Origin of the sequence: Longitalea luteola (genome assembly GCF_017356035.1) — a bacterium.
In the GTDB taxonomy this organism is placed as follows: Bacteria; Bacteroidota; Bacteroidia; order Chitinophagales; family Chitinophagaceae; genus Niastella; species Niastella luteola.
Genome location: NZ_JAFIQX010000001.1, coordinates 461,372 through 519,042, shown reverse-complemented (window position 1 = coordinate 519,042; position 57,671 = coordinate 461,372). Strand labels below are relative to the sequence as shown.

General features: G+C 47.3%; 31 protein-coding genes. 9 read left to right on the top strand and 22 right to left on the bottom strand.

The window, feature by feature from the left end; genetic code table 11:
• Window positions 1-47: 47 nt before the first annotated feature.
• Entirely contained in the window at window positions 48-1,175 is a 1,128-nt protein-coding gene (locus tag JUB15_RS01965; RefSeq protein ID WP_207510638.1) for a redoxin domain-containing protein, read from the top strand.
• A gap of 142 nt (window positions 1,176-1,317) precedes the next feature.
• Here the strand turns inward: JUB15_RS01965 and JUB15_RS01960 are convergent, their stop codons facing one another.
• From JUB15_RS01960 to JUB15_RS01930, 7 genes are all read right to left on the bottom strand, one after another.
• The gene (locus tag JUB15_RS01960) at window positions 1,318-4,152 is read right to left on the bottom strand and encodes a TonB-dependent receptor domain-containing protein (protein WP_207510637.1); all 2,835 of its coding nucleotides are present in this window, start codon (window positions 4,150-4,152) and stop codon (window positions 1,318-1,320) included.
• A gap of 209 nt (window positions 4,153-4,361) precedes the next feature.
• On the bottom strand, window positions 4,362-8,084 hold the full coding sequence (locus JUB15_RS01955) for a DUF4450 domain-containing protein (protein ID WP_207510636.1): 3,723 nt from the start codon (window positions 8,082-8,084) through the stop codon (window positions 4,362-4,364).
• Window positions 8,085-8,341: 257 nt separating this feature from the next.
• Window positions 8,342-10,474 carry a hypothetical protein gene (locus JUB15_RS01950; RefSeq protein ID WP_207510635.1) on the bottom strand — a complete coding sequence of 711 codons (2,133 nt, stop codon included), beginning with the start codon at window positions 10,472-10,474 and terminating at the stop codon, window positions 8,342-8,344.
• Window positions 10,475-10,667: 193 nt separating this feature from the next.
• Complete coding sequence (locus JUB15_RS01945) at window positions 10,668-11,099, bottom strand: nuclear transport factor 2 family protein (protein ID WP_207510634.1); 432 nt, start codon at window positions 11,097-11,099, stop codon at window positions 10,668-10,670.
• 133 nt (window positions 11,100-11,232) lie between these two features.
• Window positions 11,233-12,432 (bottom strand): oligogalacturonate lyase family protein, encoded by a 1,200-nt coding sequence (locus JUB15_RS01940; protein ID WP_207510633.1) that lies wholly within the window; start codon window positions 12,430-12,432, stop codon window positions 11,233-11,235.
• A 125-nt stretch (window positions 12,433-12,557) separates the two neighbouring features.
• The gene (locus JUB15_RS01935; RefSeq protein ID WP_207510632.1) at window positions 12,558-14,063 is read right to left on the bottom strand and encodes a RagB/SusD family nutrient uptake outer membrane protein; all 1,506 of its coding nucleotides are present in this window, start codon (window positions 14,061-14,063) and stop codon (window positions 12,558-12,560) included.
• Between the two features lie 38 nt (window positions 14,064-14,101).
• On the bottom strand, window positions 14,102-17,329 hold the full coding sequence (locus JUB15_RS01930) for a SusC/RagA family TonB-linked outer membrane protein (RefSeq protein ID WP_207510631.1): 3,228 nt from the start codon (window positions 17,327-17,329) through the stop codon (window positions 14,102-14,104).
• A gap of 646 nt (window positions 17,330-17,975) precedes the next feature.
• On the opposite strand from JUB15_RS01930, the gene JUB15_RS01925 reads away from it, so the two are divergent.
• The 8 genes from JUB15_RS01925 (at window position 17,976) to JUB15_RS01890 (ending at window position 35,099) form a co-directional block, all read left to right on the top strand.
• Window positions 17,976-20,213, top strand: a complete 2,238-nt coding sequence (locus JUB15_RS01925; protein WP_207510630.1) for a fasciclin domain-containing protein — start codon at window positions 17,976-17,978, stop codon at window positions 20,211-20,213.
• A 165-nt stretch (window positions 20,214-20,378) separates the two neighbouring features.
• A complete protein-coding gene (locus tag JUB15_RS01920) occupies window positions 20,379-23,666 on the top strand; it encodes a SusC/RagA family TonB-linked outer membrane protein (RefSeq protein WP_207510629.1) in 3,288 nt (1,095 codons plus the stop codon).
• Between the two features lie 21 nt (window positions 23,667-23,687).
• Entirely contained in the window at window positions 23,688-25,181 is a 1,494-nt protein-coding gene (locus JUB15_RS01915; RefSeq protein ID WP_207510628.1) for a RagB/SusD family nutrient uptake outer membrane protein, read from the top strand.
• Between the two features lie 8 nt (window positions 25,182-25,189).
• Entirely contained in the window at window positions 25,190-26,878 is a 1,689-nt protein-coding gene (locus JUB15_RS01910; protein ID WP_207510627.1) for a fasciclin domain-containing protein, read from the top strand.
• A gap of 48 nt (window positions 26,879-26,926) precedes the next feature.
• Window positions 26,927-28,372 (top strand): fasciclin domain-containing protein, encoded by a 1,446-nt coding sequence (locus JUB15_RS01905; RefSeq protein ID WP_207510626.1) that lies wholly within the window; start codon window positions 26,927-26,929, stop codon window positions 28,370-28,372.
• A 37-nt stretch (window positions 28,373-28,409) separates the two neighbouring features.
• Window positions 28,410-31,586: a SusC/RagA family TonB-linked outer membrane protein gene (locus JUB15_RS01900; protein ID WP_439650984.1), complete on the top strand. Its 3,177-nt coding sequence runs from the start codon at window positions 28,410-28,412 to the stop codon at window positions 31,584-31,586.
• Window positions 31,587-31,617: 31 nt separating this feature from the next.
• Window positions 31,618-33,450: a RagB/SusD family nutrient uptake outer membrane protein gene (locus JUB15_RS01895; protein WP_207510624.1), complete on the top strand. Its 1,833-nt coding sequence runs from the start codon at window positions 31,618-31,620 to the stop codon at window positions 33,448-33,450.
• 197 nt (window positions 33,451-33,647) lie between these two features.
• Window positions 33,648-35,099, top strand: coding sequence for a pectate lyase family protein (locus JUB15_RS01890; protein ID WP_207510623.1), 1,452 nt, complete (start codon window positions 33,648-33,650; stop codon window positions 35,097-35,099).
• Window positions 35,100-35,279: 180 nt separating this feature from the next.
• On the opposite strand, the gene JUB15_RS01885 is transcribed toward JUB15_RS01890, so the two are convergent.
• The 15 genes from JUB15_RS01885 to JUB15_RS01815 all read right to left on the bottom strand — a co-directional run bounded on the left by JUB15_RS01885 (window position 35,280) and on the right by JUB15_RS01815 (window position 57,547).
• Window positions 35,280-36,254 (bottom strand): arabinan endo-1,5-alpha-L-arabinosidase, encoded by a 975-nt coding sequence (locus JUB15_RS01885; RefSeq protein ID WP_242696160.1) that lies wholly within the window; start codon window positions 36,252-36,254, stop codon window positions 35,280-35,282.
• Window positions 36,255-36,303: 49 nt separating this feature from the next.
• Window positions 36,304-38,280, bottom strand: a complete 1,977-nt coding sequence (locus JUB15_RS01880) for an alpha-L-arabinofuranosidase family protein (protein WP_207510622.1) — start codon at window positions 38,278-38,280, stop codon at window positions 36,304-36,306.
• A gap of 23 nt (window positions 38,281-38,303) precedes the next feature.
• Window positions 38,304-39,782: an arabinan endo-1,5-alpha-L-arabinosidase gene (locus tag JUB15_RS01875; protein ID WP_207510621.1), complete on the bottom strand. Its 1,479-nt coding sequence runs from the start codon at window positions 39,780-39,782 to the stop codon at window positions 38,304-38,306.
• A 380-nt stretch (window positions 39,783-40,162) separates the two neighbouring features.
• Window positions 40,163-41,695: a RagB/SusD family nutrient uptake outer membrane protein gene (locus JUB15_RS01870; RefSeq protein WP_207510620.1), complete on the bottom strand. Its 1,533-nt coding sequence runs from the start codon at window positions 41,693-41,695 to the stop codon at window positions 40,163-40,165.
• Window positions 41,696-41,727: 32 nt separating this feature from the next.
• The gene (locus tag JUB15_RS01865) at window positions 41,728-45,165 is read right to left on the bottom strand and encodes a SusC/RagA family TonB-linked outer membrane protein (protein ID WP_207510619.1); all 3,438 of its coding nucleotides are present in this window, start codon (window positions 45,163-45,165) and stop codon (window positions 41,728-41,730) included.
• Between the two features lie 211 nt (window positions 45,166-45,376).
• A complete protein-coding gene (locus JUB15_RS01860; protein ID WP_207510618.1) occupies window positions 45,377-46,474 on the bottom strand; it encodes a FecR family protein in 1,098 nt (365 codons plus the stop codon).
• Window positions 46,475-46,539: 65 nt separating this feature from the next.
• The gene (locus tag JUB15_RS01855) at window positions 46,540-47,166 is read right to left on the bottom strand and encodes an RNA polymerase sigma factor (RefSeq protein ID WP_207510617.1); all 627 of its coding nucleotides are present in this window, start codon (window positions 47,164-47,166) and stop codon (window positions 46,540-46,542) included.
• 282 nt (window positions 47,167-47,448) lie between these two features.
• Window positions 47,449-48,279, bottom strand: a complete 831-nt coding sequence (gene kduI / locus JUB15_RS01850; protein ID WP_207510616.1) for a 5-dehydro-4-deoxy-D-glucuronate isomerase — start codon at window positions 48,277-48,279, stop codon at window positions 47,449-47,451.
• 92 nt (window positions 48,280-48,371) lie between these two features.
• A complete protein-coding gene (locus JUB15_RS01845) occupies window positions 48,372-49,136 on the bottom strand; it encodes an SDR family NAD(P)-dependent oxidoreductase (RefSeq protein WP_207511038.1) in 765 nt (254 codons plus the stop codon).
• 214 nt (window positions 49,137-49,350) lie between these two features.
• Window positions 49,351-51,606, bottom strand: coding sequence for a GH92 family glycosyl hydrolase (locus tag JUB15_RS01840; RefSeq protein ID WP_207510615.1), 2,256 nt, complete (start codon window positions 51,604-51,606; stop codon window positions 49,351-49,353).
• A gap of 240 nt (window positions 51,607-51,846) precedes the next feature.
• Window positions 51,847-52,755, bottom strand: coding sequence for a glycerophosphodiester phosphodiesterase family protein (locus JUB15_RS01835; protein WP_242696158.1), 909 nt, complete (start codon window positions 52,753-52,755; stop codon window positions 51,847-51,849).
• 8 nt (window positions 52,756-52,763) lie between these two features.
• A complete protein-coding gene (locus JUB15_RS01830) occupies window positions 52,764-53,501 on the bottom strand; it encodes an MIP/aquaporin family protein (protein WP_207510614.1) in 738 nt (245 codons plus the stop codon).
• 193 nt (window positions 53,502-53,694) lie between these two features.
• The gene (gene glpK / locus JUB15_RS01825) at window positions 53,695-55,179 is read right to left on the bottom strand and encodes a glycerol kinase GlpK (protein WP_207510613.1); all 1,485 of its coding nucleotides are present in this window, start codon (window positions 55,177-55,179) and stop codon (window positions 53,695-53,697) included.
• Window positions 55,180-55,342: 163 nt separating this feature from the next.
• Window positions 55,343-56,017: a GDSL-type esterase/lipase family protein gene (locus JUB15_RS01820; RefSeq protein WP_207510612.1), complete on the bottom strand. Its 675-nt coding sequence runs from the start codon at window positions 56,015-56,017 to the stop codon at window positions 55,343-55,345.
• A gap of 111 nt (window positions 56,018-56,128) precedes the next feature.
• Window positions 56,129-57,547: a calcineurin-like phosphoesterase C-terminal domain-containing protein gene (locus JUB15_RS01815; protein ID WP_207510611.1), complete on the bottom strand. Its 1,419-nt coding sequence runs from the start codon at window positions 57,545-57,547 to the stop codon at window positions 56,129-56,131.
• Between the last annotated feature and the right edge of the window lie 124 nt (window positions 57,548-57,671).

Genomic DNA, 57,671 nt, shown 5'->3' with positions numbered 1-57,671 from the left:
CTGTAGATCCTCGTTAAAAAATCGTATCTTTTAGCAAATAAGCGCTCATGAAAGCATTGTTTTACGGGCTGCTGTTGCTTGCCATACTACCGGTTGCCGCCTTATCCCAAAGCACAAACGAGGAACATAAAACACTTGCCATTGGCTCTGCTGCCCCGGATTTCAAATTACCAGGTACCGACGGCAAAACCTACACCCTCTCCTCTTTCAGGAACGCAGATCTTCTGGTGATCGTCTTTACCTGTAATCACTGTCCAACCGCCCAGGCTTATGAAGACCGGCTCATACAGTTAACGAAAGACTATAGCGCCAAAAACGTCGCCGTCGTGGCCATCAGCCCCAACGATCCACGATCTGTGCGTTTGGATGAGCTCGGCTATACCGATCTGAGCGATTCATTCGAAGAAATCAAGATCAGGGCGCAAAGAAAGAAATATAATTTTCCCTATTTGTACGATGGCGACGCGCAGACTACCGCCAAAGCCTATGGGCCGGTGGCTACTCCGCATGTCTTTATTTTTGACAAGGCCCGAAAATTGCGCTACCAGGGCCGGGTAGACAATGTAGAAAAACCCACAAAAACACCTACAGAATTAAATACGCGGGATGCCATCGAGGCCTTGCTGCAAAACAAACCGGTGGCCATACAAACCACGAAAGTATTCGGTTGTTCCGTTAAATGGGCCGATAAATCTTCGTCGGTTAAAAAAGGATTTGAAGAATGGGCCAAAGAACCGGTGACCGTAAATACGATAGATGAACCTGGATTAAAAGAATTGATAAAGAACCCTTCCGACAAATTACGTTTGATCAACATCTGGGCTACCTGGTGTGGTCCCTGTGTTACAGAATTCCCGGAATTCATTTCCATCAACCGGATGTACCGGCGGCGTGATTTTGAATTTATCAGTATCAGTGCTGATGGCCCGGACAAAAAGGACAAGGTGTTGAAATTCCTGCAGCAGCAACAGGCATCCAATACGAATTATCTCTTCTCTTCAGACGACAAATACAAACTAATTGAAGCTATCGATCCCAAATGGCAGGGCGCGCTTCCCTATACCATCCTGGTAGAACCAGGCGGCAAGATCATCTACGGCAAACAGGGACCGATAGATCCGGCAGTGATCAAGCAAATGATTGTAGACAATCGTCTTATTGGAAGATTCTATTAACTGAAATCGTCGGTCGTGCAACGGCAAACGTGACATGGAAGCCCCGTCAATCGTCAATTACCCACCCGTGCAGCTGCCCGGGGCCTGTAATTATAAGGCGCACCGGTTCAGCAACATGGTTGACATAAGGGCTGGCTAAAGACTAGTACTGTCTGCCAGTCCTTTGTCTGTTCTCCCTGCCAGGGAACATAGCTTTACCAAAACTTTTGAAATTATACATGAAACTAACGAGGAAGAAGCGTTGCAGCACGCGCGTGTAGGTATCTTCAATATGGTTGTCACCCACTGACCGGCTTATGCTTTTATTCTGGTTCAACAGGTCGATACCACTTACCCGCAGCTCGCCATTCTGTTTCCTGAACAGCAAACAGGAAACATACGCATTCCATAAAGGAATAGGCTGGTTGAATCCCTGTGCACGCCCCGTATTGATATAATAATCAAAATCGTTGTTGATCATTATCCGTTTGAAAATGGTATAGGTTACATCTAATGAATAGTGCTGATCAAAATATTTATAGTTCAAACTTTCCTGCACACTGTACCGCGCATCGTTGTAGTTAAAGCTGGCATTGGCCTGCAGATCGAGCTTATCCTGAATAAAATAATTGAAAGATATTCTTTCGCCCAGGCTACGGGTATAATTGTAATTCTTGGCTTTCTCCAGTTCACTTACATCGCGACCCTGCCGCAAGGTAGTAGTAAGGTTCAAATTCACCGGACTGCGCCTGCCGGTGGTTATTTTCTTCAACGGAATGCCAATGGTTCCCGAGACATTGAAACTCTGAGCGCCGTTCAGGTTCACCGGCCTGGTCAGCAGCACGCCGGTATCGAGTGTGCTGATGCCGTTCACGATCTTGTTGTTGATGATACTTCCACCGGCATTGATATTGACGTATAAAAAATTCGTAAGATTGAAGGTGCTGTAAGTGAGGTTGATGTTATGGGTGAACTCCTGTTTCAGATCCGGATTACCGGTACGAATATTCAATGGATTGCTGATATCCTGCACATCCTGCAGCTGGTTGATACCCGGGGCCCTGGTGCTGCCGCGATAATGTAAACGCAGGTTCTTCCGGGGTTTGGGGTTCCAGTTAAAAGAAGCGTTTGGAAAAAAGTTCGTATAGGTCTGGCGCATCGTGCTGTCCTTGCCGGTAGTGGCGCGGTTGCTCAGATTTTCCAGTGAAGCAAAATTCACAGCGCCACCGAACTGATAGTTAAACTTTTCCTTTTTTACCCTGAAATTGGTTCCCAGCCTGTTGGCCGTGAACAGGTTCTCAAAATAATTGGTCATGGGTTTATTGACACTGTCAAAGTCCATCGTCGTGGAATCGTAGTCATAGGTATCGCGGTCGCTGTTGCTGCGATTGATGGTATACGCATAATTCAGTTCCCATACCATACTTGAATCTATCATTTCAGTAACCGAAGTACTGATGGTATTATTAAAGGAACGCGTCAACTGATCGTTGCGCTGCTGGCGGTTCTGTACGCGGGTTTGCGTGCCATCGGCATTGAAGAAATAATAAGGCGACATATTCAACCCATGGCCATCACTGCCATTCAACGACGTATTCCAGCCCATAGTGAAAGTACGGCCCGGTTTATGGAACCGGTGACGGAACAGCAGGTCATTGGTGAAACTTTTTCCTTCCCGTTTATTGGAACGGTCACTTTGCCCTTCAATAGCCTTATACGCCAGTTTTGGATTCGATGCTTCTGTAATGATCGATTCATTGTTCGATGACCTGGCCTGCTGCCAGTTTAAGGTCGGGGTTATCAGCAATGAGTTCATGCTGTCGATCTCATATTCCAGCCGGAAACCAAACCGGTGATTCACATTGGTATTCGAAGTATTTGAAGTTGAGCTGGTGTTAGCTGCAGAGTCATTGGAGAAAAAATTTTGTCTGAAGCTTTCGCTAAAAGTGGTGGTCGTGTTTTGTGAAACAAAATAGCTGCCGGTAAATTCAACCTTTGAGCCCCATCTGTCACGGTAATTGATACCCGTACTCCATGACCTGGTGTTGCCGTTATTGGTAGTGGCGCCGCCGCCACCGCCACGGCCGCCACGGCCCCCACCTCCACGCCCACCGCCTACATTGCCCATTCCGCCCATAGCACTGGTAAGATCGTTGTTGGTAAAACCTACGCGGTTAATATTGTTAGCGCCACCTAGGATCGACACCTGCCGGTCATTATTAAACGTATTGAAGGAAGCGCTTCCTTCATACCGGTCACTGCTGCCTATAGATGCGCTGCTGCGGCCGAATACGCCTTTCTTGCGATCTTTTTTCAGTCTGATATTGATCGTGCGTTTACGGCTGCCGTCATCTATTTTGGTGAACTTGGCCTGATCACTCATATCATCGAATACCTGCACGGCTTCCACCATTTCAGACGACAAATTTTTTGTGGCCAGCTTGGGATCGTTCAGAAAAAATTCTTTACCGTCAACATAGATCTTCGTGATCTCTTCCCCCTGCGAAGTAATGTTTCCTTCCTTATCTACTTCAACGCCGGGCAGCTTCTTAAGCAGGTCTTCAACAGTGGCATTGGGTTTTGTTTTGAAAGAACTGGCCCTGAACTCGATCGTATCTTTCTTCACCGAGATAGGCGGCGCCTGCACGACCACACTGCCCAACATACTCAATGTATCGAGCGACATGAAAACAGTGTCCATGTCAATAGTAAATTGCGCTTGCGTAATTTCCAGTTTCTTTTTATAAGGAGCGTAACCGGTAAATGTAATACCCAACTCATAATTACCCTTTTTGAGGTTCCTGATCTCGAACAAACCTGTTTTATCAACTACGGCAAAACCCATGGCAGATGAATCAACCGGATCGATGATCGTAACGGTGGCATCGGGTAAAGGCAGCTTATTCATGGCATCAACTACTTTACCGCTTATTTTATTTTGAGCAGTAACAAACTGAGCTGTACATAGTAATAGAACAATAAGGGTAACAAACCGCATGCAATCTTATTTGGTTAACTCCAGGTATTTTGATTTCTGATTTTGAGATCTAGAGACCTGCCTGCCGGCAGGCAGGTTTGGAGATTTCTTTTTGCACAGCAGATTTATCAATCGCAAAATCCCGAAATCCAGAAATCAGAAATCCTAATGGCCATTAGACGGGGCATTTTTTGAAATAGTGGCACGAGATTAAAAAAATATTAGAAAGATCAGCGGACAAGGGTAACACTCATTAGTCCAATGACCACATCGTTGGCAATCGTATGAAGACTAATAGATTGGAGCTCTTTACCGGGATCGAGCGGCATATCGAGGATGGTAGCAGCGCCGCCATCGATGGCCATATTGGTGAAACCCTTTATAGTCGTATATTCCTGGGCTGTAGTATATACTTTCCCCGTTTTTAATTGCAGGCGGAGCGGACGCGGCGCATCTGTCGTAAAGCCAAGGCCGTCAATGAAATAGTCCTGCTCGATGGGCCACCAGTTTTGCGGGTTCACGAGCGGCAGCGTATCGGTTGTACCATCTTTATAATGCACCCGCAGCTCACCGTTTTGCAACCGGGTTTGCATGGTATTGGTGGAACCGGCCATTAAATAATACGCATGGCTGGCGCGACCAGATACAGGCACAACAGCAGAATCAGGATAATTATCCCATTTTGACGTGAACAGGATATTCCTGGCTAAAGTATCCGCCGGCGTTGCAAACGGGATATGTTGGGGCAACACAAATTCATTATTGACTGCCCCCTTACGCAAACCTGCATCATCGATAGCCGGTTGTACCAACGGATAACACCAGTTGCCTATACCCTGTACCGGTAACTGCAAGGTGGGTGACTGCGGCCGTGGCGACAAATACGTCTGCCTGAAAATATTAGTCACCTTATCATTGAACAGGTGCGAAAGGTTCAGTTTTTCAAAACGGCTGTTGGCCGTGGCAGATACCTGCCAGTTCAGGATCACCGTGTCTGTATAGCGCCCGTTGCCCCATTCAAAGCGAACATGGTTGCTGCCCGGCACAAGATGTGTAGCAGGTATATTAAAGAGATCGCTTGTTGCATTTGCTGTTAATTGTACTTCCTGCTGATGATCTGTGACACCAGGGTTTACCATGAGCTTACCCGTGATAGCCGCACCATTATTCTTTAGATGAAAACGGAGCTGTTGATCATTGGGATTGCCGGCTGCAATAATTTCAACGGGTTGTTTTACTTCAAAAGCCAGCGGACACCACCAAACCAGTTCGCCCTGCCTTACCTGGATAAAAGCTGTCTTATGGCCAGGGGCACCTTGTACAGTTGCCTGTACCTGGTTACTGGTCAACATGATATTTTGTAACACCTGTTGCGGATCGAAAATAGATTGAATAAAGCCGGCCGGAGAAGCAGCTGTTAATTGCGCGCCCTGTGCATATATGCTGTCATAGCGCATATGCTGAACCGGTGAACCGGCCCATTTAATAACGATCGTATACTGGCTGGCTTTACCGGTTGCCATTTCGATCACAGGTTCGCCTACCGCATCGGGCATGGTATGCCAGTTCACCGGTTGTCCGTTAACGGTTACCGATTCAATGGCATCTCGCCAGGCCCGTACCTGCAATCGCAGGTTCATGGCACGCGGAAAAGAAGGTTTCACGATATACTGATCGCCGGCAGCGGTCCTTTTGAAATCAAGTGTTATATCAGGTGTTTGCAGGGAAGTGTTGTTCCAGGCAACAGGCCAGCCTGGTTTTATCGTAAGTGTGTCCCGCAGTGCATCGGGTAAAATGCCAAACAGCCCTTCTATCAGCGAGCGGCCGGCCATGCCGATGGGATCTGCAAAATCGCGGTACAGTTCGCCGCGGATAGCATCATAATAGGAAAGCTGTTGAAATCCACCGGGGCTCGATGACAGGTACATACTTTCGACGATAGCGCTTTTCCATAACCGGTAGGCATCTGCAGACCGGTTCCCCTGCCAGTACGCCAAAGCAGTATGCAGGTTTTCAGCCAGCGCCACATTGTTCAGTGACCATGTATATGGCTGCCAGTTGGTAGTGGTCAACAGGTAGAGGCCTGAATCGCGCAACCCTTTTGCGAGCACCGGAATATGCGGGATCGATTTATCTACATAACGTAATGCCTGGTAGGCTTTAAATCCATCGGGCAGCCGGCCATCGATGGCATGATAGATGGTCCACAAACCGGGAGCAGGGTGTAATAATTTCTCCCCTAAGGCATCTTTAAATTCGGCATACCAGCCGAGTTCCGGCATCCAGAGCTGGTGATTCACAGCATCGAATATTTTGTTGGCTTCATGCTGATAAGGCGCCGGATCTTCGCCTACTATGGGCGCCAGTTGCGCCGCCACCATGTGGGCGCGGTAATTATAGGCTGAAGAATGCGTAACACCACCCCCACTGTACTGCAGGGCATCGCTGGCCCAGATACAACAATAAGCGTCGTACAGGCCGTCATTATCTGCATCAAAATTCCTTTTCTCCCAGGCCAGATGCCGTTTCAATAAAGGCCATTGTTCTTTTATATACGCTGAATCGCCGGTGTAATAAAAATGCGTTAACAGCTGATCGACAAACACCAGGTTCATATCATAGTGATGCGGCCGTAGATCGCCGTTGGGATTACGGCAGATGTAGCCACTACTGAACATGGAAGTGCCCATTTTTTCCTGCTGCCTTGCCAGGTGCAGGGCAGTATCAAATACAACCGGACCTGAAGCCGGTGTTGTTACCTGTGATAAAGCGTAACTGCTGAAATGCGTTCGGGCGCGGTCGTGCCAACCCAATGCATCGGCCACATAAGCGCCGCGCCAGGCCGGCAGGCGCATGCGCCAGGCAACAGCCCCATGTAAATAGGTAGGCGATTCCCAGATGCCGTCGGCCGCTATACTTAATGCGCCGCCCAATGTATTGATCCAGTGATCAGGCGTAACTATTTTGATCCGGCCTGCCAGTTTTTTACGGGCTGTTTCGGCTGTAGTGAAGATTTGTGCCAGATTGCTGTAGGTATTCCTGATGGTATCAACAGGCTGTATCAAAAAATAGTAGGCGCCATTAGCGACCGTCATTTTACCGGCAATGGCAGGCGTAGCTGATGCCGTGCTTTGATATAATGCAAGCGGATTGTCCTGTTGGGCAGCATCTGTTATACGGATATCAGAAGCGGGGGGTACAATGGCTGCAAGCCGCTTCAGATTTTTGATCTTTACACCGGGTGAATCGTTCTTTGGCTTATACTGTATTTCATACCGTTCTTCTTCCGTTAATACCCGCCCGGTTCCATATAATAGCTGAAAGCTGTTTCTTGTGATCGTATAAAGGTTGTCTTTACAATACTCCGGTTTCAGGTAAAACGACGATTCGGGATCAGCGCCAATGTCGCCATCACGCGAAAACTTTTTACCGGAAGCGCCACCGAATGCCCAGCACAAAGCGGCTTTGCTGCTAACGTTTACGAATTGTGTTTTAATGATCAAACCTTCTGCATCTGCCAGCGCCAGCACCGTGACCTGCATGGAGCCGTTGCCCAGGATCGGGTCTTTTACTTCATACAGCATGGAACCCGGACGATAAGTAGCTTTGATACTTCTCGCTTCCGTTAACCATATGCTTTTATTGCCTGCTATCAATCCAAATTTAAAATTACCGCCCATACCCGGCATGTATAAAGCAAATTCAGGCAGGTCGCCCGCCTCTACCCGGAAGCCGGTATTCGTGCCGTAAAGGGCACGGTTGAAACGCATCTTACCATTTATGGTGATAAAATCCGTTCCCTGTGGCGTATAATGAACAGCCCGTTGTTTTACCGTATGCGATGGCTCCTGTATAACCGGTGTTGACCGATTGGCAGTTACAGATTGGCCATCGACTTTGGCAGGATTGATGAGAGCAAGTAAGGCAATAAAGTATAGAGAATTACGGAACATTGTTGGTGATAGTGGGTCGGTACCTTTATTAGACAACCCGTTCGTTTTTATTGCTGCTTATTGGTAAAGAGTGAATGTTACAGGTTACAAGTTTCAGGTTACAGGGCGCCGGTTAGCAGTTCCCCGATCCCGGGAATTTGTGAACTTCGCTTGGCATTCAGCCATTGCCGCTAAAGCCCTGCAACTTGTAACGTGGAATCCTGGAACCGGTACCGGGTAACCGGTAACTGTATTTTTACTCACTGCTAATTTTCACATTAGAACATTGGCTTCAACCCTTCCCATTTCACCTTCCAGCTCCCGTCTTTCGGGAAACCGGGTGTGGCCGTTTTGTTCTGATCGTAACCGGCACACATCATGGCAACGGCACTTAGCAAACCACCATTGCCGGGCAGGTAAATCGTGAGCCGGTCATCCTGGTAATTATGTCCATTCACGAGGTAGGTGTTTGTTTGTACCGGCATGAACAGGGCATCGATGGCTTTATCAGGCATATTAAGCCGGGTCGCTGTCATCGCCATTAATGGAAAATCCCAGCCCCAGGTAGTTTCCCATTTCCAGACCTTTAAGATAAGGTTATAGGTATTCTTCATGACCGTTGTATCGAGGCGGTCACAGGCAGGCAGTGAGCTATACGCGCCCAGCACGGCCGGATGATCGGTGATGTACCGTTCGTTCGTATAACAATCCGGTGTACTCTCTGTGGCCAGGTATACGCCGTTGGCCTGCGGCCATGGAGACAGTTGTTTAACAATAGCATCCCATTTCTTTTCCCGTGGTAATCCCAACCGCTGGCGCCATTGCTGGGCTACAGTCAGTGCCCATTGCCAGTATGCCAGCTCATAGGTCGGATTAAAGGTCTTCACTGCATCGAAACATTCCTGCGCAGGAATTAATCCTTTGCCCAGGTTGTATCGTTTATTCACGGAATCCCAGGTAGGGAAGGAAGCCATAAAATCGGCTGTTCCAAAAACCAGGTCTTTGTATTTGTTCAAAACCTTTTTATCCTTTTTGGCGCGATACGCCAATTCCGCCATATAGATCAAATGCGGCTGTTGCCAGATGAGGAATGCGCCTACCGATGACGGTGCTTCTTCGCCGGCATGATCGGTCATTTTTTGCCAGCGCAGGCCATCGAAGCCCTGCCGTTTGGCCAACGCACGGGCGCCATCAGCTACGGTGAAATACCAGTTCAGGCTTCTCTCCATTAATTCGGGCCTGCCCCACAATGCATAATGCACTGCATGCCACCAATGCATTTCCAGGTGTGGTTTCCCAAACCAGCTGTTGTAGGTTAAACCGGTTTCCTGGGGCGGATAGGCCGATGCACATTGTACTTTCGTAAGGTATTGCGATAACACGATCCTTCTTTCCAGTTCTTTGGCCCGTTCATTGGTGCTGCCCGACAGATCTATAGCGCCACCGCTTTTCCAGAATTTATTCCATTGAGTGCTGCTGTTGATCTTTGTTTCACTATACGACGGAACCGTATTTTTTATACCTGGTGCAAAATAAAAGGAAGCCTGAAAATCTGTTGCCCCCACCGGTGGTTGAATGATACAATCATGCGCACGGCGCATGCTTACGGAAGCTGCCCGCGTAAAAGTATATTGTACAAAGTAAGTGGTGGTGTCAAGGGTTCTGCGAATAGCGCCGCCAAACGCAACCGGTTTGTACAGCTCGGAGCGGTGTTTGGAACTGTCGCCTTCGAAGGTGCCTACATCCTTGAATTCGCCATTAGGGTATGGGAAATGCAACCGGATCGCAAGGCGCTGTTCCGCCAGCAGCGGTGAGTTGATCTGTACGGATATACCATCCTGTTGCTGATGCGCATACGTTGTTACCACTACGGGAACATCTTCCACCGTGAATTTACTTTGCAATTCACCCGTCCACATATCCAGCTGCTGATCTATTTGCTGAATGTCTTCAATAGTAGCCAGCGCCCCATTCTTTTTTGTGATCTCGAAACCGATATTACCCAACTGCAACCGGTGCGGATTCACCCGGAAGTATTCAACAGCCTTTCGGCTGCGCTCGGGTTCTTTCACCTGCACACAATAAGTGATCTTCTTTCCATTCAGCTCATACTCTTTGAGCGTCTCTTCGCGGCGGTATTTTTCCGTATTGGGAAAGCTGTGCCAACCCCACTCCGACTGGGTACCTAAAGGAACACCTTTCTGGTAGTAAGCCGGAAAGCTTTGCAGTCCGGTTACATCGGCCGTAAATGCAAACTGACCGTTACCAACCGTCAATGAACCCAGCGGATCGGGTTTGTTAATACGGATCGTATTTCTGCGAACGACGGCCTCTCTATCGATAGCCCCCTGCTGCGCCATGCCATTACTTGCGGCAATACCAAATACTAAAATCGAGATCAATGTTTTCATAATCGTGAATCGTTAATCGGGAATCGTGAGACGGCAAACGTGAAACGGCAAACGCTTAACCTAAAGCACTATTAAACGCTTACGTCTATCTTCTTAGCTGTTACCCTCCTTCTCCGCACTTCCTTTTTTCGAACTTGTATACTTTTTAACTGAATGACTTACGAACTAAGAACTTTGAACTGTAAACTTTGAACTATGGAACTTTAACCGCCTGCCTCGCAAGTAACTTCCATTGTCCTTTTTGTTTTTGCCAAACCAGCAATATATTCAGTTTAACAGAGCCGGGATTACCGCTATCGTTGGTGGTGGCAGCTAATACATGGCGTACAATCGCCGCATCTCCCGACACTGAAACGGTCTGATTGGTGAGATCGATCGTCACAAAATCTGATTTCCCGGTAACAATATTCTCTACGAACGATGCTTTATCTTCAACCCGGCCGCTGCTGTGGCCATAACTCAACTGATCGGCAGTAAGATTCTGCAGACCCGCTTTATCGCCATCGATCATGGCCTTACGCAATTTCTCTACGGCTGCGCTTACAGCTGCTTCCTGTTTGCTTTGTGCCATTGCTGCATTCATAATTCCGGTCAATACAATGAGATAAAAGATTCGTTTGATCATATTGTTCATTTTAATGGTTTGATGAAAAGTTGTTTGGTTGAACTGAAGTTTCGAATTTACTTCATACCATCGAACCAGCCAACAATCAAACCATCCGTCTATTCATCTTTGTTAACATACTTTAATGACGCAATCAGATCTTCACAGCATACACCTGCGTAGTGCCTTCAAAGTTGGCTCTGAAAATGATCCACTTTCCATCGGGGGAAAAATGCACATTGGGCTCCAGTTTATAATTATGGTGCTGCATGTTCACCAGTTTCTCCGATTTAAAATGATCTCCCTCCGGTCTGAACAAATAGATCCATCGCCCGTCGGGTGCTTTTGCTACCTGGCCGGGATCACCGCCGTCACCGGCAAATAATTTCTGATCGCGTGATGTGGTGAAGTGAATGCTCCATTCGTTGCGATCCAGTTTATACTTTTTCTCTTCCAGCGATCTTACATCTACACCTGCTACGAAAAATGTGCTGCCACGAGGCTGTTGCAGGTCAAACCAAATGGTCTTACCATCGGGTGAAAACCACTCATGCCCGGCTATTTCCATATCCATGGTACGCTTGTGCATCAGCTTTGCTTTTTCCTTGCTGGCATTGCGAATATCAACTGTCCAGATACGATTGACCTTGTGCCAGGGCCCTTCGTGGCAGAACATTAATAAATTAGGGTCGGTTGAAGAAAATTGCACATGGTTTAACCAGGCGCTGTCAGTAAACAGTGGTTTCAGTTGTTTGCCATTGATGTCAATAACAAACAGGGTACGGGGCAAACGGGCCTCGTAAATCTTTTGAAAGTAGTCGTGTTTAGCGGGGTTCTTCCTGTAAATCTCTCTTTCAGCATCTGTGCTGCGGTAGCCGGCCAGCAGGGTTTCATCGGCATTTACGGTAGTGACGCTGGCTTTAAAATCGGCGGGAAATACAAATACCAGATCTGTCTTTTTTGTATCTATATTGGTCACGAACACACTGTCTTTGATCTGATAGTAAACGTTATGCCCTTTAGCACTAACTATTTCGCCATTCATCGGTGAGCCCTGGTTGGTAATTTGTTCAACCTTGCGTGTTTTCAGGTCAACCGTATACAATTGACGGCGGCCGGTGCTTTTGCTGCTGTCAGTGTTATAAAAAACCATCTTATCACCAACGAACGGATTGTTATGAAAATAAAAGCTGGAATTACTACCGGGCAGGTTGGTGAGGCGTACAATAGTATGTTTGGTAGAAGCATCGATCCATGTATCGGGCATTGGTCTTTGGGAACCGGTTTCCAATACAGGTTGTGCAGCAGCTGCGAATGATGTAAGGCTGATAAAGGCAAAGAATAGTTTTTTCATATAGAAGCTGTTTAAAAAAAGTCCGGAAGACAATTACAAAGGATGTAAACTGTTTCCGGACTTTCTATCTTATCTGATCGATGGGTGATCTGACTCTTCAATATCCTGCACTGCGTTCAATCAGCTTAGTAACCTTTGTTTTGTTCATACAAGCCCGGCTTTACATCCAGTTCCGATTGCGGTATTGGATATAAGATGTAATTTTTATCAAAAGGTTGCATTACCCGTTGTACATCTTCTGCAGCTATCCATGACGGCATAACGGTTTCCACCAGGCCACTGCGAACGAGATCGTGCCAGCGGCTTCCTTCTGCTGCAAATTCTTTCCTTCTTTCTTCCATCAGTTGAGGAAGGGTTACGTTTGCTATCGGATCTAAACCTGCGCGGTTCCGTACCTGGTTAACAATAGCATCTACATCGGCTTGTGAACCGGGAGCACCTTTCAAAATACATTCTGCTTTCAGCATTAAAATATCGGTAAAACGCAACGCGATAAAATTGATCGGCCAGTCGAGCCGGTTATTCCTCGGCACTTTTGTAAGATCGATGTACTTTTTAAAGAAGGAACGGCTTTCCGGAACCCCATTCGCCACATAACCCGATTGAATGGAGAATGCTTTCCGGCTATCAGCTGCCTCATAAGCGTTCAACAAGTTGGTTGATACCGGCCTGATGGTTAAACCACCCTGTGTTCCGAAGCCAAGTTCCTGGAACCAGTTATCGGGTGCAAGCAGCCAGGGAAAGGTACCACCTGTTATGGGGTTTGACCCATTGTTATATTGCACATCAAATACAACTTCGGCATTGTTCTCATTGGTGTAAGAAAAGATATCCGGATACTTCGCCAGGAAAGAATATTTTTTGCTGTCGATCACTTCATTCAGCAAGGTAAGCGCCTGGTTCCATTCATTTAACCCTAATCCCGGCCCTTCAATACCATAGGTGGGTCCTGAGCGGGTCATATGTACCAATGCCAGTATGCTTTTAGCTGCATATTTGGTGGCCCTTCCCTTATCGGCAGCATCTTTATAAACATCGGGCAAGTTGTCGGCAGCAAATTTCAGATCAGCCATGATGAAGTCATATACTTCAGGCACGGAGCTTCTGCCAATCTCCAATGCTTCATTAGCCAACACAGGTTTATCAATGATCGGCAGTTTCCCAAACCATCTTACCAGGTCGAAGTAAAAGAAGGCGCGCAGGAATCTTGCTTCTGCTTCCAGGCGGGTCCTTAATGTAGCATCGGCAATGATACTTTCACCTTTCAGGCTTAATTGTTCCAGCACCTGGTTGGCCCTGGAAATGGCACTGAAATTTCCTGTCCACGCTTCTGCCACGTATGCATTGCCGGCAATTGTTTTATGAAAACTGTTGATCCCCTCCCACTCCCGAACACCACCGTCTGATACTGCATATAAATTATCCGACCTGGTTTCCGATAAGTTCAACAGTCTGTCTGGATAGGTTCTTAATCCATTATATGCCGCGTTTACGCCTTGTACAAAATCTACAGTTTGTTTATAAAAAGTTTCGGTAGGCGCCTCTGAAATTGGCAACTGGTCCAGCTTCTTCTCACAGGCGCTCAGCAAACCCACGGCTGCCATCAATGAAATTCCAATTATTTTTTTCATCTGAATATTTATTGTGTTTTTGCAGATGGTTATCAGCATTAAAAAGAAAAGTTTACACCCAGGATCAATGATTTTGGCAAAGGCAGACCACCATAATCGCCTGGTTCCAGATAAAATTCGTTGCCGCTCAGATCGGTATTATTAGCCTCAGGGTTCAAACCGCCTTTGTATTTATCGTGGCCAAAGAAGTTCTCAGCAGTGATGAACACGCGGGCCCCCTGGATATTCTTCGATTTAATTAACCGGTTGAGGTCATAACCGAGGGTGATCATGCGAACCCTGATATAATCTGAAGAATATAACCAGTCGGTATTGGCGATCTGTCCAAACGTTGAAAAGGCTTTACCTACTTTACCTGCACCCGGGTCATCGGGCGAACGCCAGCGGTCGCGATAAAAGCCCAATGCATTATCAACGACGCCCTGTCCCGTTCTGCCGAGGGCGCGTCCCAATAAAGAATAAATGGATCCGCCTTTTTGTCCCTGCACCAGCACCGTTAGATCGAATCCATTCCAGCGTATATTATTGGTGATACCATACACATAATCAGGATTGGGATGTGCTACTATCTGGCGGTCATTCAGGTCAATGACGCCATCGGGGGTGAAATCTTCGTATTTGGGGTCACCCACTTTTTGCGGTCCGAACAGGGCCACTTTTTTATCGATGTCTTCCTGGGTGAGGATGCCGATTTGTTTTACCACATAGATACTGTACATGGGTTCACCCACCCGTAAAATAGAGTGTTGGGCACCGGCATAAGCAGAAGGGATAATGATCTGGTTTTGCCCGCCGCTTAATGAAACTATCTTATTCGTATTATGGCTCAGGTTAAGTGAAGTGGTCCACTGAACAGGTCCTTTTACAAGGTTCCGTGAAGTGAGTTCAATTTCCCAGCCTTTATTTCGTGATGAACCCGCATTCGTAAGCTGCGTACCAAAACCCGTTACCCAGGGAATGGGCACATTCAATAATAATCCGGTGTTCAGTTTGTTGTAGATATCGAAAGAAGCACTGAGGCGGTTATTCAAAACGCTCAGGTCAATACCCACATCGAAGGTTTCCGATTTTTCCCAGGTAAGATTGGGATTGGCGATCCTGCCCTGCGCCTGGCCCAGCGCAGCCCCTCCGTTCAGTGAATAGTTATAAGGCGACAGCACTGCAATGCTGCTGTAATTGCCGATGTTGTAGTTGCCGGCTTTACCCCAGCTGGCTCTCAATTTCAGATCATTGATAAAGGAAACTGTTTTCATAAAATTCTCGTCGGATATTCTCCAGCCGACAGAAGCACTGGGAAACCATCCCCAATGGGTATTGCTGCCGAAACGGCTCGATCCATCGCGGCGTAAGCTGGCTGAAAACAGGTATTTGCCATCAAAAGAATATTGCACCCGGCCAAAATAGGAAAGCAGCACATTCCTTTGTTCAAACGTTTCGCCGGTATATCCGTTCGCTGCATTCAGGGTAATGACGTTATCCCGGTTATAGCCACCGTTTGAGGCTAGCCGCTGGTTATCGTATTTTTCAGTATTATAAGAGTAGCCTGCCAAAGCCGAGATATCATGTACGCTGTTAATTGTTTTGTTGTACGAAAGCGTATTCTCATTTACAAACGTGAGCTTTTTATAACTGGTGAAGGAGCCGCTTGAACGTATGGTGAGGTCTTTCTGGCGGGTAGCCAGGGCATTGGTCACCTGGTATGGCGTAAAGCTCTTGGCGTCCTGGTCTGTATTATCCAGGTTAAGTGTTGTTTTGAAGCTTAAACCCGGTACGATCTGGTATTCACCAAAAACCGAAGTAATGGTACGAAAACGTTTTGTCTCCCCGATGATCTGTTGCAACTTTGCGATGGGACTATTCGTTGAAGTGCTCCAAGGGTACTGACCATTATCGCCTGCATTGGGATATAATCCCATGCTCTCTTCCTGTACAGGGGTCATGCTCAGGAGCTGGTGAAATATATTATCCTTGCCTTCAACACCCGGATCATTGATGATCGAATAGGTAGGCGCCAGGTTCAAACCGAGTTTCAATTTTTTGGTAGCATTTACTTCCACGTTGGCGCGGGCCGAATAACTGGTATAATCGGTGTTGATCACCATGCCCTCCTGTTTGGTCATGTTGCCAGACACATAATACCGCACTTTATCGGTACCGCCGCTTAATGAAACCTGGTGGTTTTGCGTAAGGCCTTTGCGAAATGCTTCGTCCTGCCAGTCGATGAACCGCAAACCCGGATATCCTTCCTGCGCCCACCTGGGATCAGTCATATAGTTCGTATTATATTGACCCGGCTGAATGGGGGAAGGCAAATTTTTATTGAGCAACTGGCGCCGCGTTTCGTAATCGTCGCTGGCAGTGGCGCCCTTTGAACCATAGTCGGCAACATATTTTGCGTTGATCATTTCTGTGGCCCGGTCTATCCACTCCTCTGCATTCAGCATGTCGAGCTTCCTGCTGGGTTCCACAAATCCAACATTCCCACTGTATTCAATTCTTGCGCGGCCCGATTTACCGCGTTTGGTAGTAATGAGCACAACGCCGTTGGCAGCGCGCGAACCGTAGATGGCTGCTGCTGCAGCGTCTTTCAGTACCTGGATGTTCTCAATATCATTGGGGTTCATATTGTCGAGCGGGTTACCGGCAGCATAATTACCGGCCGAATTCGGCGAAGCGGGCGACAGTGGAAAACCATCAACCACATACAATGGTTCGTTACCGGCTGAGATAGAACCAGTACCACGAACCTGAATGCTGAAGCCTTTACCCAGCGCGCCGCTGGTTTGTTTAACGGCCACACCGGCCATCTGACCAACCAGTGCCTGATCAACCCTGGTTACCGGGCGCTCATCCAGTTTACTGGCATCGAATTGTACAGTGGCTGCAGTTACATTCCGTTTCTTTTGAGTTCCATAACCGATCACCACCACATCGTCAAGTGTATTCTTTTCTCCGGCCAGTTGAACGGAAACAAAGGATTCTCCCTTCAGTGGTACTTCCCTGGCGGTGAAACCTACTGATGTAATTACCAGGGTCTCATTGCCCGTAGCCACTGAAACAGAAAAAGTTCCATCTTCTTTGGCGCTCGTACGCTTGTCTGTACCCTTGATCTGCACGGTGGCGCCGGGTACTGCACTGCCTTTGTCGTCTGTGATCTTTCCGGTAACGATCTTGCTGCTGTCCTGTGAATGCGCGTGAAAAACAGTAAACAGAAGTAATAAAGGTATTAACCAAATACCCCCTGGTTGAAGTTGCGGTACTCTCATATTGGCACTATTTATAGTTTACAATCGCCTGATGTTACTAAAATTAGGATTGCCTGTTTCAACGTTCATCCTGTTCCATCCTGTCTAAATGGAATTGGTAACCGCTGAAATCAAATGAATTGTAATCTGTACTTTTCTAAAAGATCCGGCATAAAAAACGGAAAGAACTGCTATGGTTGATCTTCCTTACGGGTATAGAAAAATGGATCATGCTACAAATAACCTGGACCGGCACGGCAGTGAAAAGGGAGCTTAAATTATCGTTTAAAATACAATTATAATGCCTATTACTTGTCCGGCTAAAATATTCCTTTAATTGTCAAATTAACCTTTCCGGGAACGATTGCGTACTTCACGACAACCATACGGGATGCTTCAGGACAGTTTTTACTAATGGAATTTTAATTTTAGTATTCTAACTGCTATAACCAAAACGAAACTGACTTGCCATGCTGCACATTACGACGGCAGCTATCACCTCAGGTGTGATAGCTATTGCCCAAACCTTAGCTTCATTTCCACTATTGTTTCATTTACCACCATTTGACCGGAAGACAAACCACCCGCTCCTGAGCCCTTAGGGGATCTTACAGGCTATTCATTTACATACGGCTTTTCTTTTACGACTAAATAATCAACACTTGCCATGGTGAAATCAATTCAACCATTCCTGTTCCTTATTGCTTCCTGCGTACTACTGGTTAACTGCCGGAAAAAAACATGGGAAGAATTTTACGAACGCCCCGGTTCCATGGAACCGCCCATTTATCAGCAATTAGAAGCAAATGGCAACTTTAAACAGTTGCTTGCCTGCATTGATAAAGCAGGTTACAGGCACACGTTGAGCGCCGCCGGTTACTGGACTTTATTTGCGCCCAATGATGAAGCTTTTGATAACGACGCTGCATTCAAAGCATTTCTGCAAAGCAGGAAGATCAGCAGCATACAGGACATCGATTCTACCACAGCACAAATGATCGTGCAATACCTGTTGGTGTACAATGCTTTTGAAAAAGACAGGCTGGATGATTACCAGTCAACCACCGGATGGATAGAAAACTCGTCGTTTAAAAGACGCACCGCCTATTACACCGGCTTCTATTCAGACACCACGATCTCCGGCCAGGTGGTCAAAGCCATTGCATCGAACCGGAACGGGGTGAACAGCTATGTTCCGGCTGACAACAATAATAAATACATCCCATTCTTTACCGACAGCTATTTTACCGCCAAAGGGTTGTCGTCTGCAGATTATAATTACTTCTACCCGGGCACTTCCTTTGCCGGTTTCAATGTGGCCAATGCAAAAGTTATCCGGGAGAATGTGGCCGCAGAGAACGGGGTGATCCATATCATTGACCATGTGATAACCCCGCCGCCCAGTATCGATCAATACATAAAAACAAAACCAGAGTTCAGTGAATTCAATAAGCTGTTCAATCAGTTTATGGTACAGTTTGTACTCAACAAGGAAGCCACACGCCGTTACCAGGTGCTCACCGGCAGCAGTGACAATGTGATGTTGAAAGAATATCACTTCCAGCTGGCCTTCTCACCCAATAACGAAAATTATTTAAAACTACAGGACAACGATGGCCAGCGCGACGGGTGGACGATGTTTGCGCCGCACAATGATACCCTCATGAGTTATATCAACCGGGTACTGCTTGAAAATTACCCGTCGGTAAGCGCATTGCCCTTCCAGGTAATTGCCGACCTGTTAAATGCGCATATGTGGCAAACCACGGTATGGCCTTCAAAATTCAGTTCCACCTATAATTACCTGGGTGAAGCCGCGCAAATGAATAACCAGTCGAACATCATTGACAAAAAGATCCTGAGCAATGGTATTTTTTACGGCACCAATAAGGTGAATGAACCGAATGTATTCTCTACCGTATTCGGCAAGGCCTATCTGAATCCGCACTATTCCATTATGACCCGTTTGCTGAATATGGAATTAAGGGATGTGATCACAAACCCCAATGCCCGATTCACCATCTTCATGATGCCTGATTCTGTACTGGCCAAACAGGGTTACAGTTTCAATGTAGCGTCCAATGAATGGCGATATGTGAACCCCGCCACCGGCGCCATATCGAACAACGACTCTAACCGCATCAACCTGTTGCGCATTTTAAACACCGGCGTTATTGAAACGCCCAATAATGAATTGAACAACCTGGGCATACCCGGTACCGAAGGCATCATCAGTTCCTATGGACTGGAATATATAAAATATGATGGCAACCAGATCATCACGGCTGGTACAAAAGACAGGGGTTTAACGGTAACCTTTGATCCGGCCCAAATAAGAACCGCCAAAAACGGCAGGGTGGTGTACCTGAATAACCTGCTATATTTCACCTATACGCCTATTGGTAAACACCTCGAGGCTCTCGGCACAAAACCAAATTCGCAATTCGAGCTTTTCTGGAATTACCTGAAGAATGCGGCCAATATATACGATGCAGCCAGCGGCAGTATTGCCGGAACTTCAGCAGGAACCTTTTATACCATATTTGTCCCTGACAACAATGCGGTGCGCCAGGCCATTTCAGATGGTTTATTGCCGGGGACAGCAGCATCGCCCAACTATACGCCCACCAGCACCGATGAAAAAGTAATGGTGGAAAAATTCCTCCAGTATCACATCCTCGATAAAAAATCGGTGATCGCCGATAAAAAAGACGAAGGCGATTTCAACAGCCTCCTGAAGAACAGTGCCGGTGATGCGGTTCCCATACATATCTCCTACACAGGCACGACGATGGAACTGACCGATGTCTTTGGCAGAAAAGCCCGCCTCGTTGCCAACGAAAGCAACCAGCTTTCGAACCGTACGGTGATACACCTGATGGACAATTATTTTAAATACTATTAGGGTGAATGGTGAATGGTGAGTCGGCTCACTACGGTTCAAAAACCTTGATAGTCGCGATCCTCGCTATTGTTGAGAGAATTAAAACATTCGTGAACCAACTCACCGCTGACCACTCACACGCACGATTGTTGAATCGCGAAAAAACTGAATAATAAAAGGCACAATATGAACATTTATATAACGCTGATAATAACCTGCTTTCTGCTGGCCGGTATTCCGGGAATTACAGCGAACGCACAGAACGCCGCTGTTACAAAAACAATACAGGGCAGAGTTACCGATGCCAGGAAAAGGCCCCTGCAGGATGTAACGGTAGCTGAAACAGATCAGGACAGCCGCACCATCCGCGCCGTAAAGACCGATATCGATGGCAATTTTGTAATTAAGGTCACCAGCACAAAACATAAACTCAGTTTTTCCAATATCAGCTATTCTTCGCAGGAACTGAGTATTGGCGACAGAACCGTATTTAACGTAACCCTTGAAATGTCGGCCAGGGAAATGGGAAGTGTGATCGTAGTATCACAAAGAAAAACAGACAATGGCATGGTTCCCATTCCTGAAAAGAACCTCACCATTGCCGCTTCCCGGATCAGTGCGAAAGAAATGGAAGAAATGCAGGCAGCCTCCATTGACCAGGCATTACAGGGACGTTTACCGGGTGTTGATATCACCGCCTCTTCGGGCGATCCGGGCGCAGGACTGCAGATCCGGATCCGCGGTACCTCTTCCATCAACTCATCGGTTGATCCCTTGATCGTGGTAGACGGTATGCCCTATGAGACCGCCATTCCTTCGGACTTCAATTTCGGCGCCGCTGACGAGGTGGGCTACGCGCAGTTATTGAACATTGCCCCGTCAGATATCAGGGACATCACGATCCTGAAGGATGCTGCCGCCACAGCCATCTGGGGATCGAGGGCCGCCAATGGCGTAATTGTCATTTCCACCAAACGCGGTTCTGTGGGTAAACCAGCTGTTACCTACACCTTCAAAGGTTCTGTCACCAGGCAGCCGGAAGCGATCCCCATGCTTAGCGGCGATCAGTATTCAACCCTTATTCCCGAAGCGTATATGAACGGGACAGGCACACCGCTGAATACCCAGGCAGTGAAGGAGTTTCAATACGATCCAAACGATCCGTACTGGTATTACAACTACAGCAACAATACCGACTGGATAAAAGCCATAACCCAATTAGGGTACATGCAGGACCACAATATTTCCATGAACGGCGGCGGTGAAAAAGCGCGGTACTTTGCCTCACTCGGTTACCTGAACCAGACAGGTACCAACATCGGCACGTACCTTAACCGCATCAATACCCGCATCAACCTCGATTACATCGTATCCCAACGCATTCGCATCAAATCTGACCTGTCTTACTCATACACAGATAATAATCGGAACTATGGCGAAAACCTGCGCGATATCGCTTACCGCAAAATGCCTAACATGAGCATCTATGAGTACGATGAATACGGCAACAATTCGGGCAACTTCTTTTCACCGGCTTCCAACATTCAGGGCTCCTATGCCGGACTGAACAGCAGGAACGAGATCCTGGGAACCGTTAACCCGGTTGCCATGGCCAAAAATGCGAAGAACAATATCATCACCCAGCGGGTTACGCCCCACTTCAACCTGCAATTTGATATTAAAAAGGAAATATTGATGGCCACCTTCGATGTACAGTTCGATATTAACAATACCAAGAACAGGACCTTCTTACCGCAAACAGCCACCGGCAGGCCCTGGACAGAAACATCTGTTAACAGGGCCTACGATGGGGACGTGAACGTGTTCAACGTACAAACAAAAACGAACCTGGTATATACACCCCGCTTCAAGAACGACAACCACTCGCTGATCACATTTTTGTCGTTTCTGACGTACGACAATAAAAGTGTATCGCAGGAAGTAATAACATCCAACACCGCTTCTTCGGTATTACAGGATCCTTCTATACCATCCCGCTCACAGAGCGGCGATTCAAAGCTCACCGCCGGTATGGCGCAAACCAGGAGCGTTGGCCTGCTGGCAAGTGCACAATACGGCTTTATGGATAAATATATCATCAACGTAGGGTTGCGGGGTGATGGTCACTCGCGTTTTGGCGCCAACAACCGCTATGGCCTCTTCCCTTCCGTTTCGCTGCGCTATAGAATATCAGATGAGGAATTTTTCAAAAAGGCTATCCGCCATGTCGATGACCTGAGCTTCAGGGCCAGCTATGGGCATAGCGGCAACGCCCCGAGAAGGGATTATTCTTTTTTTGGCACCTACAGCACTTTCGGCTGGAACTACCTGGGCCAGTCGGGCGTGTATCCCTCGAACATGGAATTAAAGAACCTGCGCTGGGAAACAATTATTGGTAAGAACGTAGGTATCAACCTCAGCATGTTCCAGCGAAGGATTGCGCTGGACGTGGAAGTATATCACAACAGAACAAAAGATATGTTCTTCGACGGACTGCAGATCTCTTCTTTCACCGGGTATGACAAAGTGAATATGAACGTAGGCACCATGGATAACCAGGGCTTTGAGATCGGCCTGAACACGATACCATTCAAAAACACCAACTGGCAGGTTGATCTTAACTTCAACATTGCCCGCAATGTGAACATCATCCGCGAGATCTCTGAATACTATCCGCGCGACAAAGGCGACATAACCCAAAACGGCCAGTACAAGACCTATATGCAGGTGGATAATCCCTTCGGTTCCTTTTATGGCTTTCGCTACAAGGGGGTGTATGCCGACCGGGAGGCAACCATTGCCGGCGATGGCACCGGTAAACCCATTGTAGGGCCCAACGGACAAACAGTTTACATGAAATTCAATTATCCCAGCATCAATTATACTTTCCAGCCCGGCGACGCCATGTATGAAGACATTAATCACGACGGCAATATCAATTACATGGACATCGTATACCTGGGTAACAGCAACCCCAAATTCACCGGCGGTTTTGGAGCTTCTGTAACCTATAAAGGCGCCTGGAAACTGACCTGCTTCTTTAACTACCGGTATAAGTATGATGTAGTGAATGGCACAATGGTCAATACCACCAATATGTATTATTTCGATAACCAAAGCACTGCCGTGTTAAGAAGATGGCGCAAGGAAGGGGATGTTACTGACATGCCCCGCGCCATGTACCGCACCGGTTACAACTGGCTGGGATCTGATCGTTACGTAGAGGACGCCTCCTTTCTCCGGTTCCGCTCCCTCACGCTGCGCTATACCGTTGCTCAAAACCTGGTGAAAAAATTAAAAGTGAAGAACCTGAGCGCTTATATCACCGGTGAAAACCTGTATACCTGGACGAAGTACACCGGGCAAAACCCGGAAGTTACGCTTCGCGGCAGCGACCCCTTCAGGGTGGCAGTGGATTATTCGTTTACTCCACCGGCCATCATGTGCACGCTCGGACTGACCGCAACCTTTTAATGCTATTAATCATTCCATACTATGTTAAAAAAGATATCGATATACACTATTTTCCTTTTAACCCTGCTGGCCGGTACCTCCTGCAAAAAATGGCTCAACCTGGAGCCGCAGGATGGTATCACCAGTGCTGAATTTTGGAAAACGAAAGAACAGGTACAGGCGGCCGTTTTTGGCGTGTATGCTTCCCTCCTGGGCTCACCCTCGGGCAAACCACTTACAGAAACTTTCTTCCTGTGGGGAGAATTGCGGGCCGACATGTTATCAGCCACTACCCTGGCGACAAATGAAGAAGTGGATATCATGAATGCGAATATCCTGGCCACCAATTCCATCACCAACTGGCGCAACCTGTATCAAACCATCAACTATTGTAATACGGTAATAGCATTCGCTCCCGGCGTGCTGCAGGCAGATAAGACCTTTACGCAGGAAGCACTGAACCAGTACATCGCAGAGGTACGAACGATCAGGGCGCTGTTATACTTTTACCTGGTGAGAAGTTTTGGCGATGTACCGCTCAAGTTATCCGCCACCAGCAGCGATCAGGAACTGGAGCAATTACCCAAGAGCCCGCAACAGGAAGTGTTGAACCAGATCCTTGACGATCTCAGCCATGCAGCAACTGACGCCGTTATTTCTTATGGAAACACGCTCTCTGATAAAGGAAGGATCACCAAATACTCCGTATATGCCCTGCAGGCAGATGTATACTTATGGATGGAAAAATATCCTGAATGTATAAACGCATGCGACAAAGTGATGAATGCCGGTAAATTTGGCCTGGTAGATGAAACAACTTCCAATGTTTATTTCAGTAATCTGTATGCCAATGGCAATTCAAACGAATCCATATTTGAGATCCAGTTCAATCCCCAGAAGCTGAATTCCTTTTATCCCATGTTCATCAGCAACCGCCGGTTCCTCTCGAACCCGCTTGTTATGGAAGAGCTGTACACGGTTGACTACATCAATGCTGACAATAAAGACTTCCGTGGCGATGGAGCTGCCATTCGCACAACAGACGGCGTTATTTGGAAATATATGGGTTGGAATAATACCAATATCCGCAGCGCCAATGAATCATACGCCAACTGGATCGTTTACCGCTTCGCCGATATCCTACTGATAAAAGCAGAAGCACTGAACCAGTTGGACAGAGGCAGTGAGGCCCTGGACCTGGTGCGAATAATCAGGAACCGTGCAAGAGCACTTGTACAAACGGAGGAAAATCCTGACCCCGCTGATAAAAGGGCCATCGCCGATTATATCCTCGAAGAAAGGGCCCGGGAATTTGCCTACGAAGGGAAACGGTGGTATGACCTGCTGCGCAATGCCAAACGGAACAACTATGAACGCCTGGATATCCTGCTTAACCTGGTAGCCCTAACCGTGAGCCCCGACCGGCAGCAATCAGCCATTGCCAAATACAAAGACAAGAACAGTCATTACTTCCCGATATATTTCTATGAACTGACCACTGACAAACAACTGGAGCAAAACCCATTCTATAAATAATGCCATTTATGAAAAAATATATTCCAACCAGTTTGCTGTTATCATGCTGCATGATCATTGCCGTGTGGCTCAGTGGCTGTAAAAAAGTTGCCATTGTTGTATCAACCACTACCGATGTGAACATCTTTGAATACCTCACCAAAAATCCCGAGAAATATTCCGACCTGGTGAAGATCATTGAAAAATCGGGTTACAACGGCTTTTTGAATGCCTATGGCTCCTATACCATGTTCGCTCCCACCAACGATGGCATAAAAGGGTATTTGACAGAAAGGAACCTCGGTTCTGTTGATCAGATAACAGAACAGGAGGCCATCAATATCGTGAAGCTCCACCTGATGAGCGATACGCTTACCAGCAGCTCCTTTAAAGATGGCAAGCTGCCAACAGTAACCATGTATGGCCAATACCTCATTACGAGTGTTAACAATGAAAACGGCGTATCGAATTACACGGTGAACCGGCGTGCCATAATACAGGAACCCAATATCAGAACGGGGAATGGCTATGTGCATACGATCGATCATGTGCTCTTACCAGCCACCAAGACCCTGGCCCAGCTGGTTAGTGAGAACAATGAGTATTCCATTTTCAAACAGGCGCTGGAAGCAACCGGTTTTTATGACAGCCTGAACACCATCAACCTGGCAGATACCACCCGGCGCTGGCTCACGCTGTTTGCGGAGACCAACAGCGCCCTGGCCGACAGCGGCATTCACAGTTATCACGACCTTTACCAGAAATATTGCCATACCGGCAAACCTGATAGTGTGGGTGACAGCCTGCACATTTATGTAGCCTACCATATAATACCCGATGCCAAATACCTGGCAGATATCGTTTCGTCCAGTTCCCATACCACGCTGGCCCCGCTGGAAGTACTGGCCTCGAAACTGGATGGTGAAAGAGTGCTGTTGAACGATATTAATTTCAATGGCGTGCATGAACCCGGGGTAGAAATTCAACGTACGACCAGCGATGTATCGGCAACCAACGGTGTATTACATACGAGCCTGGGGCATTTCAGTCCGAAAGTTCGTTTACCGGTGCCTATCTATTGGGATGTGGCAGATTTCCCCGAGGTAAGAAAATTACCGGCTGTATTCAGGAAAGCGAGTTACAGCTTCACGTATGGTTCCATTAAAGATATCAACTGGGATAAAACAACCAACAACCTCGATTACTCCTACACTACATCAGGATCCATACCGGTATTTTATAACGACCACCTGTCGATCCCGATGGGTAATACCTCGCGCCACTTCTGGATCGATTTTACTTCTCCGATCATTGTAAAAGGCAGGTACAAAGTGTGGATCTGTTACCGTACTGCCAAACAATCAGGCTCTATTGGTCAGCCCGGCGGCTCCAATATGCCCGTGCAGGTCTTTTTCGACGGACAGGCCATGTCGCGCACGTTCAACTTTACAGAGCGCAGGCCCAACCTGAGCGATGGCGAACTGGAAGCATTGGGCTGGAAAAAATATTCGCCAACTGCTGAACAACTGGCCGCCGGCAAATACCTGGGCATCATAGATGTACCTACCACCGACCGGCACGTATTCAGGTTACAGGCATTACCCGGCGCCGGTACCGGGCAGAACTCCAATTTCCTGGATATGATCCACATCATACCAGTGAACATGAACCAGTACCTGCCGCGCTTTGCCCGCGACGGAACACTGGTTGACTTCTAACGATGAATAGCAAGCGTAAAACGAATCAGTAATACAAATCAACACGTAATGTATTCAAGCTATAAACAACTCATAACGATCTTTCTTTTTACAGCCTGCTTCAGCATGTCAGCCTGCAAAAAATGGGACGATCACAACCAAATAAACAACCAGGATCTGTCGCTCAACCTGCAGCACGCCATCGATGCAGACGACAACCTGAGCACGTTCAGGGAGCTCATTACCAAAACCGGCCTCGATACCCTGTTGCGGTCATCAAAGAACTATACGGTATGGGCGCCCACCAACACGGCACTGCAAAACCTCGATCCTGCCATTGTAAATGATATTAGCCGGCTCACCACCTTTGTAAAGAACCATATTGCCAGTCAGGCATATTTTACCCGGGAAGCCGTCACCGGCACCCGAATACCGGTACTGAGCGGAAAGTACAATGGATTTGAAAAAAATACATTCGATGAAGCCACTATCACGGCTGCCGATCGCTTTGTAAGCAATGGTGTATTGCATATTATCGATAAGCCTGTGCCTGCATTGCAAAGTATCTGGGAATATATCAATAGCACTACCACCACCTATCAGCAGCATGCATATATCGTATCTACCAACCGTGTGGAGCGCGATCTGTCACAGGCTGTCATCGACAGTGTAAATCCCATTACCGGCGATCCTATTTACCGGCCCGGCACCGGTTATATTAACCGCAACGCCTTTAATGAAATAGCTTATGATGTAAAAAAAGAGGATAAGCTGTACACGTATTTTGTGATCACCGACGACAATTTTAATGTGGAAGCCGATTCCCTGAAGCCCTACTTTAAACATCCTGCAGCTGCTGTTACCGACTCATTGAGCAAATTGCATCTGGTAAAAGACCTGGTGGTGGAAGGCCTGTACCAGCCGAATGCATTACCGGCATCCCTGTTATCGAGGAACGGCACGCCGGTGCCGCTGAACGCCTCCAATATTATTTCCACTAAAAAGCTCAGTAACGGCATTGCCTATGTAATGAGCAATATAAATGTGCTTACAGTAGACAAGTTCCGCCAGCGGATCATTGAGGGCGAGTTTCCATCAGGTTACCACTCCGACAAAACCGGCAATACCAACAAGCGGATCCGGTACGACACCATTAACAAAAGAACCTATGCTGATCTTATGATCACGGGTCATGGTGTTTCGGCTTATTACGCTTTTTACAGACTGAACAATTCTCCCTCTATGAAATACCAGGTATATGCCCTTGGGGTGAACGATTTTCAAGCAGGTACATTCAACCAGAACATTGTAGTGAAATCGCTTAATGAGGGTACTTATACCACGCTGGCCACCCTGGCCCATGCAGTACCGTTAAGTACTGCTGCAGGCGCCTTTAACGAAAAACTGTTGGGCGAATTTACCGCTCCCGGTTATGGCACTATTGAAGTGCAGCTAACCGCTTCAGGAACCAACCCCCTGGTGCTGGATTACCTGCGTTTTGTTCCTGTTCCTTAAACAACATCAGATCACCGTAACTATATACGACCAAAACATGCAGCTATTGAAAAAATTTACTGTATTACTCCTGCCGCTTATGGCGGGTATGTATGCAGCGGCCCAGGACCAGCCTCAACAGGTAGATAGCATTATTGTCATTCAGAAAAAACGGCCCGGCGCCATCTCCGTAACCGGTTTGGTTACAGATGCGGTTACGAAAAAACCACTGCGTGGCATCCGTGTCACTTACAAAAAATATTCGGCTGCCATTACCGACAGCACCGGCGCATTTACCATCGACGTTCCATCGAAATATGTTTCGGTAACCCTGCACAGCGACGATTATCAAACAAAAGAAATAGCGCTGCAGGGCCGGCAGCAGATAACGGCGGCTTTGTATCCCAATCCTTACAACTCCTATTTCGATGCAGCGCAGTTGCCGTTCGATCAACGCATGAAGAGCCATACGCCTTATGCTACTACCTCGCTGCAAACAAACGGTACCTGGAACCGCGTGGCAGAAACACCGGCTACCTGGTTGCAGGGTAAAGCGGCCGGCCTGATGGTAACCCGGCGTTCAGGCACACCCAATAAGGGCGCATCCCTGCTGTTGCGCGGCCCATCTTCCTTATACGCTACCAATGCACCGCTGATCGTGGTAGATGGTGTGCTTTTCGACAACAACGACTATGGCGGCTCCATTATCAATAACCATTATACCGATCCATTATCGACCATTGATGTAAAGGATATTGACAACATCACCGTGTTAAAAGACGGCTCCTCCATCTATGGTACTAAAGGCGCTAATGGCGTAATTATCATTACCACCGCGCGTGCCCATGAACTCCAAACGAAAATAGATTTCGCCTCCTATGCAGGTATCAATTTCACACCCACCAACCTGCCGGTAATGGAAGCGGCCGATCACCGAGTATACCTGGCAGATATCCTGAAATCAAAAGGCATGTCCGATGCAGCCATCCAGGACCTGCCCTATATGAATGATGATCCTTCGAACTCATCGTATCATCAATACCATAACAATACCAACTGGCAAAACCTGGTATACGACAGAAGCACTACGCGCAATGTATACCTGAAAGTGACAGGGGGTGATAATATTGCCAAATACGGCCTCTCCTTGGGTTATATGAGTAATGGCGCAGTTATAAAGAACACGGGTCTTACCCGCTACAATATGCGTTTCAATGGCGACCTCAACCTGGGCAAACGAATGACCGCCACCACGAACCTCAGCTTTACCTTCAATGAGCAGGAACTCAGGGACCAGGGCAGGGCTTATAAAACCAATCCTGTTTTTCTGGCCCTGATCAAATCACCGTTGCTGCATTACCGGGAGTTGTCTGATAAAGGCATTGAATCGCCCCTGCTGGCCGACCGCGATACCTTTAACCTCACCAACCCGGTTTCTATCACCGATGTGGCATTGGGTTCCAACAAAAGCTACCGATTCCTGGGATCTGTGGCATTTAACTATGAGCTCGGCCGGTCACTCGCCTTATCCAGCACGGTGGCAGTGACCAGTGATAAAGTACGGGAAAACTTTTTTATTCCACGTAAAGGGGTAACGCCGGATACGTTAAGCAACGAGATCGCCTTCAACAGGTCGGGCTCACAGGTAAAAACTCTATTCTCACTGTATAACGATACGCGACTTACCTATAATCAAACGCTTCACCATTTACACGAGCTCACCGCACGGCTGGGCATCCGCTACCTTTCAAACAAAACCGAACAGGATATAGGCCGTGGATTCAATGCAGCCATTGATGAACTGGTAAGTGTAGGTTTTGGTTCCAATGCTTTGCGCAGGGTCGGCGGCAGTATGGGCAGATCACACTGGCTAAGCACTTATTTCAATACAGACTATAATTATGCCGGCAAATACTTTGTTTCCCTGAATGTGGCCATGGACGGTTCATCGCGCTTTGGAAAAAATATTCCCGGCGCCCTGGGACTAGGCGGAAATAAATTTGCCGTATTGCCATCATTGGCAGCTGCCTGGCTGATCTCCTCCGAAAACTTTTTGAAAACTGATCTTATCGATCTGTTGAAGCTAAGGGCCTCCATTGGCCTGTCGGGCAATGATGATATAGGCGATTTCACCGCCCGTCAATATTATATTTCCCAAAACCTGCTGGGCATGCAGGGATTGACACGCGGCGGTCCCGGCAATAACCAGCTGCAGTGGGAAGCAGCTACCCTGCTGAATGCAGGCATCGATGCCGCTCTTTTAAATGAACGCATCAGTCTCAGTGTAGATGTATATCAGCGCAAAACCGATAAGATGATCGTATACGAACCGGCGCCTGTTTCCGGTTTTAGCTATGCTATCACCAACACCGGTGGCATGACCACCAAAGGTATTGAAGCATCACTGGCAGCCCGCATCGTGAACGGCGCCGCTTTTAGCTGGGATGTTGATATGAACATCAGCAAATACCGTTCAACGATTGATAAACTGCCGGTAGACAATATTATCTCATCCTTTGCCGGCGCTTCTTATATTACGGAAGCAGGTAGAGCACCCAATCTATTCTACGGCTACGAATCCAATGGTGTGTATACCACCGATGGGGATGCGGCCCTGGCTGGTTTATCCGTTAAAAAAGCAGACGGCAGCCTGGTGCCTTTCACTGGAGGCGATATTCATTTTACCGACCTGAACAATGATAACATCATCGATGAAAATGACCGCCAGGTAATCGGCAATCCCAACCCAGACCTCACCGGCGCTTTCAATAATAAATTCCGTTATAAAGGCTTTGAGCTGGATGTACTGGTGACATTTGTAAAAGGCAATGACATTTACAATTATACCCGTAACCAGCTGGAATCCGCTTCCGGCACCAATAACCAGACACTGGCTGTACGCAACCGCTGGCGCACCAACGGGCATGAAACAGCGATGCCGAAAGCTACCTGGGGCGATCCCATGGGCAACAGCCGGTTCTCCAACCGCTGGATAGAAGACGGGTCTTACATGCGGTTGAGAAGCGTTTCGGTTACGTATAATATTCCTTTCAAGCCTGGATTTTTCAAATATGCAACCGTGTACCTCACCGGTAATAACCTGGTTACATTGACAAAGTACAAAGGATACGATCCTGAATTCAGCGCCACTGAAAGTGTTTTTGGTATGGGCATAGATAACACCCTGGAGCCGCAATTCAGGTCCATCCTGTTGGGAGCAAGGATCGGTTTGTAATTACAATTATTAAAAAGTCATTGAGAAACTTATGAGACCTTCAAGAATAAAGTACTATTCAATACTGCTTATAACTGTGGCCTGTGTAACAGCCTTAGCTTCCTGCAAAAAGATCTTTGATGTAGAACCGGAGAATGCGGTTGATAAAACACAGATGTACCGTAATGTATTTGATGCCGATGCTGCCGTCATTGGCATATATGGCAAGCTGATGCAACTGGCAAAACCTTATATCCTGCTGAATGAGTTAAGAGGCGACCTCATGGATGTTACCCTGAATGCAGATGAAAACCTGCAGCAATTGAATACCCATTCGGTTAAAGCAGGCAATCCGTATGCAGACCCCCGCCCGTTTTACGATGTTATTGTGAACTGTAACGATGTGCTGGCAAATTTCGATATCATGATCCGGGAAAACAAACTGAAAGAAATTGAATACAACCAGCGATATTCCGATGTAGCCGCTATCCGCTCATGGGTATATCTGCAGCTGGGCATTCATTTTGGTGAGATCCCCTATATCACTTCACCATTGGAACAGGCATCGGACCTGCATGACATCTCTAAATTTCCCATGGTAAAACTGGAGGCGCTGATCGACTCTCTGGTTTCCTTTACCGAGCGTTTGCCTTTTACCGAAGATTACCCAACAGGTACTACCTTACTCACCACTGTTGACGGTTATAGTACTTCCCGTTTCTTCATCAACAAGAATATTTTGCTGGGCGATCTGTACCTGTGGGATGGACAATATGATAAAGCAGCAGACCGGTATAAAAGAGTAATGGAGATCAACGGTCCTTCTGGTTTGGGTGAAACATTTTATAACCAATACCGTATTTCCAGCTTCGCCAATTCTTCCATAAGTTATTCAAGGGCCCAGGACTTCAGCTCCCTGGTGTATACGCCAGGCTGGCGTTATCTGTTTGAGCGCGGGCAGGACAATGAGTTCAACTATGAGTGGATCTGGGTATTACCCTTCGATAAGAATTTTGAACCCCAAAATCCGCTGATCGATCTTTTCTCACCCAGCGGCGGCAGTTACCTGGTAAAACCTTCACAGGCAGCCATTGAAAATTGGAATTCACAAACGCAGGTGTTCACCTATGCTTCCGGAACGAATACCGCCGCAGCGGTACTGAGAGATAATTTCCCATTCGACTCAAGAAGTGTTTTTACCTACAGAACGATAAACGGTCAGCCGGTGATCATGAAATACCTGTATAACTACCTTGGCTCTGATAATTTACCGGTAAACCTGTTCAACAAAACCGGGAAATGGTTCCTGACCCGTGCCGCCACCCTGCATTTACATTATGCAGAAGCCGCCAACAGGGCCGGTAAAATGAAAGTAGCATACGCATTGGTAAACCGCGGCATCAAAGAAACCTATGATACTTTACCCGGCGCCGCCAGAACAAGGGATGTAACCAAATGGCAACAAACGTTTCTTCCCTATCCGTATGATTTCGATGCCCGTGAAGGAGATGCACCCGCCTATCGTAACAACTGGTATCGCAACCAGGGCATCAGGGGACGTGCAGCCCTGCGTTCGGTGAAGGTTGATTCGGCCAGGTATTTTGACATGAGCGCCAATGGCTTTATAAAACCATATTCAGATAGTCTGGGTTTTCAGCAGTTCATAGAAGATATGATCATCGATGAAAATGCACTGGAACTGGCTTATGAAGGCAATCGCTGGCCCGACCTGGTTCGGGTGGCCCTGCGAAAAAACGATCCCGGTTACCTGGCAAATAAAATAGCAGCCAAATTTGAAAAGGCCGGCAATCTTGGACTCGCTGCAGTTATCCGTGGCCGTTTGTCGGATAAGGACAATTGGTTCTTACCATTCAAATGGCAATAAGAACAATGTGATAATTTGATAATTTGATAATGTGATAATGAGATAATGAAATGCAGCATACGACCAGGCATTCGGCCTTCGCATTCAGCCGTTAGTGTTTTTAGTCAGTTTCAGCATCCGTACCCGTTTTTTTATTATCTTATGCCTATGCTACGATCCGGGCCCTGACGACCAATGTTATCAATTAAACCTGTTATATGAAAAAAACAATTGCTGCCATTACACGAGGCCATTCGTGTACAATTTCCCTGCTATTACTTATACTATCCGCTTATGAGCCAAATGCTCAAACACTTGCTTTCCCCGGCGCTGAAGGTTTCGGCCGCTTTGCATCCGGCGCCCGAGGCGTTTCAAGCCCGCAGGTATATGTGGTTACCAATCTCAATGATGCCGGCGCGGGTTCGTTCCGCGATGCCGTTAGCGTATCCGGCCGCGTGGTGGTATTTGCGGTAGGCGGCATAATCCGGTTATCTACTGATGTTGTTGTAGCTTCCAATACCACTATTGCCGGGCAAACGGCTCCCGGTGACGGCATTGTGTTGTTTGGCAAGCGGGTAACCTTTACCAATAGCAACAACACGATCTGCCGGTACCTGCGCATCCGGTTAGGCGCTACCAATAATTCAGGTAAAGATGCATCGGGCATTGCCAATGGCGCCAATATGATCTTCGATCATATGTCGTTCACCTGGGGTATGGACGAAGTGTTCTCTATTAACTGGGACAGCAAAAACACCTCGCCCGACAACATTACTATTCAGAACTCCATCCTGGGCCAGGGCCTGCACCGCGAGAACCATTCCTGCGGCGGTCTTATTCAAACGCCCGATGGCGGCAGGGTAAGCCTGATAAAAGATCTTTACATCAGCAACAAGACCCGCAATCCTAAAGTAAAAGGCAAGAATGAATTCGTAAATAATGTGGTATATAACTGGGGCAATGGCAACCGGCTCGGCGATCAAATGAATTATGGCTGGGAAGGCGATGCCTATATCATGGGCGGATCATCCGGGGTATCGGAGGTGAACATCATCAATAACTATTTTGTAGGCGGACCGCTAACGCCTCCTTCCGCTGCTACTCCATTTTCAAGAGGCACTGGCACCTTCCATTTATTCGGTTCGGGAAATTATTTTGACAATAACAAAAATGGCACGCTCGACGGTACACTGGTTCCTTATAACAGCAGCGGCTACCCGGGGCTCGACGCCGCCAACTTTAAAAGCACACGGTACGCCTATCCGGCAGCCAATCCTTCCATGACCGCCGCCCAGGCATATACATACATCATCAACAATGCAGGCGCCACTTATCCGCGCCGCGACCAGGTAGATTCACTGATCGTTGCAGAAGTAAATTCACGTGGTACACAGGGCCGGTATGTTTACCGCGAAACCGATCTGCCATTGATCAATGGCGGCATCGGCCGGGTAAATGGAGGAACCGCTCCGCTGGATTCAGATGCCGATGGCATGCCGGACAACTGGGAAACCGCGCATGGACTGAACAAGAACAATAAAGCGGACGCTACCGCTTATAGTACCACGAATCCCGGCTACCTGAATGTTGAAGTGTATGTGAATTCGCTGGTAGCTGCGTCTGGGTTATTTGTGCAATCGCATAAAACGTTGCCGGGCGCCGCTAAGTAAAACCATTTCTGATTTCGAGATTTCGAGACCTGCCTGCCGGCAGGCAGGTTTTGTGATTTGTTCAAAATTTAAACCACCTGATAAATCTCGAAATCCCGAAATCTCAAGATCCCGAAATCTCAAAATCCCCAAATCCCGAAATAAGAAATCTCGAAATCTCAAAATCCCGAAATCGAAAATCTATTCAACTAGCGGCCATCCGGCGCTATCCCAACGCAGTTCCCTAATGATGAGCTTTGGTTTCCCATTGTCCTTCGCATCATAGCCATGGCACACGATATAATCCTTACCATCAAAGCTGTATACCGAATTATGTCCTACCGCCGCCCAGTTGGTGCTATCACCGGCTATCACGAGGGAACCTCCACCCTGCATCATGGGAATATGCTGCTTATCTACGTAAGGGCCAGCCAGCTTTTCGCTTCTGCCAACCATTACTTTATAATTACTCTTCAAGCCGCGGCAGCAAAAATCGGTTGATACAAACAGGTAATAATATTTTCCTTTCTTAAAGAGAAAGGGCGCTTCAATGGCGGAATTACCAGGCAAACTGTCGGGCAGTGTTGCATCTCTTTTGCGGCTGGCGAGGTTGTACCACTCTTCCGGTTTTGCCAGCGATACCAGGTCACTATCCAGTTTCACCAGCTTGATGCCATTCCAGAAAGAGCCAAAGGTTAACCAGGGCGTGTTGTTCTCATCAATAAAAAGATTCGGATCAATCGCATTCCAGTCATCCCGGTTAGGAACCGATTGGATCAGTTTACCATGATCCTGCCAATGGTAATCCCGCGAAGAAGGATGCAGGGTCTTATTGGTAGCTACACCTATGCAGGAGGTGTTCTTACCAAAAGCAGAAACAGAATAATACAGGTAATACAAACCGTTATAATAACTGATATCTGGCGCCCAGGTATGGCCTTTAAACGTTGGAAGCTCCTGTAATACCCAATTGGAAATGCCGGCAAATACAGGTTGCTCTTTTTTCCAGTCAACCCGGTTAACAGACGACCACATGCTGATGCCCATACCGGTGCAAAACAGGTAATACATACTGTCCTGTTTTATCATAACGGGATCATGTGCCTGGATGCGGTTTGTTTGTGCCATCACAATGGCCGGGAATGCCATTAAGACGAACCTAATAATATTTTTCATTCGGTATCAGGTGATGTAATGTCTGTAGTTATGAATGGTTATTAAAATGTCATTCCAACTTTACCCGCAGCACACTGAATGAATACGGTGAACTGTTCAATACTATTTTTTTAGCTTTTGTATTAATGGTGGATTCAACAGGTGCTACATTGGTTGGATTGTCGAATGAATTCAAAGCGGTGAGCTCGGACTGCATCACGATCAGTTTCCCTTTGGCGGCGATCTTTTTAACGCCATCCACCTGCAGGGTGTTGATCTGTGGTTTGTCAGAGGCATTTACCACTTTAATGATCAGTTCTTTGGTAGCCGTATCGATACAGGCCGAAGCATAGAGACTGTCCTGCCCGGCAACTACATCATTGTTCAGGGTAATGGGTACTACTTTGGAACCTTTGTTCAGGGAGAACAGTTTTTGTACATGGTAATCAGGCGTTCCATACGATTGCAGGTTGTTCACCCAAATGAGATCGGGCGCCCATTGCCAGCCGTCCACATGGGCAAACAGGGGTGCATAGGATGCCATTTGCACTACATCGGCGTTGCGTTCGAGGCCGGTCATAAAAGCGGCTTCCGAAAGCGCAGCCAGCCAGGTATTCCGGTTGTTGCCAACTGTTTTGTCAACATGCGATGCATATTCGCCACCGAATATTTTGGAGCCGGTACGCGGATAATTATCGTACCTTCTCGCATTCTGCAGGAAGAACTCCGGCTTGCGGTAATAGTGCTCATCTATGAAATCGGCATTCATTTTACGCAGCTCGCCATTCAGGTAATCGAACCGCTCGCCATTGGGATCGGTGCCTGAGCTGCAGATCAGCTTCATGTCAGGATATTTTGCCTTAATGGCTGCCTGGAATGCTTTCAATCGCTCAATATATTGCGGTCCCCAGTTCTCATTGCCTATGCCCATCATCTTCAGCCTGAACGGAGCAGGATGACCCATGTCGGCCCTTACCTTGCCCCATTTAGTGTTCACATCACCGTTGGCAAATTCAATAAGATCGAGCGCATCCTGGATATAAGGATCAAGCGCCTGCATGGGAACTACTTCTGCTGAATTGAACTGGCAGGCCATGCCGCAGTTCAGGATGGGCAGCGGTTCTGCACCAATGTCTTCTGCCAATTGAAAGTACTCGAAGAAACCAAGACCAAAGGTTTGAAAGTAATCGGGCGTTGACCGGTGGGGGAATTCAATATTCCAGCGGTTGATCATCAACTGCCTTTCTTCTATGGGACCAATGGTATTCTTCCAGCGGTACCGGTTGGAAAGATCGAAACCTTCCACGATACAACCACCGGGAAAACGAATAAAGCCGGGTTTCATATCTGCCAGTAATTGGATCATATCGGCGCGCATGCCGCCCGGGCGGTTCTTCCAGGTGTCACCGGGAAACAGGGAGATCATATCCAGGTCTATCGTACCATTGCCTTCGAACCAGATGTTCATTTTGCCTTTCAGTACGGTTTCATTCGCATGGAAACTTACGGCTGCTTTATGCCAGTTGTCGCCTGCTTCGGTCAACGACAACACCGTGTCGCCAATAACCTGTTTTAAGGTATCTATAAGTTCTATATGCAGCTTCGTTTGTGCCTTAGGCTGACGGTACATGACAGAAAAATCATACCGTACGCCTTTTTTAATACCCATGCCGCGGAAACCTTCATTGGTAAGGCCCAGATCGCCTTTGCCGGCATTATTCAGGGTAACGCGCAGGAAGCGGGGATTACGGGTATTTTCATCGGTGCGGTTGATGACCAGCAATTCGCCTTCCACCAGTTTTTTGCGGTTCACCGTCCAGCCCATTAATGGTTTAAAGAACTCAAATGACCGGTTCTTCACCAGTTCTGCGTAAATACCACCATCAGCGCCCAGGTTGATATCTTCGAAAAATACGCCCCACATGGTTGGCTGAATGGTGGCCGTTGGTTGTGCAGCTTTCACCACCAGGGTATGGTTTTGTTGCGAAAAGGCGCACATGTTTAGCACTGCAATTGTCAATAATACAAGCATTGATCGTTTTATCATTCTATTTAATTCTTGGTTATTAACTATTTCTTTTTTCCCCAAACCGCGGTACCCGCGTTATTAAGGCCGGTAAACACCAATGTAGCACTTTTCTTATTCTCCCAATCACGTTCCCGGGAAACATACACGTTATCGGTGTAAGTTCCGTTGTTCCATTTTAATTGCAGCCAGGGTGCTGCATAGGTCCAGGAATTGGCAGCAGCTCCGTTGATCTTTCCGTCTGCATTCAGGCTAATGGTGGCAGCCACCTGCAGATTGGCATCCACCTGTTCTGCTGAATAGCCGGGAACCACTTTGTAGCCCAGCACGATCTGCTCCCATTCGCCCACTAAGTCTGCCTGCGTAATGGAGCCCTGGGTAGTATTGGCATAACGCTCTGGAGAAACCACCGGCCAGCCGTCCGTTGTCCAAAAGATCTTGCGCACATGCAGGTCCATAAAGTATTTGTCAACAGCTGGCCTGCCCTGGTGTGCCATGTAATACTGACCGCTATTCTCAAAAACCGAACAATGGGAAACGCCCTGCCAGCCTCCATGGCCCTGGAACTGGTATGGCGCCAGGATCATGGGAATATTATCCTCTTCATTATTCATATCCTTTCCATTGAAATCAAGGAAGGGTCCCTGTGGTGAAGCCGATCGTCCCACGCGTACGTTGTATTTTGTTTCCAGCCAGTCGTAGGCAATAAACAAATAATATTTGTCTAATGTACTGTTATAAATGACCTCCGGCCCTTCGATATTTCCGTTAACTACACCGCCGGTAAAACCACGTTGAGCGATCCGTTTTCCCTTATCACCATTGGTGGCCGCCAGACCGGTGGCTGCGTTCAGCTTCAGCACATAAATGCCATCAAAGGCCGAGCCATAATACATCCAATGCTCGCCATTTGGGGTAACCACTACCGTTGGATCGATGGCATTGGTTTGCACCACCGGGAAATCATTCCTGGAAGTGACCACCAGTCCCTGCTCCGTCCACGGACCTTCCGGTGCCGTGGCTGTGGCCAGTCCGATCACACTTAACCGCAACGTGGGTGATGACAATGAGTAATACAGGCGGTACTGGTTGTTCACCTTCATAATGTACGGCGCCCATAACGACTGGAACGGCGTACCACCGGCCTGGGTGATATAATTCGATCCCATGGCGGGCAACCCATTAAAAGCCCAGCCGACGAATTGCCATTGGATGAGATCCTTTGATCTTCTTACCTGGATACCCGGTTTCACGGTAGTACCATAGGCAGCATCGGTACTGTAACAAAAATAATAGTCACCGTTTTTCAGGATAGATGGATCATGTACATTATAAGGCCCCCACTGGGCATAGTAGGTAAAGGGCGCTATGGCTGCGTAGGTATCTGAAATCGAATTTATATCAAAAGCTGGCCCTGGCGGCGGCGCCGTTGGTTCTGCTGGCGTATCCTCTTTCTTTTTCTGACAACCAGCGACACCGATCAGTACTACCGCAAACAGCCATCGTATGTAATATCTGTACATAAAGAAATCTCAAATTACAAATTGCAAGAACCAAAGAAAAAATCTCAAATCACAAATCTCAAGAACCAAAGAAACCTCAAATTACAAATCGGAAGAACCAAAGAAATCTCAAATTACAAATCACAAGAACCAAAGAAATCTGAAATCACAAATCGCAAGAACCAAAGAAATTTCAAATCACAAATCGCAAGAACCAAAGAAATCTCAAATCTCAAAAATCAAGACCAAAGAAAATCTCAAATTGACATAGTTCGTAGGATTGGGCTTTTGCATTTATTTTTGGGTTCTTGTGATTTGGTTCCTGGAATTTGTTTTGCTTCCTGGTGCTTGTTCTTGTGATTTGTTTTTGGTTCCTGGTATTTGGTTCTTGGTTCTTTATTTTAATATCCGGCATTCTGTTTCAGGTTCTTGTTCACATCCATTTCTGCCTGTGGAATGGAGAAGAACTCGCGGCCGCTTACATAACTGTTGAACTCGGGATCATGGGATTTTAGCTCGGCTAGTTTGGTAGGGTTCTGTAACCAGCCCCAGCGGCGAATGTCATCAAAACGGTGTCCTTCAAGGGCAAATTCCAGCGCCCGCTCATGGGCAATGCGTTCACGCATCAGCTCTTTTGACAAAGCTGCGAATTCCCCTTCCCGATTGGGCAGGTTGGCGCGGTTGCGTACGCGTTGAATTTGTTTGGCGCACTCGACCCGGTTGTCGAGCTCATTCTGGCATTCGGCATACATCATCAGCACATCGGAATAACGCATCAACCGTTCATTGATCCCCGAACGCCAGTCTTTCTCGTCGGGTATATTCTTATCGCCATTGCCATATTTCTTTACACCCAGCTTATTGAGGTCAGCAGCATATACGGTTTGAAAGGATTGTCCGTATAAATTACAACCAGGATAATTGTAATAAATGGTGGCGCGCAGGCGCGGATCGTCTTCACCACTTATTGTCTTTTCTTTTTTGAATTCATCCACGATCCATTGGGTGGGAGCGGCGTCATTCCAGCCAAAAGGCGCCGGGGCAAAGGTAATGGCACGGGCAGTTGTTTTGCTCCAGTCAGAGCCTGGTGAACTGATCCAACCTAATGTAGTGCCGCCTACCTCGCGGCTGAATTGGATCTCAAAAACGGATTCCTTGTTGTTCTCAAAAGCTTCGGTAAAATTATCGCCGTAGTTGGCCATAAGATCATAAACACCCAGATCCATGACTGCTTTAAATTTCGCAGCAGCGAGGTCGTATTGTTTATTGAATAAATAACTCTTCCCCAGAAAAGCCAGTGCGGCACCCCTGGTGGCTCTCCCCAGATCGGCGCCCGTATATGAAACCGGTAACAGTTTGGATGCTTCGTCAAAATCCTGGTATACCTGGTTCCATACATCCTCCGGGGATACCTGCCCCGGAAAGTATTCCGATGAATTTTCATAGAACTTGGTCACCAGCGGAATATTATTGAAAAAGGTGACCAGGTAATAATAATTGAGGCCGCGCAGGAACAGCGCTTCGCCTTTCAGGCGGTTATAGAGGTTCTGATCTCTGAAAGGAACTTTGTCGATGTTATCCAGCACGAAATTGGCACGGGTGACACCCCCATAAAAAGCGATCCATAACCATTGCTGCATGATGGAATTATTGAACAATTTAAAAGAGCCGGTATTTGATAATACATCCCAGGGGCTTGGGCTCATCATATCATCTCCACGCAGATCGAGGGCGCATTGGGCAAAGCGCATAAAAGTACCGTCATAGTATAATGATTGGTAAACGGCATTTACCGCCATTACCGCATCGTTCTCATTTTTCCAGAAGGTAGCGGTTGTCTGCTGATTGGGATTGGTAAGATCCAGATAATCTTTTCCACAGGAAATACCCGAAACAGCAATGGCAGCAGTTAATATGATTCGTTTAATGTTCATTGTTTACAGTTTTGTTGTTACTCCCTTGAGGCTTATAATCCGAGTTGCAATCCGAACAGAAAGGAGCGGGGATTCGGCAATCCACCTGCTTCATTGGCCGTAAATGGGCGGTTGGGATACGATCCATTGTCTATTGCCCGGTCGAACAAGCCATTGTTATTGGCAAAGTCTGGATCAAAACCCGTGTATTTTGTAAATGTGACCAGGTTCTGTGCGGTGATGTATATTCTGAGATTTGACAGGTGTGCTCTTTGCAGGATCTGTTGCGGCAAGGTATAACCCACCTGTAAAGTAGTAATGCGGAAGAAGCTGCCATTCTCGAGCCAACGGGCCGAATTACGCGCGTTCTTATTAGGGTCGAACATCACCACGCGGGGCACATCGGTATTCGTGTTGGTGGGCGTCCAGCGGTTGAGCAGCTTCGTACCATAATTATCCCAACCTGCTCCGCTTTCAATACCGGCGCGAATGCTGTTAAAGATCTTGTTTCCTGACACACCTGAAGCCACTACCGACAGATCGAACTGTTTATAAGAAACGGAAGCGTTTAAACCATAATACAGATCGGGAATGGCACTGCCCAGGTAAGTGCGGTCATCATCGTCGATCTTTCCATCAGGTGCACCGGTAAGTTTTCCATTCGCATCGCGGCCATTGAGGTCTCTAAAGCGGTAGTCGCCCGGACGGGTCAATTCTTCCTGGTACCGTTTAATAGGGCTCTTTGCATTAAGCGCATCTATTTCTGCCTGGTTCTGGAAAATGCCATCGATCACCCAGCCATACAACTCCCCTACTTCGCGGCCAACTTCTGTTTTGGTCAAATTGCCATACCCATAAATCGGATTGTCACCATATCCCAATGACAATACTTCATTGCGCAGGGTGGAAACATTGGCGTTGATATTATAGGAGAAACTGCCTTTTTTATCAGCATAACCTAACTGGAACTCAAAGCCGGAGTTTTGGATAGATGCGCCGTTCACCACCGGTGATTCGCCGGGATACACGCCTGTTGAACCGGGGATCTGCACGCGCAATAAAATGTCTTTACCCGTGTTATGAAAATATTCAGCGGAGAACGTCAGTTTTTTAAAGAGCTCTACATCGATACCGATATTCCGGCTGATCATTGTTTCCCATTTTATATCGGGCACCGCAAAAGTGGTTTGGGTAGCACCGAGTGCCAGCTGATTGCCAAAGACCGCATGCGCATAAGAGTTAATAAAGGCCTGGTATTGATAATCGCCGATCTCCTGGTTACCCAGTTCACCATAAGAGGCGCGCAACTTCAGCTGATTTACATAAGCAGGTAACAGCTTTTGAAACCATTGTTCATTGTGCAGTTTCCATCCCAATGCCAGCGATGGAAAATTTCCCCAGCGGTTTTGCGGTGCAAATCTCGATGAACCATCACGGCGGATAGTAGCTGTTAACAAATACCGGTCGTCATAAATATAATTCACCCGGCCGAAATAAGAAGAAAGCCGGCTTTTAAACAGATCTCCCGTAGCGGTGATGCCAGAGGTACCATTGCTTAATACCGGTAAATACGGTTGGGTAAATCCTTCTGCATGGGCAAAACTGCGCGACAGATTGCTTTCGAGTGTCGATTGCCCCACCAGCGCATTCAGAGAATGCCGGCCAACCACTTTGTCGTATGTCAGCGTATTCTCAATGGTACCTGTATTGCCGGAGCCACGCCAGTCATTCAGCTTGGCAATATTATTTACATAAAACCAGCCCAGGTCATGTACCGGCACAAAATAGAAATCGCGCCAGTCAGTTCTTTCATAACCGAGGCTTAATTTATATTTTAGTCCCTTAATGATCTCATACTCACCATATGCATTTCCAATGAATCGGAACCGCTCCGTTCTACTATCGAGCACATTGTTGAAACCGATGGCATTGGCCGTGTATGAACCATGGATGGTTTGACTGGCACTGCTGAAACCATCGCGGGTCGTTGAATCATACACTGGTAAGGTGGGTATGGCATTTACAATATAACCCAGGATATTACCGTCATGCAAAAAGGTCATGAAGCGCTGATTGATCTTTGCATAACTGAACGACTCGCCAAACCGGAAGCGCCCCTGTTTAAAATCGGTATTGATACGAAATGAATAGCGGTTGTAAGCTGGTCCTTTGCCGGCTACTGTACCGGTATGATCGAAATAATTGATGGATACATAATATTTGGCTGCATCGGTTCCACCGGAAATACCTACGGTATGTTCCTGGATGTTACCGGTCTTAAACGCTTCTTCCTGCCAATCGGTATTGATGTCTTTTACATACAGGCTCGAGCCGGGATCGTTGGCAGGTTTTACCAACTGTACCGGATCGGCATTGGCGCTGGCTTCGTTTACCAGTTGCTGATATTGCTGCGTGTTGGCCACGTCATATCTTTTTACAATATTCTGTACGCCATAATAGCCATTATAATCGAGTTTGAATTTGCCGCTTTTGCCGCGTTTCGTAGTGATGATAATGACCCCGTTGGCAGCGCGGGAACCATAGATAGCAGCAGCCGAGCCATCTTTCAACACCTGTATGGTCTCTACATCAGCGATCACCAGGTCATTCACAGGGGCCTGCACACCGTCGATGATGTACAATGGATTGTTGTTGGAGAAATTTCCGATACCACGGATCTTGATGGCAGGTGCAGCACCCGGTTGTCCGCCGCTGGTAACGCTTACACCTGCTACCTGTCCCTGCATGGCTTTCAGCACATCATTGCTGGCGATCTTGTTCAACACTTTCGGATCCACCGTACTGATAGAACCGGTAAGGTCTTTTTTGCGTTGCGTTCCATAACCAATGATCACCACTTCTTCCTGCTCGGTTATATTTCTTTTCATTACCACATTGATCTCCGAACTGCCGCTGATGGGCAGTTCCGTGGTTTGCATATCGATAGAGGAAAAAACCAGGACGGATGCTTCCTGCGGCACGTCCAGCTTAAAAAAGCCTTTTTCATTTGTAACGGTACCAACGGAAGCCAACCCTTTTACATATACAGAAACGCCGGGCAGTGGCGTGCCTGCTTCATTAGTGACCGTGCCGCTGATGGTGATGGCCGCGGCTCCATTGAGATCTTTTGAGATGATGATCACTTCATTATCGATCAGCTTAAATTTCAGCCCTGTTTCCAACAGCGCTGTTCTTAACACGGAAGAAACAGGTGTTTCTTTTACTGAAATGGTCACCAGGAAATCACGCGGCAGAATATCGTTGCTGTAGGCGAACCGGTACCCGGTTAATTTTTCAATGCTCTTAAACAATTGCGGGATCGATGCATTCGTCAGCGTTAAGGTAACTTTCTCTTCCTGTGAAAGTCCTTTGGCCGATACATGCAGGCAACCAATGATCAGTAAAGCAGTCGTTAGTTTCATAATCCTTACAACTCTGGCCAATGCCGTGTAAAGAAAGGTATCCACCGCTGGCGGATGATTTTTTTTCATACCTTTAGAAAGTTTAAAGATGAATAATGGAAACAGGCCAATGCTATCACGTTAACCTGTTTCGGCTTTAAGCAGGGGAATGTTGCCGCATTCCCCTATTTATTTAAGACATAGGCTACATTGATATCCGGCACCAATTGAGGCAATTACCATAACTGATTTAACCTCTAACTTCCTACTTCGTACTTCATGCTTCGTACCTCAGACTTCGTCATCTATAGATCACAATATTCCGTTCACCCTCGAACCGGTAATTGAACTTCCTGGATGCTTTAAGGATATCCAGCACCTGTTCAATTTTCTCCTTTTTAAAGGTGGCGGTAAAATGGTATTGTTTTATATCGTTCGATTCAAACCGGATGTTCACATTGTACCAGCGGTTCAACTGCCAGGTTATTTCTTCGAATGCTTCGTCTTCAAAGGCAAGGCTGTTCTGCACCCAGGCCAATTCTTTCAGCTCGCCATTGTCTGATTTTCTCGCCGGTTTTATGACCGCCTGCTCCAGGCTGCTGCTTGTAGTAGCTGTACCGGTGGTCTTACCATCTGCTGCAGGCTCCGTCCACAACACTTTCTCATCCGGATGTAACAACAGTTTCCGGTTATTATCTTTTTTCAGGGTCACTTCCACCAGTCCCCGCACCAGTACGGCCTCCGTCCTGTGTTCGTCGTTATATGATTTAACATTGAAAGCAGTACCCAGCGCTTTTACATCCATAGTGGGTGTGTGCACAATAAAGGGCACGGCTGCATTGTGCTGCACTTCAAAGAAAGCTTCCCCTTTCAGGTATACTTCGCGGGTATTTTTTGCGTATAAATCATTCAGGTATATTTCACTGCCTGCATTGAGGATCACCTGGGTGCCGTCGGGAAATTGAAAACTTTTACGCTCACCAGGTTTGCATACATAGTGTACTTTCTCTGTCTGGGGTGTAGCTGCACGTTGTGTTTTCCACAACAGGTAAAGCCCCACAGCGATCACAGCCAGGGCAGCAACGGCCACAGCACTGAATCGACGGTATAACCGGTGGTGAGAGAAACCGGTGCGGCTCAGTTCAATGACCTGCGCTTCTTCCTTCCCGGTTAATTTTTGTTTCAGGCCTGCCAGCTGCTCCTCCAGATCTGCCTGGGCCAGCGCCGAAAACAGCATGCGGTATTCATGCACTGCTTCTTCTACCAGCGCTTTTTTAGCCGGATTGCCTGCTATATAACTTTCCCAGTAATGAACATCCTGCTCATTATTCCGCAGGCAATAATTGATGAAGGATTCATCCTTTAACAGATCGTCAACCGTCCGGTACTGATGTTGCATTTCCGCTCTTTTATAAGCAGAGTGGCGGATGTTCGTCTTTTACCCGTCTTTTTTACAATAATTTTTCAGAAATGAAAAGCGGAAGCCATGCCAAGCAGAACAAGTGATTGAATACCAGAAACAACAGCCGGTTGAATCATTTTGTGTCTTATTGTATACAGCGCTTCGTGGATCTTGTTATATACCGTGCGGTGGGTTAATCCTGTTTTTTGGGTAATGGCTTCGTAACTCAGGCCTTCGTAGAATTTGAGCAGGATGAGCTCGCGTTGCCGGGCCGGCAATGCATTGATGATGGCCATCAGGTTCCTGCTGATGGTCTCATTATCATCTTTTATAATAAGCGTTTCCTCCCAGGAAGTTTCAAACCCTTCTTCTTCTTTTTTGCTCCAGGCCACTTCCAGGTTAACGGTGCGTCGGGCTTTCAGCCAATCACCCGTAAGCCGCCTCAAGAATGAAATGATGAGGTAACTGCGAACGTTTTTGGCTTCCATCAGGGTATGCCGTTTTTCCCAGAGATACAGGAATTGCTGTTGTATCACGTCTTTTACGAGATCGCTGTCGTGAATATTTTTAAGACCAATAAAGAATAGCGTGTGATAATACCTGGTGTACAGCTCGTATAAAGCTTCTTTATCACCCTGCAGCAGGCGTTGCCAACAAAGGTTGTCGGTATGAATAGCAGTTGTGGTCATTAATGGCAGTCAATCTTTTACGCTGAACACTTAAGGCTTAACGCTGAATGCTAAAGGCTTAACGCTTGTTTCGTTAAGCGTTTTGCATTTCGCGTTTTGCATTTCGCGTTTTGCGTTCATTAAATTTAAATGTATTCACCACATTTAAAAAATCTTTTTACAATCGCCTCAATAAGAACGAAAAATGTATGACATACACCAAATAAATGTGCCACCCCGGCGGCCGGAGTGGCACATTACAACAGGTGTGCCGCACTTTGAAGGAGTGACACACCTTATATACTAGCGAAGTTCTGTAATCGCGCAATGATCCATATCGCCATAGTCGAGGTTCTCACCAGCCATACCCCAGATAAAGGTATAGTTGGATGTACCCGCGCCGGAGTGTATGCTCCAGTTAGGAGAGATCACCGCCTGCTCATTCTGCATCCAGATATGACGGGTTTCCTGTGGTTCGCCCATGAAATGACAAACGCTCTGGCCCTGGGGCACTTCAAAATAGAAATACACTTCCATCCGGCGATCGTGGGTATGGGCCGGCATGGTGTTCCATACACTGCCGCTTTTCAACTCGGTCATACCCATTTGCAGCTGGCAAACTTCCAGTACACTGCTTACGATCAGTTTGTTGATCACCCGGTGATTGGCCGTAGCCGGACTGCCCAGTTCCACCACTTCGGCATTTGCCTTTGAGATCTTTTTGGTGGGATAGGTATGATGCGCCGGCGCTGCATTGATATAGAATTTGGCAGGTTTGCTGCTGTCTGCAGATGTGAACTGCACATTTTGTGTTCCCTTGCCAATGTATAATGCTTCTTTATAATCCAGTTCATAGGTTTGTCCGTCGGCGGTTATGGTTCCTTTACCACCTACGTTAATGATGCCCATCTCTCTTCTTTCCAGAAAATACTGCGCTTTCAGTTTCTCAGGGTTGGGCAGCGCTACCGCTTTAGTAACGGGCATAACACCACCGGCAATATAGCGGTCGTAATGCGAAAGCGTAAAATGCGCCTGGTCTGCTTCAAATAATTTGTCTATCAGGAAAGCCTTACGCAAAGCAGCGGTATCCATTTGCTTTGCTTCGTTCGGACTTATTGCTAGTCTATTATCCATATCAATAATTTTATCGTTATCATTAAACCCCGTATTCCATTATGACATTAGCCCATTAGCACATTAGCTAATTAGCCAACTAGCTAATTATGCTATCTGCCCATCCAGCCGCCGTCAACGGTAATAATGGTTCCGGTAACGTAATCAGAGGCCGGCGATGCGAGGTATACGGCAGCGCCTTTCATATCATCCCCTTCGCCCCAACGGCCGGCGGGAATCCGCGCCAGGATAGATTTGGCACGCTCAGGATCGTTGCGCAATGCTTCGGTATTGTCGGTTGAAATATAACCGGGCGCAATAGCATTCACCTGTACGCCTTTGGCAGCCCATTCGTTCGAGAGGGCCATGGTCAGCCGGGCGATGGCGCCTTTGCTGGCCGCATAACCGGGAACAGTGATACCACCCTGGAAACTCAATAAGGAGGCCGTGAAAATGATCTTACCACTTCCCCGCTGGATCATATCCCTGCCAAATTCGCGGCTCAATATGAACTGGGCATTGAGGTTGACATTGATCACTTCATCCCAGTATTCATCCGGATGCTCGGCGGCGGGTTTACGCATAATGGTACCGGCATTACAGAATAAGATATCAACGGGAGCGCATTCGCCTTTTACCTTGTCGATAAAAGTATAAATGGCTTTGCGATCGTTGAAGTCGGCCTGATACGCTTTGAAAGAACGGCCGGTAGCTTCCACTTCCTGCTGAACTTTACTGCCTGTTAATTCGAGGCTGGCGGATACGCCAATAATGTCTGCGCCTGCTTCGGCCAGTGCAACGGCAATTGATTTACCGATGCCTCTTTTGCAGCCTGTAACCAGTGCGGTTTTGCCTGCCAATGAAAATTTTGAAAGAATGCTCATAATGATTTTAGTTAACGGAATACCATGATATCCCAGGTGAGTCCCCTTCCGGTGCAGCGGCTGCTGCCGGAATAATAAACCGGGCTGCAATTTCCTGCATGAGGGGTAGACTACCAAATTTAACCGGTTCAGAAGTGTATCTGTCTGCCCTTCACCGACTTAGGCGAAAGTGATCATCTTTTCCAAACCATAACGGTGCGGCTCTCACTTAGTACATCGACTTCGGCCTGTTAACAGCCGGCTTACCGAATTTTGCATTTGGTTTATTGCCCATCACCACCCGCAGGGTTCCGCCATTCATAATATCCTTATGAAAAATATATGTTTTTGGCCAGGGCTTTCCGTTCAGGCTTACGCTTTGGATGTAAATATTCTTTTCACTATTGCCCACCGTTTCCACGGTGAACTTCTTTCCACCTGGTAATTGTAGGGTCGCTTTATCGAAGAGCGGACTGCCCAATACATAGGCGCCGCTAGCAGGAAATACGGGATAAAATCCCAGGGAAGAAAAAATATACCAGGCCGACATCTGTCCGCAGTCTTCATTACCACTGATGCCGTCGGTACTGTCAAGGTATTGTTCTTTTAAGATATAACGTACTTTCTCAGCCGTTTTTCCCGGGTCACCAGCGTATGTGTACAGGTAAGTAGTATGGTGTCCGGGTTCATTGCCATGCGCATACTGACCGATCATGCCTGAAATATCGGGCGGTGATTGGGGATCGAACTCTATCTTGATCCGGAAGAATGTATCCAGCCGCCTGATAAACGCTTCATCGCCTCCCAGCAACTGGATCAGTCCTTCTACATCCTGCGGCACCAGCCAGGTGTATTGCCAGGCATTGCCTTCACAGTAATCATCGATCCAGGGATGGCTCGTACGGCCCGGACCAAAGGTCTTATTCCATTCGCCCTGTTCATTCTTTCCCCGGAAAAATTTAGTGGTGCTGTCGAAGTAATGACGATAGTACAGCGCTCTTTTTGCGAACAGTGCCGCATCTTCATTCCTGCCCATATGTTTTGCCATCAGGGCAATGCTGCCATCGCTGATGCAATACTCCATGGCCTTGGCTACCGATTCCTGCACTTTGTTATGCGGAATATATTCCAGCGATTTTACATAATTCAACCCAAACTCATCGCGCAGCGAGGTATTCTTCACGGCTTCAAATGCCAGCGCGGTATCAAAACCACGATAGCCTTTCAGGTAGGCTTCTGCAACGATCTGCACACCGCTCATGCCCGGCATGAGGTTGGTTTCATTACCTGCCAAATGCCAGATGGGCAATTTTCCCTGCTGCTGGTAAATATGCAGCATGGTATTGACCATGTCATTCACCCGGTTGGGCTGCGTGATGGTGTACAAAGGATTCAGCGCACGGTAGGTATCCCAGAGGGAAAGTATTGTATAGTTTTGGAAAGACCCCTTATGCACATTTTTATCCGGACCACGGTATTCTCCATTCACATCATTAAATGCGGCGGGATCGATCATGGTATGATACATCGCCGTGTAGAATATTCTTTTTGCTGTGGCGTCTTTGGTATGGATAACGATCTTTCCCAGCTCCTGGTTCCATTTGGCGTCGGCGTCCTTTACCACTTTATCGAACTGCCAGTGCGGGATCTCTGCTTTGATATTGGCCATTGCATTCTCAGCACTCACCGGTGAAATGCCCACTTTAAGGAATACTACAGCAGGCGCTTTATCAAAACTTATAAATCCCTTCACGCCGTCTCCTTTTGCCGATCTGCCTGCCTGCTGTTTGTCATTATTATAAATGTCAAACTGCTGCATGGCTTTCGATAACCGGATGGCAAAATATAAACGCTGATCCGGCGCCCAGCCTTTTGAATACCGGTAGCCGTAGAGGGTGGAATCATCTACTTTCTCGAGATACGTTTCTGTTGCTTTATCGCCAATACCTTCTTTGAGATCGATCAGGATGCGGGCGGTTGAGCCGGCGGGGAATTTATATTGATGGAATCCTACGCGCTCAGTGGCTGTTAACTGAACATTGATATTATAATCGTCCAGGGTCACTGCATAATAACCTGGTCTCACTTTCTCTTTTTTATGCGAGAAACGGGAAGAACAACCGGCTGTTGGATCTTCCGGCGTAACCTTGCCGGTCTTTATAATACCGGTAAATGGCATAATGAGCACATCGCCAAGATCGGGCATGCCGGTTCCGCTTAAATGCGTATGAGAAAATCCTTTGATGATGCTGTCGGTATAGTTGTAGCCCGAGCACCAATCCCAGCCGCGGAACACATTATCAGGCCCCAGCTGCACAGCGCCAAAAGGCACATTGGCGCCCAGGAACACGTGGGCATGCCCTGCGGTACCTATGTACGGGTTTACGAGATCAGTAAAACGCTGGGAAAACGACGTGGAATGGAACAATACAAAACACAAAACCGGAACGATCTTTTTGATCAACCTGCAAAAGCTACCTTTCATGCCGATGAATTTACAACAAATCAAAATATTACAAATTTGTCGCAATATAGTGCACTTAATGGTCAATAGTCAATGGTCAATGGTGAATGGCCAATGGTCAATTATTCCCAGTTCCCGGCAACTGGTAACTGGTAACCGGCAACTGAATGAATTAACATCTCAGTTGCCTACAATAAAAAAGATGGGGCGGTCTTATAAACTGCCCCACCTCTTAACTTGTCAACTTATAAACTCATCAACTTATTTACCGATTTCGGCAAAATAATTCGGATAATCAGTAATAATGCCGTCAACACCATCGGCGATGAGGCTTTTCATTTTCTCTTTATCATTTACGGTCCAGGGAACCAGCTTCATGTTCCTGCTGTGACAGTAATCGGCCATGGCTTTGGTCACCAGGTTGAACTCCGGACTATAAATATGCGGGAAGAATCCCAGGCTCTTGAAATTGCTGTCGAGGTTCTTGCCGGTAGTCAAATAGCCAATAACGATATGCGGATACTTTTTGTGCACGTACTGCAGGGGGCGCACATCGAATGACTGAATATAGAACCGGTTACCGATGTTCCGGCCTTTTACATCTTCCAGTACGGCGTCTACCACTTCGGCCGGAGGGGCATTGTATTTCAGGCTGTCATACCGGACGGATGTTTTTAGTTCAATATTATAGATCGGTTTCGGCAGGTTATTCGCAGTTACATACGCTTCTACCGAATCGATCAGTTCGCCCAGCAACGGCATACCTACTTTTATTTTTTGTTGCTGCGGCCAGGCAGGAAAAGGTTTGGAGCCTACATCGAACTTTTTAATGTCTTCATAATTCATCTGGTACCACACATACTTTTTGGCATCTGCTTTGGGAATTTCACTGCCATCGTTGAATACGGTATGGGCAATGTTTGGGAATGGATCATGCGAGATCAGCACTTTTTTGTCTTTGGTAAGATATACATCCACCTCAATACAATTAGCGCCCACTTCCACGCCTTTCTTCATAGCCGGAATGGTATTCTCGGGCATTAATCCGCGGGTACCCCGATGTCCTTCCTTGTAAAATGATGGATAGTTATCGGGAATGGTCATTTTCCTGGAGGCACTGCAGGCTGCTACACAGCCCGCGATCACCGTTAACACTACAATACGTTTCATTATATGTTTCATTTTTTAATCTCGAGTAGCATGTATATCAAAGCGGCTAAAACGGCCCCGATGGTTGGACCTATCACCGGGATCCAGGCATATTTCCAGTTACTGCTTCCTTTTTGTTTAATGGGCAGTAAAGCATGGATGATGCGGGGCCCCAGGTCACGTGCGGGGTTAATGGCATAACCGGTTGTTCCGCCCAATGACAAACCAATGGCCCATACCAGAAAAGCCACCGGCAACGCACCTAGTGAACCCAGGCCAATAGGCGCTTTAGGGTTCCTGATCTCGGCATCGGTGAAATAGAATACGACAAAGATCAGTACGAAGGTGCCGATGATCTCACTTAATAAATTGAATGTAACGTTTCGGATAGCCGGCGAGGTACTGAACACCGCGAGCTGGGTATCGGGATCGGCAGTAGTGTTGAAATGATCCTTATACACGAGCCATGTCAGGAAAGCGCCTGCCATTGCGCCCAGCAGTTGGGCCAGGACGTAGGCGGGCACATTGGCCCAGTCAAATTTTCCGGCGATCGCCAGTCCTATTGACACGGCAGGATTCAGGTGTGCGGTGCTGTAGGGGCCTGCGATCACCACGCCTACAAATACAGCCAGCGCCCAACCGGTGGTGATCACCATCCAGCCGCCGGCATTTCCTTTAGTTCCTTTTAATATTACGTTCGCCACAACACCTGTTCCCAACAGGATCAAAAACATGGTGCCGATAAACTCGGCGGTAAATGGTGACATACACAAACTTTTTTAGATTAAACCCGCTAAGGTTTAAAGTGTTGATTTCTCTTTTTGCGTTACCGGTTGCAGGTTACAGGTTTCAAGTTGTATAGCCCTGGAAGTTGTAACCGTAACCTTAACAGCTTATTACTACCATTGCAATTCCAATTATCACATCATCATCACATCATCACATTATTAAATTATCACATTATTCTTCAGCATACGCTTTTGCCGCTCTGATCGCTTTTTGCCATCCCTTCATCAACTGGCTGGCATGCGCGGTATCGGGCGAAAAGCTTTTATTGAGCTTCCATTGTTTCTTGATCTCGTCGATATTCTTCCAGTAACCTACTGCCAGTCCGGCCAGGTAAGCAGCGCCGATAGCAGTGGTTTCGGTGATCTGGGGTCTGATCACTGTAGCCTGTAAGACATTGGCCTGGATTTGTAACAGCAGGTCATTGGCAGTGGCGCCACCGTCGACCCTGAGCTCTTTAATGGGAGAACCGGCATCAGCCTGCATGGCCGTCAATACATCCATGGTTTGCAGTGCAATGCTTTCAAGGGCTGCGCGGGCAATATGGGCAGCGCTTGTTCCCCTGGTAATACCTACGATGGTACCGCGGGCATGTTGATCCCAGTGCGGAGCGCCCAGTCCGGCAAAAGCAGGCACCAGGTATACGCCGCCGTTATCAGTGACCTGTTTGGCCAGCGCTTCCACTTCGGAAGAATGGGTAATGATACCGAGGCCATCGCGCAACCATTGCACCACTGCGCCGCCGATAAAGATGCTGCCTTCCAGGGCATACTGCACTTTACCATCGATTTGCCAGGCGATGGTGGTCACCAGGTTGTTCTTTGACAAAATGGGTTTGTCGCCAATATTCATTAACATAAAGCAACCGGTTCCATACGTATTTTTTACCATGCCGGGCTCTGTGCACATTTGTCCGAACAACGCCGCCTGCTGATCACCGGCAATACCGGCAATAGGAATTTGCGCGGCCAGGATCTGGGCGTCGGTGGTACCGAACACTTCACTGGATGAACGCACCTGGGGTAACATGGAGGCTGGCACATTCAGTAATTGCAGCAGCTCTTCATCCCATTTGCAGGTATGAATATTGAACAGCATCGTACGCGATGCATTGGTAATATCGGTTGCATGTACTTTTCCCCCGGTAAGCTTCCATACCAGCCAGGTATCAATAGTACCAAAAGCGAGTTTTCCTTCTTCTGCTTTTTTGCGGGCGCCTGCTACATTGTCCAGGATCCAGCGGATCTTGGTTCCGGAAAAATAGGCATCCACGATCAGCCCTGTTTTTTCCTGGATCAGCTTACCGGATCTTACTTTCAACTCGTCACAAAAGCCGGCCGTACGCCTGTCCTGCCAAACAATGGCATTGTGGATCGGGGCGCCTGTCTCTTTATCCCATACAACGGTAGTTTCGCGCTGGTTGGTGATGCCAATGGCGGCTATATCGGTTGCTTTCAACCCGGCCTTACTCACGGCTTCCACGGCAACGGCCAGCTGGGTGCCCCAGATCTCACCGGCATCGTGTTCTACCCAACCGGGCTGGGGATATAACTGCGTGAATTCTTTTTGAGCGATAGATATAATGGAACCAGCCTGATCGAAGATAATGGCGCGCGAGCTGGTTGTTCCCTGGTCGAATGACAAGATGTATTGAGGCATGTTATTTTATTATCGTTAGTTATTACGTTTATGTAGACCGATCTAAACTACGTGTTACAGGTCCCAGGTTCCAGGTTGCAAGGGTAAAGAACCCGTAGTAAAAAGCCCTGTAACCTGCAACTTGTAACCTGTAACTCCTGCCTATGTCGTCATATATTGAACTTTACAAATAAGGTTTCAGCACACCTGCCCAAACCTTGTAACCCTCTGCATTCAGGTGCAACCCATCCATCGTATAGCGTTTATCCAGTTTTTTGGCGGCATCGAGGAAATGCGGGTGCAGATCGATCACGGTGATGTTTTCTTCTGCGCCTATTTTCTTCAATCCCTCATTCACATAAGCAATATGCTCATCCTTGTTATAATGTTTTTTGAACTGGGTGAACTCATTGTTCACGGGCAACAGCGTATGGAAATAGATCTTTGTTTTTGGTGACTGTGCTTTGATCTGCCGGATGATGCGCCGGTAATTATTCACGATCAACGAATCGGGAATATTGTGCTGAATATCGTTAATACCGATCAATATAAAAACTTTTGCCGGCTGCCCTTCGGTCACCTCATGCAGGCGTTCGAGCACGCCATAGGTTATATCGCCTGAAATACCGCGGTTGCGGGCATTCGGGTTTTGCAACAATTCCGCCCAGTCAACCCCCTGCGTAATACTATTGCCCAGGAAGATGATATCTTTTTTTGAATCGGGATAGTTTTTGAACAATCCATATCTTACTGCATAGGCGGCCGGACGGATCGTACTATCCATTTTTGTCTCTTGCGCCGATACAGCAAGGCCAATCATGAACAAACCTGTAACCAGTCCACTGATCCTTTTTTTCATATATGCTGCTTGTTATGTTCCTGTTGTAAATATATTCGATAGTGATTTCTTAAAAACTGTTACTGTACTCATACTTCATACTTCATACTTCGTACTTCATATTTCGTATTTCTAGGCCTTGTATTCCGCAGTATACTTCTTGCCAAACCGGTCGGTAGCTACCACCTTCACCTGCTTTGCAGTAGCCGGGATCATTGCATGGAACAAATGATCTGTTTTCTTGGGTTCGGCAAAGCCGCGTGGCTTGGGCAATTGCGGCCCTTTATACAGATCAACCGCTAACAGGTCGAACCCTTTTTCCTGTTTCAAAGCATCGTGTTTAGCGCCGTCTACCCAGCATTCTACCTGCCAGGCCGGATCATAATTCCACACATTCACCTGCAGTTTTTTGCTGGCGGCATCTTCGTCCTTTACGATCAGGCTTACCTGGTGGTCGGCTTCTTTACCGGTAGATTGATAATACCAGCTTAACTCGGTGCCTTTTACCGAATACACGCCATAACCAGAAGGCGTACCATCGCCGCAAATAGGACCCGTCCACCAGGCGCCGCAAACCGTACCGTGGTTGTGCTCAAATATATCGTGTTTTATAACATTTCGATGATAATGCGTATGGCCCGACATGATATGTACATTCCTGCCTTTCAAAACGGCATACAATGCTTCGTTGTTCTTCACTTCATTGTGTACGGGTATATGTACGCACACGATCACCAGGTGATCGTTGGGAACAAACGACAGGTCTTTTTGCAACCAGGCCAATTGTTCTTCTGAAATATAACCATCGTATTCGCGGTCTTTGCCCAGGTAACGTACGTCATCCAGTACTACGTAGTGCACTTTACCCCGATTGAAAGAATACCAGGTGGGACCGTAATATTGCTGGAAGGTATCATCCGATACTTCATCACCACCTTTATTATAATCCATATCATGATTGCCGATACATTGGAAAAAGGGAATGCCCATTTTTTCTACGGCCGCATTATAACTGGGGTACAGGGCATGGTTATCCCAAACAATGTCACCCACCGTAATGCCATGCAGCAGGGCGCCATTGGCTGCCTGCACGAATTTCTGCACGTCGGGCACTGATTCCGCCATCATGCGGTTAACATCTTTTTCGTTTTTAACCTGCGGATCGGCCCAGATAATGAACTGGTGATTCGTATCATCTACCGTTAATGCTTCCAGCTCAAAGTTGATGCCTTTGCGTTTATTGATGTCTTTTACCAGGCGGTAATGGCGGGAAAGTCCTTTTTCATGGGTAAACGCATAACCGGCAGGGGTAGAAACAAAAATAGCCGTGGCATTGGGATGCAGTTCCATTTCATATTTTCCGGACTTATCGGTGGTTACTACCGAATATCCGTCACTTACGACTACATCTTTGAGGCCTTTGCCTTTTGCGAGTACGGAACCTTTAATTTTCTTTTCTAGGGGAACAAATGCTTTTGCAGGCGCTAAAGGGGTCAATGCCCATCCTGCAGTCAGCCAACCAAGCGAGGAAATGAATTTGCGTCTTTTCATTATACAGATTTTATCGTGAAACGGCCAACGTGAAATAGCGCACGCAATGTCAGCTTCACTTTACTAGCGTAAACAGCTTGGGGCTAACCCATCAGGCAATTGCAATCTTCCCCGCCCACAGTTA

Coding starts and splice junctions, on each gene's coding strand:
- JUB15_RS01965 (WP_207510638.1), top strand. CDS start 48: ATGAAAGCATTGTTTTACGGGCTGCTGTTGCTTGCCATACTACCGGTT.
- JUB15_RS01960 (WP_207510637.1), bottom strand. CDS start 4,152: ATGCGGTTTGTTACCCTTATTGTTCTATTACTATGTACAGCTCAGTTT.
- JUB15_RS01955 (WP_207510636.1), bottom strand. CDS start 8,084: ATGTTCCGTAATTCTCTATACTTTATTGCCTTACTTGCTCTCATCAAT.
- JUB15_RS01950 (WP_207510635.1), bottom strand. CDS start 10,474: ATGAAAACATTGATCTCGATTTTAGTATTTGGTATTGCCGCAAGTAAT.
- JUB15_RS01945 (WP_207510634.1), bottom strand. CDS start 11,099: ATGATCAAACGAATCTTTTATCTCATTGTATTGACCGGAATTATGAAT.
- JUB15_RS01940 (WP_207510633.1), bottom strand. CDS start 12,432: ATGAAAAAACTATTCTTTGCCTTTATCAGCCTTACATCATTCGCAGCT.
- JUB15_RS01935 (WP_207510632.1), bottom strand. CDS start 14,063: ATGAAAAAAATAATTGGAATTTCATTGATGGCAGCCGTGGGTTTGCTG.
- JUB15_RS01930 (WP_207510631.1), bottom strand. CDS start 17,329: ATGAGAGTACCGCAACTTCAACCAGGGGGTATTTGGTTAATACCTTTA.
- JUB15_RS01925 (WP_207510630.1), top strand. CDS start 17,976: ATGGTGAAATCAATTCAACCATTCCTGTTCCTTATTGCTTCCTGCGTA.
- JUB15_RS01920 (WP_207510629.1), top strand. CDS start 20,379: ATGAACATTTATATAACGCTGATAATAACCTGCTTTCTGCTGGCCGGT.
- JUB15_RS01915 (WP_207510628.1), top strand. CDS start 23,688: ATGTTAAAAAAGATATCGATATACACTATTTTCCTTTTAACCCTGCTG.
- JUB15_RS01910 (WP_207510627.1), top strand. CDS start 25,190: ATGAAAAAATATATTCCAACCAGTTTGCTGTTATCATGCTGCATGATC.
- JUB15_RS01905 (WP_207510626.1), top strand. CDS start 26,927: ATGTATTCAAGCTATAAACAACTCATAACGATCTTTCTTTTTACAGCC.
- JUB15_RS01900 (WP_439650984.1), top strand. CDS start 28,410: ATGCAGCTATTGAAAAAATTTACTGTATTACTCCTGCCGCTTATGGCG.
- JUB15_RS01895 (WP_207510624.1), top strand. CDS start 31,618: ATGAGACCTTCAAGAATAAAGTACTATTCAATACTGCTTATAACTGTG.
- JUB15_RS01890 (WP_207510623.1), top strand. CDS start 33,648: ATGAAAAAAACAATTGCTGCCATTACACGAGGCCATTCGTGTACAATT.
- JUB15_RS01885 (WP_242696160.1), bottom strand. CDS start 36,254: ATGAAAAATATTATTAGGTTCGTCTTAATGGCATTCCCGGCCATTGTG.
- JUB15_RS01880 (WP_207510622.1), bottom strand. CDS start 38,280: ATGATAAAACGATCAATGCTTGTATTATTGACAATTGCAGTGCTAAAC.
- JUB15_RS01875 (WP_207510621.1), bottom strand. CDS start 39,782: ATGTACAGATATTACATACGATGGCTGTTTGCGGTAGTACTGATCGGT.
- JUB15_RS01870 (WP_207510620.1), bottom strand. CDS start 41,695: ATGAACATTAAACGAATCATATTAACTGCTGCCATTGCTGTTTCGGGT.
- JUB15_RS01865 (WP_207510619.1), bottom strand. CDS start 45,165: ATGAAAAAAAATCATCCGCCAGCGGTGGATACCTTTCTTTACACGGCA.
- JUB15_RS01860 (WP_207510618.1), bottom strand. CDS start 46,474: ATGCAACATCAGTACCGGACGGTTGACGATCTGTTAAAGGATGAATCC.
- JUB15_RS01855 (WP_207510617.1), bottom strand. CDS start 47,166: ATGACCACAACTGCTATTCATACCGACAACCTTTGTTGGCAACGCCTG.
- kduI (WP_207510616.1), bottom strand. CDS start 48,279: ATGGATAATAGACTAGCAATAAGTCCGAACGAAGCAAAGCAAATGGAT.
- JUB15_RS01840 (WP_207510615.1), bottom strand. CDS start 51,606: ATGAAAGGTAGCTTTTGCAGGTTGATCAAAAAGATCGTTCCGGTTTTG.
- JUB15_RS01835 (WP_242696158.1), bottom strand. CDS start 52,755: ATGAAACGTATTGTAGTGTTAACGGTGATCGCGGGCTGTGTAGCAGCC.
- JUB15_RS01830 (WP_207510614.1), bottom strand. CDS start 53,501: ATGTCACCATTTACCGCCGAGTTTATCGGCACCATGTTTTTGATCCTG.
- glpK (WP_207510613.1), bottom strand. CDS start 55,179: ATGCCTCAATACATCTTGTCATTCGACCAGGGAACAACCAGCTCGCGC.
- JUB15_RS01820 (WP_207510612.1), bottom strand. CDS start 56,017: ATGAAAAAAAGGATCAGTGGACTGGTTACAGGTTTGTTCATGATTGGC.
- JUB15_RS01815 (WP_207510611.1), bottom strand. CDS start 57,547: ATGAAAAGACGCAAATTCATTTCCTCGCTTGGTTGGCTGACTGCAGGA.